This window comes from Sphaerisporangium sp. NPDC049457, from assembly GCF_055586705.1.
The window spans coordinates 308,066-353,515 of record NZ_JBVJHR010000006.1 but is presented as its reverse complement, the minus strand read 5'-3'; the positions used below and the strand labels follow the sequence as shown (position 1 = coordinate 353,515).

Here is a 45,450-nt window from a genome sequence, read left to right as displayed (position 1 = left end):
GGGGGGTTTTTTTCGGCGGAGCAGTTGGGTTCGGTGTTGTTGTCGACGTCGTTGAATTTCGATGTTTCGGTGTTTGAGTTGTTTGCGCCGTTGTCGGTGGGTGGGTGTGTGGAGGTGGTGGAGAATCTGTCGGCGTTGGTGGAGCGGGGTGGTTGGTCGGGGGGGTTGGTGTCGGGGGTGCCGTCGGTGTTCGGGCAGGTGTTGGCGGCGGGTGTGGGGTTGGATGTGGCGGGGGTGGTGTTGGCGGGGGAGGGGTTGCCGGCGTCGGTGTTCAATGTGGTGCGGCGGGTGGTGCCGGGGGCGGAGATCGCGAATATTTATGGGCCGACGGAGGCGGCGGTTTATTGTTTGGCGTGGCGGTCGGCGCCGGGTGGTGGGGAGTTGTCGCAGGCGGCGTTGACGGGGCGGCCGTTGGCGAATACCCGGGTGTATGTGCTGGATGGGAATTTGTGTCCGGTGCCGCCGGGGGTGGTGGGTGAGTTGTATGTGGCGGGGCGGGGTTTGGCGCGTGGGTATGTGGGGCGTCCGGGGTTGACCGCGGAGCGTTTTGTGGCTGATCCGTTCGGTCCGGCGGGTGGCCGGTTGTATCGGACCGGGGATTTGGTGCGCTGGTCGGTTTCGGGTGAGATCGAGTACGTGGGCCGGTTGGACGACCAGGTCAAGGTGCGGGGATATCGCATCGAGCTCGGCGAGATCGAGACGGTCCTGGCCGGGTGCCCAGGGGTGACCCAAGTGGTGGTGGTCGCCCGGCCGGACCGGCGCGGCGATGTGCACCTGGTGGCCTACCTGACCGGGCCGGTGGACGTGCGGCAGGCACGGGAGCTGGCGGCGCGGAAGCTGCCCGGCTATATGGTGCCGGCGGCGTTCGTGGTGTTGGAGGCGTTCCCGTTGAACGCCAACGGCAAGCTGGATCGGCGGGCGCTGCCCGATCCGCAGATGCCCGCGCATACGGAGGGGCGGGCGGCGCGTACTGCGGTGGAGCAGGCGTTGTGCGGGGTGTTCGCCGAGGTGCTGGGGGTTGAGCGGGTCGGGGTGGATGACGGGTTCTTCGAGTTGGGTGGGCATTCGCTGCTGGCGACGCGGGTGGTGGCTCGGGTGCGGTCGGTGCTGGGGGTGGAGATTCCGATTCGTGCGGTGTTCGAGGCGCCGACGGTGGCGGGGCTGGCTGAGCTGGTGGAGAGCGCTCAGGTGGCTGGGGGGCGGGCGCGGGTCGAGCGGGTGGTTCGGCCGGATGTGCTGCCGTTGTCGTTCGCTCAGCAGCGGGTGTGGTTCCTCAATCGGTTGGATGAGTCGGGCGGGATGTACAACATTCCGATCGCGTTGCGGTTGACCGGGGCGCTGGATCGGGATGCGCTGGTGGCGGCGTTCGCTGATGTGGCCGGTCGGCATGAAGCGTTGCGCACGTTGTTCCCCGACATCGACGGCCATCCCTACCAGCACGTCCTTGCCCCGGACGTCGCGGCGGGCATGCTCGCTGGCACCACCCGCACCGAACGCGTCACTCCGGAACAGGTCGCCGGGCGGGTGGCCGCCGCCGCTTCCTGCCGGTTCGACCTGGCCGTCGAGTTGCCGCTGCGGGTCTGGCTGTTCGAGCTGGGCCGGGATGAGCATGTGCTGGTGGTGGTGCTGCACCATATCGCGGGGGACGGCTGGTCGCTGGCGCCGTTGATGCGGGATTTGGAGACGGCGTATCGGGCGCGGCTGGATGGTGTGGTGCCGGGGTTCGGTGAGTTGTCGGTGCAGTATGCGGATTACACGCTGTGGCAGCGGCAGGTGCTGGGGTCTGAGGAGGACGGGGAGAGTCTGGCGGCGCGGCAGGTGGGGTTCTGGCGTGAGCGGTTGGCGGGTCTGCCGGACACGCTGGAGTTGCCGGTCGATCGGCCGCGTCCGCCGGTGGCGTCCTATCGGGGCGGGCGGGTGCCGTGGGAACTCGACCAGGAGACGTTCGCGCGGCTGACCGCCGTGGCCCGTGAGTGCCGGGCGAGCACGTTCATGGTGGTGCAGGCGGCGGTGGCGGCGTTGCTGACGCGGCTGGGTGCGGGGACTGACATTCCGCTGGGCACCGGTGTGGCGGGGCGCACCGACGATGCGTTGGACGATGTGGTCGGGTTCTTCGTGAACACGCTGGTGTTGCGGACCGACACCTCCGGCGACCCCTCGTTCTCGGAGTTGGTGGAGCGGGTGCGGCAGGAGGATCTGGCCGCGTTCGCGCACCAGGACCTGCCCTTCGACCGGCTGGTCGAGGTGATCGAACCCGACCGGTCCCTGACCCGCCACCCCCTGTTCCAGGTCATGTTCACGCTGGACAACACGCCCCGGCCGGACCTCGACCTGCCCGGGCTCGACATCGCCGTCGAAGCGGCGGAAAGCGGGCTGGCGAAGTTCGACCTGGTCATCGCGATGAACGAGATCACCGACGCCTCCGGCGCCCCGGCGGGGATGGAAGGGGTGATCGAGTATGCCGTTGATCTGTTCGATGCGGTGACGGTGGAGGCGCTGGGCCGGCGGTTGGGGCTGGTGCTGGAGCAGGTGGCGGCTGATCCGGCGGTGCGGCTGAGCGAGGTCGAGGTGCTGGAGCCGGCCGAGCGGGCCGAGTTGACCGCTGTGGAGTATCAGCCTCGTCCGGTGGTGTCGATCCTGGAGCTGTTCGCCCAGCAGGTGGCGCGGGTGCCGGATGCGCCGGCGGTGGCTGCGGTGACCGGCACGTTGTCGTATCGGGAGCTGGACGGTCTGGCGTCGCGGTGGGCGGCGCGGTTGGCCGGGGTGGGGGTGGGTGCCGAGACGCCGGTGGCGTTGCTGATGGATCGCTCGGCTGGTCTGGTGGTGGCGATGCTGGCGGTGCTGAAGGCGGGTGGGGTGTATGTGCCGTTGCACGACTCCTTCCCGGCTGAGCGGCTGAACCTCATCTTGGAGGATGTCGCGGCGTCGGTGCTGATCACCGATCGTGACGATCTGCCTGAGGGGCTGATCCTGCCCGCGCATGTTCTGACGTGGGGGGATCTGGGTGGGGAGGTGGTCGCCGATCAGCCGGTCGATCCTGCTGGCGACGTGGTCGCTGCTCGGCCGGTCGATCCTGGTGGCGACGTGGTCGCCGATCAGCCGGTCGATCCTGCTGGGCCGGTTGATCCTGCTGGGCTGGCGTATGTGATGTTCACCTCGGGGTCGACGGGGCGGCCGAAGGGGGTGGCGGTCAGTCACGCCAACGTGGTGGAGCTGGCGTTGGACGCCTCGTTCGAGCGGGGTCATGAGCGGGTGTTGTTCCATTCCTCGCATGCTTTCGATGCGGCGACCTACGAGATCTGGGTGCCGTTGTTGAACGGTGGGACCGTGGTGGTCGCTCCGCCGGGGCGGTTGGAGCTGGACACCCTGGAGAGCATGGTCGAGCGGTTCGGCGTGCGGTCGGTGTTCCTCACCACCGGGTTGTTTCGGCTGGTGGCGGAGGAGGCGCCGGCGGCGTTGCGGGGGGTGTGCCAGGTGTGGACGGGCGGGGAGGTCGTGCCGCCTGCCGCGGTGGAGCGGGTGCGTGCGCACTGTCCGGATGTAGCGGTGGTGGATGTGTACGGCCCGACCGAGACCACGACGTTCGCGACCCGTTGCTATCTGCCTGAGGGGCCGTTGCCGGCGGCGTTGCCGATCGGTTCGGCGATGGACAACATGCGGGCGTATGTGCTGGATGAGCGGTTGCGGTTGCTGCCGGCCGGGGTGGTCGGGGAGCTGTATCTGGGGGGCAGCGGTCTGGCCCGGGGTTATCTGGGCCGGCCGGCGCTGACCGGTGAACGGTTCGTCGCCGACCCCTATGGCCCGCCCGGGGCGCGGTTGTATCGGACCGGGGACCTGGTCCGTCGCACCGCGGCCGGGGAGTTGGTGTTCGTCGGGCGTGGCGATGATCAGGTGAAGCTGCGCGGGTTCCGTATCGAGCTGGGCGAGATCGAGGCGGCGTTGACCCGGCAGGCGGCGGTGGCTGATGCGGTGGTGGTGGTCCGGCAGGACCGTCCGGGTGAGCGCCGCCTGGTCGGCTACGTCACCGCCGCCGGTGGACAGCCCGATGTCGGGCGGGTGCGGGAAGCGCTGGCCATGGAGCTGCCGGAGTACATGGTCCCGTCGGTGGTCATGGTGGTGGACGCGTTGCCGTTGACGGTCAACGGCAAGCTGGATCGCGATGCGTTGCCCGCGCCGCAGCGGGAGGCCGTCGAGGCGGGCACGGCGGTGCCGTTGAGCGCGGTGGAGGAGACGCTGGCCTGGGTGTTCGCCGATGTGCTGGCGGTGGACCGGGTGGGGCCGGAGGAGGACTTCTTCGACCTGGGTGGCGACAGTATCGTGTCGATCCAGTTGGTCAGCCGGGCGCGTAAGGCCGGGCTGGTGCTGACTCCCCGCGAGGTGTTCGAACGACGTACCGTGCGCGCGCTGGCCGCGGTCGCCCAACCCGTCACCGAACAGAGCGTGCCGCTCGAAGACGACGGGGTCGGCCCGCTGCCGCCCACCCCGATCATGCGCTGGCTCCAGGACGGCGGCGGCCCCATCAACGGCTTCAACCAGTCGTACGTGGTCGCGGTACCGCCGGGGATGACCGAGGAGCGCCTGGTGGCGACGCTCTCCGCGGTGCTCGACCATCATGACGCGCTGCGGATGCGCCTCGACGCCGGGTGGTCGCCGGTGATCCTGCCGCCGGGCTCGGTACAGGCGGCCGACCTGGTGACCCGGGTCGACGCGGCGGGGCTGGACGACGACGCGTTCGCCGAGGCCGCCACCCGCCACGGCGAGATCGCCCGGCGCGGCCTGGACCCCGAGCGGGGCGTCATGCTGCGGGCCGTGTGGTTCGACGCCGGCCCCGGCGAGCCTGGCCGGCTGCTCCTCATGGCCCACCACCTCGTCGTCGACGGCGTGTCCTGGCGCATCCTGCTCCCCGACCTCGCTGTTGCCTGGACCGCCGTGGCGGCCGGCGCCGAGCCGGAGCTGCAGCCGGTGCGGACGTCCCTGCGCCGGTGGGCGGCGCTGCTGGCGGACGCCGCGCGCGACCCGCGCTGGAGTGGGCAGTTGGCGTACTGGCGCGAGGCGGCCGGACGGACCGGCAGCGGGCCGGAGCGGCCCGATCCCCGGCGCGACACCCTGTCCACCGCCCGCACCCGCACCGTGGAGATCGGGATCGAACGGACGAGGGAACTGCTCACCACGGTCGCCGCCGCCTTCCACGTCGGCGTGCAGGACATCCTGCTCACCGGCCTCGGCCTCGCCGTACGCGAGTGGCTCGGCCGCAGGGGTGACCACCTGCCCGGCGGGCTCGCGGTCGAGCTGGAGAGCCACGGACGTCACGAGGACGCGATCGCCCCGGGCGTGGACCTGTCCCGCACGGTCGGCTGGTTCACCGCCATCCATCCCGTACGGGTCGACGTCCCGCCGCTGGCCTGGGAGGACGTACGGGCCGCCGGACCCGCGCTCGGCGCGGCGCTGAAGGGCGTGAAGGAGTCGCTGCGGTCGGTGCCCGACCATGGCCTCGGCTACGGCCTGCTGCGCCACCTCAACCCGGACACGGCCGCGGAACTGGCCGCGCTCCCCACGCCCTGGATCTCCTTCAACTACCTGGGCCGGATGGCCACCGGCGGCGACGACACCGGAACGTACTGGACGCCGGTCCGCGATCCGCGCACGAACGCGGAGGTCGGCGACGGCGGCCTCCCGTTCGGGCACGCGCTGGAGATCAACGCGGTCACCGAGGACACCCCGGACGGACCACGGCTGAGCGCGAGCCTCGCCTGGCCCGCGGCGCTGCTCGGCGAGGACGACGTCGCCGAGCTGGGCGCCCTGTGGCGCGAGGCGCTCGACGCCCTGGCCGAGCACGCGCGCGACCCCGAGGCGGGCGGGCTGACGCCCTCCGACGTGTCCCTGGTGTCACTGTCCCAGCAGCAACTCGACCTGCTCGAAGCGAAGCTGAGGGGGAAGAAGCCGTGACGGGTTCGCCTATCGAGAGCGTCCTGCCGCTGTCGCCGCTGCAGCAGGGCCTGCTCTTCCACGCGCAGTACGACACCGAGGGCCTGGACTTCTACACGGTCCAGGTGGTGGTCGAACTGCACGGCCCGGTGGACGAGGCCGCGCTGCGGGCCGCGGCGGGCGCGCTGCTGCGCCGCCACGCCGTGCTGCGCGCGGTGTTCGTGCACGAGGGCCTGGACGAGCCGGTCCAGGTGGTGCGCCGGGAAGCCACGCCCCCCTGGGAGAGCGTCGACCTGTCCGGGCTCGGCGCGACGGAGGCGGACGCGGAGTTCCACCGGCGCTACGACGCCGAGCGGCTGCGCAGGTTCATCCTCGACGAGGACCTGCCGGTCCGGTTCACGCTGTTCCGGCTGCCCGGCGGAGCGTCCCGGCTCGCGCTCACCCTGCACCACATCGCCGTGGACGGCTGGTCCATGCCGGTGCTGCTGGAGGAGCTGTTCTCGCTGTACGAGAACGAGCCGCTGCCCCGGGTCGCGCCCTACGAGGACTACCTGCGCTGGCTGGCCCGCCAGGACCGCCAGGTCGCGCTGGACGCCTGGACCCGCCTGCTCGACGAGGGGGACGGCGAGCTGGAACCGGCGCTGCTCTCGTCGTCGGCCGTGGTCTCCTCCGCAGCACCGGACGGCGCACCGGCGTTGCCGGAGCAGATCACCGTCGAACTGCCGGAGGAGCTGACCGACCGGCTGTCGGCGGTGGCCCGGAGCCGCGGCTGGACGATCAACACGATCGTGCAGGGGGCGTGGGGACTGGCGCTCGGGCGGCTGCTGGGCCGGACGGACGTGGTCTTCGGCGGCACGGTGTCCGGACGCCCGCCGGAGTTACCCGGAGTCGAACGGATGATCGGGCTGTTCATCAACACCCTTCCCGTGCGGGTGCGGTGGCGGCCGGGGTACGCGCCGGCCCGGCTGCTGACGGAGTTACAGCGCGCGCAGACGGCGCTGATCGCGCACCAGCACGTCGGGCTCGCCGACGTGCAGCGGCGAGCCGGGCTCGGCGAGCTGTTCGACACGGTGCTGGTATTCGAGAACTACCCGGTGGGCGTGGAGAACGCCCCGACGCTGTCGGGCGGCGTGCGCATCGTGGACATGGAGGCGCGCGACGCCACCCATTTCACGATCACCGTCCTCGGCGTGCCGGGCCGGCGGCTGACTCTGCGCCTCGCGTACCGGCCGGACCTGGTGGACGCCGCGACGGTGCGACGGCTCGCCGGCTGGACCGAGCGCCTGCTGGTCGCGATCGCCGCCGACCCGGACCGTCCGATCGGCCGGCTCGACCTTCTGGACGGCGACGAGCGGGAGCGGGTGCTGCGCACCTGGAACGACACGGCGCACCCGGTGCGGGGCGGCACGCTCACCGCGGCGCTCGAACGTCAGGCGGCGCGCACGCCGGACGGCGTCGCCGTGATCGAGGGCGAAGCCGTCCTCACCTACGCTGAGTTGCACGCCCGCGCCAACCGCCTCGCACGGCTGCTCGTGACGCACGGCGCGGGGCCGGAGCGGCTGGTCGCCGTGGCGCTGCCCCGGTCGGCGCACCTGGTGGTCGCGTTGCTCGCGGTGCTCAAGTCAGGGGCGGCCTATCTGCCCCTCGACACCGACCACCCCGGCGAGCGCATCGCGCTGATGGTGCGCGACGCCCGCCCGGCCTGCCTGATCACCGACACGGCCACGGCGGGCCGGCTGTCGCCCGCGGACGGCGTGACCGTGCTGGCCCTGGACGACCCCGGCGTGCTGGACGCGCAGGCGGCGCAACCGTCCCACCCCCTCGACGACACCGAACGGCCGGCCGCGCTGACGCCCGCGAACCTCGCGTACGTCATCTACACCTCGGGTTCGACCGGCACGCCGAAGGGCGTGGCCGTGCCGCACGCGGGGATCGTCAACCGGCTCGAATGGATGCAGGCCGAGTACGGCCTGACGCCCGCCGACCGCGTCCTGCAGAAGACGCCGTACGGCTTCGACGTCTCGGTCTGGGAGTTCTTCTGGCCGCTGATGACCGGCGCCGGCCTGGTGGTGGCACGACCGGACGGCCATCGGGACCCGGCCTACCTCGCCAGCGAGATCCGCGCTCGCCGGGTCACGACCCTCCACTTCGTGCCGTCGATGCTGGAGGCATTCCTCGCCGAGCCGCTCGCCGCGACCTGCCAGGGGGTGGTGCGGCGCGTGATCTGCAGCGGGGAGGCGCTGTCGCCCGCCGCCGCCGACCGCTGCCTGAGCCTGCTCGGCGCCGAACTGCACAACCTGTACGGCCCCACCGAGGCGTCGGTGGACGTGACCTTCTACGAGTGCGAGCCCGGCAACGCCACCGTGCCCATCGGCAGGCCGGTGTGGAACACCCGCGCCTACGTCCTCGACGCGGCGCTGCGCCCGGTGCCGGCCGGCGTGCTGGGGGAGCTGTACCTCGCCGGGGACCAGCTCGCCCGCGGCTACCTATCCCGTCCCGGCCTGACCGCGGAGCGGTTCACGGCCGACCCCTACGGCCCGCCCGGCACTCGCATGTACCGCACCGGGGACATCGCCCGGTGGAACGCGGACGGCACGATCGCCTACCTGGGGCGGGCCGACGACCAGGTCAAGATCCGGGGCCAGCGCATCGAGCTCGGGGAGATCAAGGCCGTGCTCGCCCGCCATCCGGGGATCGAGCAGGTCGAGGTCGTCGTCCGCAGGGACCGGCCGGGCGACGAGCGGCTCGCGGCCTACGTCGTGCCGTCCGACGGAGCGGCCGCGGACGCGGCGAAGCTGGCGGGGTTCGCTGCCGCCCACCTGCCCGCCTCCATGGTGCCGGGCTCGTTCACCTTCCTCGACGCCCTGCCGGTCACGATGAACGGCAAACTCGACCGGCGTGCGCTGCCCGTTCCACAGGTCGGCGCGGGAACCGGGCGCGGGGCGCGGACGGTGACCGAGGACCTGCTCTGCCGGGCCTTCGCCGAGGTGCTGGGAGTGGACAAGGTCGGCCCGGAGGAGAGTTTCTTCGACCTCGGCGGGCACTCTCTGCTGGTGGCCCGGCTGGTGAACACCGTGCGGCCCCTGCTCAACGCCGAGCTCTCCACCCGCACGGTCTTCGAGGCCCCGACAGCGGCGGCGCTCTCCCGTCGGCTCGACGGCGAGGACGCCGGCCACGGCGCCCTCGACATGCTGCTGCCGCTGCGCCGTACGGGCGACCTGCCCCCGCTGTTCTGCGCGCATCCGGCGTCCGGACTGAGCTGGTGCTACGCCGGCCTGCTCGGCACACTCGACCGTCGTGTGCCGGTGTACGGCCTGCAGTCGCCGGACCTGCCCGGCACGGCCGGCGCCATGTCGCTCGCCGACAAGGCGGCCGACTTCGTCAAGCGGATCCGGGAGGTCCGGGAGCACGGGCCGTACCGCCTGCTGGGCTGGTCGATGGGCGGCCACCTCGCGCACGAGATCGCGGTCCAGTTGCAGGAGCAGGGCGAGGAGGTCGACCTGCTGGTGATGCTCGACTCCTACCCCGGTCCGTCGGCCGTGGCGCCGACCCGGTCCGAGATCTTCGCGGACGCCTTCGCCGGGACCGGCCTGGTGCCCGGCGACCTGGAGACCGAGGAGGGACGCGCCCGCGTCCTCGACGTCGTCCGGGCCGAGCTGGGCGACCACGACTGGGTCACCGGCGAGCTCGCCGGAAGCGTGGTGGAGAACTACCTGTCCAACACCCAGGCCATGCTCGAGGCCGTCCCGCGCGGCTTCCGCGGAGACGTGATCTTCTTCAGGGCCGCCGGCCACGAGGGCGTGCGCTCGCCGGAGCGGTGGCGGCCCTACGTACACGGCCGGATCGAGGTGCACCAGACCGGCAGCACCCACGAGGAGATGGCCCGTCGGGACGTTCTCGACGGGGTGGCCGCGGCGATCAACGCCGCCGTGATCCGAGACAAAGGAGAGTGAGGAGCGATGACCAACCCCTTCGAGGACCCCGAGGGCTCCTACTACGTGCTGGTCAACGACGAGGGCCAGCACTCGCTGTGGCCGCACTTCGTCGAGGTGCCGGCCGGCTGGACCATCGTGTTCGGCACCGACACGCGGGACGCGTGCCTTGAGTACGTCGAGCGCAACTGGACCGACATGCGGCCGAAGAGCCTGATCGAGGCCATGGGCGGCTGACCGCGGTCCCCTCGCACGACTGGAAACCCCTTGAGGAGGTATCGGCCGATGGCCGAGAACGAACAGCGTCTGCTCGCCAGCTGGGTCAGGACCAGGCAACCCCGGCCCGCCGCCCGGTTCAACCTCGTCTGCCTGCCGCACGCCGGTGGGAGTGCCAGTTTCTACCGGGACTGGGGCCGGGGCCTGCCCCCCGAGGTGGAGGCCCACGTGGTGCAGTACCCCGGACGCGAGGAGCGGCTCGCCGACCCGTGCATCGACAGCATGGCCGAGCTGGCCGACCGGGTGTCCGAAGCGATCCGGCCGCTCTTCGGCCGCCCGCTGATCCTCTTCGGGCACAGCATGGGCGCGGTGCTGGGGTACGAGGTGGTGCGCCGGTGCGAGGCACAGGGCCTGCGGCCGGAGCTGTTCATCGCCTCCGGCAGCCCGGCCCCGCACCTGCTCACGCCGAAAACCCTGCACCGTGAGGGCGACGACGCCCTGATCGCGGAAGTGAGGCAGTACGAGACGGCCGGCAGCTCGGCCCTGGACCACCCGGACCTGCGGGACATGCTGCTGCCCATCATCCGGGCCGACTACACGGCCATCGAGACCTACCGCCTCCCCGGCCCGGCGCCGGTGAGCACCCCGCTGGCCGTTTTCCGCGGCGTTGACGACCCCGACGTGGACGAGCAGGGGGCACGAGGCTGGCGGGAGGTGACCGAGTCGGGTGAGGTCCGCCACCACCAGGTGTTCGACGGGGGCCATTTCTACCTGCGCGAGCACCAGGACCAGGTGCTCGCGGCCATCGCGTCGCTCGTCGGCGTCGCTCCGGTCAGCCCCCCTGGCCGGGTCACCTACGTGGGCGCGCGCGGACCCGCCGCGTAGCGCCCAGCCCTCTGAGTTTCCTGCCCGGCCCCTTGCCGGCCGATCGCAGCTTCTTTCCTAGGAGAGGTCATGCCCGCTATCGAAAATGGCGTCGTCACGACCGTCACTCTTGATCGGGACGAGCATCAGGAGATGGACCGCATCGCCAGGCGGCTGGTGACGGTCGCCGGCGGCCAGGTGGACGCCACAGGTTGGGTGGCCGCCGCCCGGCGCGCCTGGGAGGACGCGCCGGTCGGGCTGCGCCGGGCGCTCCGCGAATACCGGCGCGACTCGGGGCACAGCGGCGTGCTGCTGGTGCGCAACCTCCCGGTGGACGCCGAGAACCTGCCGGACACCCCGATGACGGACGGCTCGGTCGTGCGTGAGGCCATGGTGTCCGCCGCGACGCTGGTGATGATCGCCCACGCGCTCGGCGACCCGGTGGCGTTCCGCAAGGAGAAGTCCGGGGCGCTGGTGCAGAACGTGGTGCCGGTGCCGGGACGGGAGCGGCTGCAGGCGAACTCGGGGTCGGTGCGGCTGACCTTCCACACGGAGAACGCCTTCCACGCGCACCGCCCCGACTTCGTGCTGCTCCTGTGCGTTCGCCAGGACCACGAGGGGATCGCGGAGCTGCGCACCTGCTCCTCCCGCGGGGTGCTGCCCAAGCTCAGCGAGCAGGCTCGCGAGGCGCTGTCGTCGCGGTGGTTCCTCACGCAGGCCCCGCCGTCCTTCGAGGAGAAGGCCGGCGCGGCCGAGCCGCACGCCGTGCTCGCCGGCGACCCCGACGATCCCGACCTGCGGATCGACGAGGCCGCCACCAAGCCGGTGAACGAGCACGCCGTCGAGGCCGTCCACGAGCTCAGCGGGCTGTTCGAGAACTCCTACGAGTCGGTGCGCCTGCGCGCGGGTGAGCTCGCGGTGGTGGACAACCGGGTGACGGTGCACGGGCGGTCGGCGTTCCAGCCCCGCTACGACGGCCGCGACCGCTGGCTGCAGCGCACTTTCGTGCTGGCGAACCTGCGCGCCTCCCGCGCGCTTCGGGCCGGCGACGGATACGTACTGGAAAGGTAGACGCCCGCTCACCGCTGTCGCGGCGAGTCCGAGACCCATCGGCGGGAAGGAAGTCGCATGGACATGCTCAAAGGCAGGAACATCCTGGTGACGGGGGTGCTCACCACGTCATCCATCGCGTTCCACGTTGCGCGGCTGGCGCAGGAGGAGGGGGCGCGGGTGGTGCTCACCGGCTACGGCAGGGTGAGCCTCATCGAACGGCTGGCCCGGCGGTTACCCCAGCCGCCGCCCGTCGTCGAGCTGGATGTGACGGACGCCGGGCACCTCGCCACGCTCGCCGACCGCGTGGGCGACCACGTCGAGCGGTTGGACGGGGTCCTGCACTCCGTCGCCTTCGCGCCACCCGCCGCGCTGGGCGGGAACTTCATGACCTCACAATGGCCCGATGTCGCCACCGCGCTGCACGTGTCCGCGTACTCGCTGCAGGCGTTGACCCGCAGCGTGCTGCCGATGCTCGGCCGCGGCTCCTCGGTGGTGGGGCTCGACTTCGACTCCTCGCGCGCCTACCGGGAGTACGACTGGATGGGAGTGGCCAAGGCGGGACTGGAGGCGACCGCCCGCTACCTCGCCTCCTACCTCGGGTCCGCTGGGATCCGGGTCAACCTGGTGGCCGCGGGGCCGCTGCGGACGATGGCGGCCAAGTCCATCGGCACCGGCGGGGACGAGGCACTGATGGAGGAGGGCCGCGACTGGGCCGCCCGATCCCCGCTGGGCTGGGACGATCAGGACTTCGATCCGGTCGCCAAGGCCTGCGTCGCCCTGCTGTCGGGGTGGTTCCCCGCGACCACGGGGGAGATCGTGCACGTGGACGGGGGCGCCCACGCGGTGGGCGACCGGCCCGGCACGCCGCACACCCCGCTGCCGGTGCCGGCGCGCGCGGAGCCCTCGCCGTGAACCGTCCCTTCTCCCTTCTCGCGGACCTATGACGCACGGCCAGGATGCGGCGAACCCGCTTATCCTCTCCTTCGTCGTGGGCGCCGAGATCGCGTTCTGGGTGGTCCTCCTGGCGGGGCTCGTGTCCCGCTACGTCCTGCGCCGCAGGCGGCTGGGCGGGATCCTGCTCCTATGCGTCCCGCTGGCGGACCTGGTGCTGGTCGTCGTGTCGGCCGTCGACCTGGCCACCGGCGGCACGGCGGGTCTGACGCACAGCCTGGCCGCGCTCTATCTCGGCGTCAGCGTCGCCTTCGGCCCCGAACTGGTGCGCCGTACGGACGCCAGGTTCGCCCACCGGTACGGCGACGGCCCGCCACCGTCCCGCCCGCCGAGGTACGGGCCCGAGAAGGTGCGCTACGAGTGGCGCATGTGGGGCCGGTGCGCCGCCGCACTGGTGATCACTGCCGCGCTGACGGGCGTGATGCACCTGGTCGCCGGCCCGAACGCGAACGCCGTGGCGTTGTGGAACTTCCAGATCCAGCTCGCCGTGGTCACCGTCGTCTGGTTCGTCGGCTGGCCGCTGCGACTGACCCTGTTCCCGCCGCGACCGAATCCGGGAAAGGCGAATGAAGGAGCATGAGATGAGCCCCGACGTGGTCGAGGCCAGGGGCATCGTGAAGTCCTTCGGCGCCCACCGCGCGCTCGACGGCGTGGACCTCGCCATCCCGGCCGGCGCCGTCCTCGGACTGCTGGGGCCTAACGGCGCCGGCAAGACCACCATGGTCCGCGTGCTGACCACGCTGTTGCGGCCGGACGCGGGCACCGCCACCGTCGCCGGGTACGACGTGGTCGGGCAGGCGGACGACGTGCGCAGGTCGATCGGGCTGTCCGGGCAGTACGCGGCGGTTGACGACATGCTCACCGGTTACGAGAACCTGTACCTGGTGGGGCGGCTTTACGGCCTCGGCAGGAAGGCGTCCGCCGAGCGGGCACGTGAGCTGCTGGCCCGCTTCCGGTTGGAGGACGCGGCCGACCGGCTCTCCAAGACCTACTCCGGCGGCATGCGCCGGCGGCTGGACCTCGCCGGCGCGCTCGTGGTCAGGCCCTCCGTCGTGGTGCTGGACGAGCCGACGACCGGGCTGGACCCGCGCTCGCGCCTCGACACCTGGGAGATGGTGCGGGAACTGGTGGCCGACGGCACCGCGGTGTTGCTGACCACCCAGTACCTGGAGGAGGCCGACCAGCTCGCCGACTCGATCGTCGTGATCGACCGCGGGCGGGTCATCGAACGGGGCACGGCGAGGGAGCTCAAGGCCCGGTCGGGCGCCGAGCGGCTGGAACTGACCGTCGCCGACCCGGCCGACCTGCCCGCGGTGCGCGCGGCGCTGAACGAGGTCGGCGCCGCGGAACCGGTGGTGGACGAGGGGCTGCGCTGTGCGCACGTGCTCGTGCACGTGGGCGCCAAATCGCTGATCGAGGTCCTGAAACGGCTCGACGGCGAGGGAGTGCGGGTGGCCGACGTGTCGCTGCACCGGCCCACGCTCGACGACGTCTTCCTGGAGCTGACCGAGCGGGAGCCGGACGCGGCGCCCGAGAAGCCGGCGCCGGACGAAGGAGCGAGCAAGCGGCGGTTCCGGCGTGGCCGGGCGGAGTCCAGGAACAAGGAGTCGTGATGAGGGCGCTGGCGAAGGCGGTCAACGACGGGCTGATGATCGCCTGGCGCAACCTGCTGCACGTGCGGCGCAGCGTGGACTGGCTGTTCGCGGCCGTGGTGCAGCCGATCATGTTCGTGCTGCTGTTCGGGTTCATCTTCGGTGGCCTGCTGGGCGGCCCGGCGTACCGGGAGTTCCTGCTCGCCGGCATCCTCGTGCAGACGCTGGCGTTCAACTCCGCCTTCACCGTCGTCGGTCTCGCGAGCGACCTCCGCAAGGGCATCGTCGACCGGTTGCGGTCGCTGCCGATCTCCCGGGTCGCGGTGATGATGGGCCGTACCACGTCCGACCTCGCGGTCAGCGTCGTCGCCCTGGCGGTGATGTCGCTGTGCGGGCTGCTCATCGGGTGGCACATCCGCGGCAGCGTGCTCGACGCCGTGCTCGCCTACCTTCTGCTGCTGTTGTTCGCGTTCGCCATGTCGTGGATCGGGGCGCTGATCGGCCTGTGGATGCCGAGCCCCGAGGCGGCGCAGAGCGCCGGTCTGATCTGGCTGACCCCGCTGACGTTCATCTCCTCGGGGTTCGTCCCCGAGTCCTCTCTGCCCGGCCCCCTGCGCGTCCTGGCCGAGTGGAACCCGGTGACCGCCGTGATCAACGCGGCCCGCGACCTGTTCGGCAACGCGAATCCCACGGCCGTCGCCTCGCCGTCCGGCTGGCCCGCCGAGCATGCCGGCGGCTACGCGATGCTTTGGTCGCTGGTGATCATCCTCGTCTTCGTGCCGCTGAGCATGTGGTCCTTCCGCCGGGTGGCCTCGCGGTAAGGCCGTCCGGCGCGGCAGAGCGTGGGCGGGGCCCGTCCGTGGGCGGAGCTTCGTCCATACGGAAGGCCCCCTCCATGGGAGGGTCCCGCGCCTACCCGTCCACCAGGCCGATCTCCTGGGCGACGATCGCCGCCTGCACCCGCGAGCGTAGCTTCAGCTTGGACAGCACCTTCGACACGTGGGTCTTCACCGTGGTCTCGCCGATGAACAGCTTGCCGGCGATCTGTGCGTTGGACAGCCCCTCGCCGAGGCAGACCAGGACCTCGCGCTCCCGGTGGGTGAGCTCCTCGAGGCTCACCGCGGGCTTGCTCTGCGCCACCTCGATGGACGCGAACATGTTGATGAGCTTGCGGGTGATCTGCGGCGCTATGACGCCCTCGCCCGCGGCCACCAGCCGTATCGCCTCCACGAGTCGGTTGGCCTCCACCGACTTGAGCAGGAAGCCCGCGGCGCCGGCCCGCAGCGCCGCGTAGACGTATTCGTCCAGGTCGAACGTGGTCAGCACGAGCACCTCGCACAGCCGCTCCGCGACGAGCGCGCGCGTGGCGGCGATGCCGTCCATCCCCGGCATCCGCAGGTCCATCAGTGTCACGTCCGGCCGCAGCGCCCTCGCCTGCCGCAGGGCCGCGGCACCGTCGGCCACCTCGCCGACGACCTCCACGTCGGGCGCGTTGTTCAGCAGCAGGACCAGGCCGGTGCGGATCGCCGCGTGGTCGTCGGCGACCAGCACCCTGATCGTCATGGGCGCACCACGGGCAGGACCGCCCGCACCAGCCATTTCGAGTCGGACGGCCCGGCGGAGAGGAAGCCGCCGACGGCGGCGGCACGCTCCCGCATGTTGAGCAGACCGGCGCCGGTGCCGCTGCTCACGCTCGGCGTCTCTGGCAACTCGTTGACCACCTCGACGGTGAGGGCGCCGTCGAGCTGCCGGACCTCCAGCCGGGCCTGGCTGTGCGGCGCGTGCTTCATCGCGTTGGTCAGCGCTTCCTGCGCGATGCGGTACGCGGTGAGATTGACCGCGGCCGGCAGGATCTCGAGAGCGTCGATCTCCGAGTGCACCTCGACCTCCATGCCCCCCGCCCGCGCCGACTCGACGAGCGTGGGCAGCTCGTCCAGCCCCGCCGGCGCCGCGGTCTCGTCCAGCCCGCTGCCGTCCGCCCGCAGCAGCTCGATCATCGCGCGCATCTCGTCCAGCGCGCGGACGCTGTTCTCCCGCACCGCGGTCAGCACGGTGCGGGAGGTGTCCGGGTCGGCGTTGTTCATCGACAGGGCGGCCTCGGACTGGATCGCGATCGCCGACAGGTGGCCGGCGATCACGTCGTGCAGGTCGCGGGCCATGCGCGCCCGCTCCGCGACGATCGCCGCCCGCTGGTCCAGTTCGCCGATCTTGGCGAGTTGGGCGGCGTTCCTGCGCTCGGCGTTGGCGATCTCCTGGTGCTGCCGGATGTTCGTGGCCCACCAGACGGGAACCACCAGAAAGGGCAGTGCCGCCAGGCCGGTCAGGATGGTCGCCCGCAGGTTGGGCGCGAGGATCAGGGCGCCGCTGACCGCGATGATGGTCGCGATCGCGGTGATCGGGATCATGTCCTGGCTGATCCGGCGCGGGCCGTAGAGCGTCGCCGCGTACAGCAGGTCGGCGAACACGATCAGCATGGCCATGCTGACGCCGAAGACCGAGTCGGCGACGAGCAGGGCGATTCCGAGTGCCAGCGCCACTATCGGCGCACGCCGCCGGAACAGTTCCAGAACGCAGATTCCGGCGAAAAGTACAGGCCGCACCCAGTCGGGCGGAGTGATGCCGGTGGAGAAGAGCGGATACCAGCCCACCATCCAGAGCAAGGTGCCGATCACGACGGAGCTGCCGGTGATGACGAGGTCTTGCTGCCACTCGGGAAGGTTCCGCAACTGCATCTTCGCGAGGGGGGCTGCGCGCGTTGACACGACCTTATCCCAGCACAGCCGGACGCGAACCGCATCCTGCGAAGTGATGAGGCGCACTCCTTCCATCCACTGATGCCTGCCGGGCGTCACGACGCACATACTTTCGGTACGCGCAGGAATCCACTCCAGTGGAAGAAAGCGAGAGAGAGAATGCGAAGGGCACTCGCCGGGCTGGCCGTCGCCTCATCCTTGGCCACCTTGTCATTGACCGCGTGCAACGCCGCGCAGGCCGGTGGGGAGGCCGTGGCGTGCAGGGCCGCCAAGCGCTGGCTGGACGCGGACGAGTCGAACCGCAAATCGGCGGCAGAAGACCTTACCAACGCGGTCTCCGACCTGGAGACCTCCCTGAAAGACCTGGCAGACTCTCCGAAGGCCCGCCAGGTGATCAGTGGCGCGAAGGACCTGCTGTCGGGGAACGGGAAACGGATCAGCGAGGGTGCCGAGAAGATTCGGCAGAACTGCTGACCACGCTGTGCGGTCAGTGATCAGATCGGGTGATCGATAGTGAGCGACAACAAAGAGAACGACGGCAAGTGGGCGCCTTGGTACGTGTATGTGGTGCTCATAGTCGGCTGCAACATCGTCAAGCAGCAATTCCTTGAGGACGCGCCCATCGCCATCAATGTGGTGGCCACCATCGTCCTCGTCGGTGGGCTCTTCTTGCTCATCACCGCCGTTTACCGCAGCCTCTTCGCTGGCAGACGACGATGAGGCCCGACGGCCCGCAGACAGGGGAACCAGGCACGGCACACGCCCGGCCGGCCTGGTTCCCTCGTTCGTCCGCCGCGTGATGACGGTGCGCCTTTTCATCGCGTAGCGACTGAAGCCGTCCGGGGCACTCCGAGGGTGAAGCCCACCTGTCCGACGGGATTCGTCTCCGACGGAATCGTCGACATGGCGGCGGCCGTGGACGAAAGACAGAATTTCCAGCGTGTCGGGCGGAACCGATCTGGAGAGCGCGAGGAGCGCGAAAAGCCTCAAGATTTCGAGGACTATGACGTCTTCATCTCGTACGCGCACGCGGCGGACCGGGCACCGGCCCGGTGAGACGGGGCGGCTCTCTTCCCGAGATGCCAGGTGAACGACCATGTGAAGGCCGTGTCACCGCAGGTGGCCGGGCGTCATTTCTTGCAGATGTTCTCGGTCGCCGTCCTGGCCGCCGGGGCGGCCGTGGCCGCCGGAGTGCTCGGCGCCGAGGTCTCCTTGACGGTGACCTTCTTGGCGCCAGAGTAGTCGCTGCCGACGATCACCTCGATGCCGGGGACGTTCGCCTCGCGCAGCTCGGCGCCGCGTATCGCGGCGGCGACGGTGCGGGCGGAGTCCTCCCGCCCGGCCGGGTAGCGCACCAGGGTGGTGGTGTGGTTCCTCGGCGTGGTGTCCCCGGGCGGGGACGGCACCAGGAAGCCGACCTTCAGCAGGTCGTTCTTGGTGCGCGCGCCCAGGCCCGTGATCGCGGTGCCGTTGACGACGCGGACCGCGATGCGCGAGGGCGGGACGGTGAGCGCGCCGGCCGCCGACGCCGACGGCGACGCGGAGGGCGACGCGCTCGCGGACTTGCCGGCGGCGGGCTTGATCAGAGGCTCGTCGGCCTCGATGCGCTTGAACAGGTCGCGGGCCGCCGTCTTGTCCCACAACACCGCCGACTCGCCGGTGGGCGCCTTGTAGTTCACGTCCGCCAGCGGCACCGTCGTGAACGCCACGTCGTCGGTGGAGACGTCCTTCAGCTGGTCGGCCAGGCCGAGCAGGTCTTGGGCGAGGGCCTGGTCGACGGTGAGGGTCTTCAGCGTGGAGGAGACCAGCGCGGTGAGCTTGGCCGGGTTGGCCAGGGTGCCTCCGCTCAGCGCCCGCTGGAGCAGGGCCGAGACGACCTGCTGCTGCCGGTCGATGCGGTCGAGGTCGGAACGGGCGGTGGCGCGGGTGCGCGCGTAGAACAGCGCCTTCACCCCGTTGAGCTCGTAGGTGCCGGGCTGGAGCTTGAACCCCGTGTGCTGGTCGTCGATCGCGACCGGGGTGCAGACCGAGACGCCGCCCAGGGCGTCCACGACGTTGATGAACCCCAGCACGTTGACCTCGACATAGTGGTTGATGGTCAACCCCGTGGCCCTGCCGACGGTGCGGACGGCCAGCGGGGCGCCGCCCAGGGAGTACGCCGAATTGATCTTGTGGGCGCCCTTGCCCGGAATGTCGACCCAGCTGTCCCGGGGAAGGCTGACCACGGTCACCTTGGAATGGTCCTCCGAAAGATGGATCACCATCATCGTGTCGGTGCGCTGGCCGACCTCCCGGCCCAGGTGGAGCAGGTTCTGCTGGCGGCGTGTGAGGTCGTCGCGCTTGTCGACCCCCACGAGCAGGATGTTCATCGCGCCGCGGGGGTCGGACCCGGCCGTGCCCGCGTTGACCGACTTGATCTGGCTGGTGGCGTACGTCGACAGGAACCACAGGACCCCGGAGCCGAGGAGAACCATGCTCGACAGGGCGCCGGTGACGACCAGACCGCGCACGCCCGCCCGTGCCCGCCGCGTGCGGCGCTGCGACAGCCGGACGCCGCCGTAGGCGTCTCCGCCGACGTGGACGCCGGAGTCGTCGTCGGTCACCTGGTGGCCCCCTCCGCGTCGAACGGTCACCGGTGAGGACGCTCGCGCCGCCCGATGGGTTGCCGTCCCCACCCGCTCGTACAGTAGCGTGAGCGCCGCCATGAAGGAGTTCCCCGACTCGCCCCGAACCGGCCAGACCACTCGCGTCTGGCCGCCGATCTCGGTCATCATGCCGGTGCTCAACGAAGAGCGGCACCTGCGCGAGGCCGTCCGGCAGGTTCTCGCCCAACGTTACGACGGTCCCATCGAGGTCGTCCTCGCCATCGGCCCGTCCCATGACCGCACGCAGGAGGTCGCCGACGCCCTCGCGGCGGAGGACCCACGCGTGACGGTCGTGCCCAACCCCACCGGCCGCACGCCGAACGCGCTCAACGCCGCGATCGGGGCGTCCCGCAACGGGATCATCGCCCGGGTCGACGGGCACGCCATGCTCCCGGAGGACTACCTCCAGGTCGCGGTCGAGACGCTCGAGAGCACCGGCGCCGACAACGTCGGCGGCATCATGGCCGCCGAGGGCGTCACGCCGTTCGAGCAGGCCGTGGCCTGCGCCATGACCTCCAAGATCGGCGTGGGCAACGCGCGGTTCCACACCGGAGGCCAGGCGGGCCCGGCCGACACCGTCTACCTCGGCGTCTTCCGCCGCGAGGCGCTCGAACGCGTCGGCGGCTACGACGAGCACTTCCAGCGCGCCCAAGACTGGGAGATGAACCACCGCATCCGCGAGACCGGCGGCCTCGTGTGGTTCCAGCCGCGCATGCGCGTCACCTACCGGCCGCGGCCCAGCGTCAAGGCCCTGGCCAAGCAGTACTTCCACTACGGGCGCTGGCGGCGGGTCGTGGCCCGCACCCACGAGGGCACGATCAACCTCCGCTACCTGGCGCCGCCGCTGGCGGTGGCGGCGATGCTGCTCGGGGTGCTCCTGTCGCCGTTCTACTGGCCAACCCTGCTGATCCCCGGCGCGTACCTGGCGGCCATCCTCGCCGGCTCCGCGGCCACCGGCCGGGGCCTTCCCCCCGCCGCCCTGGCCCGTCTGCCACTGGTGTACGCCACCATGCACCTCTCCTGGGGCTGGGGCTTCCTGACCAGCCCCCCCAGCCTAGGCAAACCCCCCCACCCCACCACCGCCCCCTCCCTGTAAAGACCACCCCGCCGACCGGCGTGACCTCCACGCCGGTCGCCGGGGTTCTCAGGAGAGACCGGACACCGGTGCAGCGTCCACGCTGGTCCCCGATGCGATGACCGCTGCCCTCCGCCGTGGTGCTTCCTTCCGCCCGCCCGTTGGAGTCCTCCCATCGGCGCCGGGTCGGCGGGATGGTGGACGGCGGATGTCGGCGCCGTTCTACGGCGGGGACCCGGCGCACCTTCCGTCATCGCGCTAGGAGGACGGCGAGGGCCTGACCACGAGGCCGGTCAGGTCGGAGGCGAGCAGGTCGATGAAGGTCTGGGCGGCCACGCGCGGCGGCGCGGGACGGTCGCCGGAGGCAGGGGAGGGGAAAACGTTCGCTGTTTCCAGGTTCACGCAGTTGACGCGCACCTCGTGCTCGGCCCATTCCTCGGCGAGGGCCTGGGTGAGGCTCACCACGGCGGCTCGGGCCGAGGAGTCCAGGGCGTGACCCGCCCGTCCCGGTGAGGTGGCGAGCAGCAACTGCCCACCCGTCTCGCGAAGGTGCCGCAGGGCCGCCCAGGCGACGTTGTACGGGCCCAGGTAGCTCACCCCGGCGACCTCCGCCACGGCCCGGTCGTCGGCCTCGCCCGGCCGGTCCGCGCCGAGCGGCTCGTCCGCTCTGCCCGTGCTGACCGTTTCGGGGACGGTCACGACGTAGTCGATGTGGCCGCTCTCCTTGGCCGCTCGGTCGAGGGCTTCGGACACCGAGACGGGGTCCTCGACGCGGACGCCGTTCCGGCCGCGCGAGAAGGAGTGGACGCTCGCGCCGTACCCGGCCGCCAGAGCCGCGACCTCCGAGCCCAGGCCGCGACGACCGCCGTCGCCGCCATCGTCGCCGTCGCCGTGGTGGAAGATCACTAGTGTTCTGCCGGAGAGGGCGCGGCGGCACGCGTCCGGGCCGGGGGAGGCGGGAGCGGCGCCGCCGAAGAGTTCAAAGAGCTTCTCCGCGATGTGGACGTCGACGCGATGCGTCACCTTCATGTTGTGCTCGCTGCCCGGCACGATGCGGATGGGGACGTCCGGGAGGTATCTCAGCACCACGCCGCAGTCGTCGGTGGCCGGCCGCCGCTCGAACTCCGGGTCGGCGAAGGCGCGCTCGTACGCCTGCCTGATCACCGAGAGCCGGAAGCACTGCGGGGTCTGGCTGCGCCGCAGCCGCGAACGGTCGGGGACGTCCTGGATGACCTCCCCGTGCGGGCCGGGCGCGGCCACCAGCATCGTGTCGGACGACGGGATCGCGACGTCGACGGCCACGTGGGTCCTGAGCGCCTCGACGCAGTCGGAGATGATGCGCGGCTCCAGCAGCGGGCGCACCGCGTCGTGCAGGAGCACGTCGCACTCCTCGGCCCCGAGCGCCTTCAGCGCCCGCCAGGTCGACTCGGGCCGGCTCGCCCCGCCCTCCACGACCTTGCTCACCTTGCGGAAGCCGCCCCGCCGGACGATCTCCTCGGCGACGGCGACGTGACCGGGGGCCATGAGGACGATGACCTCGTCGATCTCCGGGGCGCGGTCGAAGACGGCGAGCGTGTGCTCGATGATCGTCCGACCGGCGATCTTGAGCAGCTGCTTGGGCGTGTTCAGTCCGACGCGCTGCCCGATACCCCCGGCGAGAACCACCCCGACCGTCCGCAGCCGTGGCTCCGGCTGGGCTGGTGACGGACCAGGTTGCTGTGCGGCCAAAGTACGACGTCCTCCTCGGATGCTCCCTACCGCCCGACCCTACTGACCCGTACCCGGGTCCCACACCGGATGCTCCTCTCCTTGAGCCGGCCGACCGCAGGTGGGCGGGGATGGCCTGGCTTGTCCGATGCCTGACCGATGGTGGGGGTTGGTCACGTTGCGTGACCGAATGTTGATCACCTCTGGGGGTTTCCCAGAGGTTGTGACCAGCGGCTCGCCGGGGCGACAGGGGCGATGGGATTGCAAGTCCCGTGACGGCTCGGTTACTTTGCGGGGTGGACCATCCTCGGTCGCGGAAGGAGACCCCGGTTGCCTGAATCCGCGTACCCACCCCCCGTCAGGCCGCCGAGCAGGCGCCCGGCCACGTCCGCGCGCGGTCCGGGGGAGCCGTCCGCGAGGAAGGCGCCGCCGGCCGTCGCCGTGGTCCTCGCCACCACCGCGGGGTCCCGGCTGGCCTGCGCGGAGGGCACGCTGGTCGATCGGCTCGCCGACCAGCTCCTCACTCTCGAAGTGACGACCGTGCACGTCGTCACCAGGGCCGCCGTCAGCCAGGCCCTGTCGACCCGGACGACCGCGAGCGCCCCGGTGCCGGAGTACGCGGGTGACCCGGTGCCGGGGTCCGCGAGTGACCCGGTGCCGGGGTCCGCGGGTGACCCGGTGCCGGGCTCCGCGAGCGACCCGATGGCGGAGTACGTGCGCGGTCCCGTGACCGCGAGCGCGGGTGACGTCGTGCGCAGCTCGGGGTTGACCGGCGATCTTCGGGCGGTGGCGGCCGTCGCGCGGGCGGGCGCGGGCCCGGTGGCCGTGTTCACGGGTGACCTCGTCGCGCACACCGAGGCGCTCGCCCTGCTGCTCGCCGACCCGGCGCGGGGCACCGGCGCGCTGATCGCCCCCCAGCATGATCTCCCGACCCGCGTCGGCACGTCGCTCTCCTCGCTCTCCTCGCCCTCGTCGTCTCCGCCGTCTCCGCCGGTCCCGCCGCCCCTGCCGCTCGCGCCGGTGCGCGCCGAGCGGGGACGGGTGGTCGCGGCGGGCAACTCCTTCCACACCGTGTCGGAGCCGAACGCCCGCTTCCGGGGTGTGCTGCACGTGGGCGAGGCCGACCTGGCGTGCTTCGCCGAGGTGGCGGAAGAGCTGGCCAACCTCGCGGGCGACCGCCGTCTCGGCGACGCCGGCGACGCCGAGGTGACCGAACTGCTCCTGGCCGGGCTGGTCAGAGTCGGTGTGGCCGTACGGGCCGTGCCACTGGGGCGGCTGCACTGCGAGAGGGTGGCCGGGCAGAGGGACGCCGACGCCGCGATCGCCGGGCTGGCCGATGTCGACGAGGACCGCGCCCGCCTGGCCGCCGCCGTCAAGTCCGACGACGGTTTCGTCGCGACGTTCCTGGTGAGCTCCTGGTCGGGGCACGTCGTCCGGGCGGCCGCGCGGCTGGGGCTCACCCCGAACGCGGTGACCGGCCTGTCGGTGGGCCTGGCGGGCCTGGCGGCCGTGGCCTTCTCGGCCGGGCAGCGGCGGGCGCAACTGGCCGGCGCCGTGCTGCTCTATCTGTCGTTCGTCCTTGACTGCGTGGACGGGCAGCTGGCCCGCTACAGCCGGGCGTTCTCGCCGCTGGGGGCCTGGCTGGACGCCACGTTCGACCGCGTCAAGGAGTACGTCGTCTACGTCGGCCTGGCGGTCGGGTACGCCGGCGCCGTGGACGGGGGCGTCACGGGGCCGGGCGGCATCTGGGCCCTCGCGGTGGCCGCCATGCTGGTCCAGGCCATCCGCCACATGATCGACTTCTCCTACGCCGGGGCCCGGGCGGACGCCGCGGGCGTTGACCCCATCTGGGAGCGTCCAGGGAACTCCGGCTCGCTCGACCTGCCGGTTCCGTTCAGGCGCGACCCTCCCGGCGCCCCGTCCTCCACGGCGGCCGGGCGGACGGCGACGGGGACGGCAGCGGCGATGGCGGTGGCGGGGTCAGGGGCGGGGGCGGGGTCGGCGACCATGGCCGCGTCCGGGCCCGTGGTGCGGCGGGGTGGCTGGGGAGGGCTGGTGGTGCGGCTGTCCGCGCGGCTCGACAGGCACACCGCGTCCCGCTGGCTGAAGAAGATCGTCGTCCTGCCGATCGGTGAGCGGATGGTCCTGATCGCGGTGACCGCGGGCCTGTTCAACGCGCACGTCACCTTCCTGGCGCTGCTGGCGTGGGGCGGGCTCGCGGCGCTCTACACGCTGACCGGCCGGATCGCGAGGTCTCTTTGAGCATGACCAAGGTGCACATGACGAGGGTCCCGCGCAGTTCGGTGGTGACCTACCGGGACGACGGCGTCCTCGCCCGCGGCATGGGCGTGCTCGTCGCCGGCCAGCTCCCGCCGCTGCCGCCCGCGCTGGCGGGGGCGTTCGTGACCGGTGTGATGCTGTTCCTCGGCGTCGCGGGCGCCGACGGGCCGGCGGTCTTCGCGCCCGCCGTGGCGCTGATGCTGGCCGGTCCCGGCAGCTCGCATCCGCATGACGGGCGGCTCGACTGGCTGGTCCCGCCCATCCTGCGCCTCACCGAGTACGGGTTCGTGGCCTGCGTGGGCTTCGCGTGGGGCGTGCCGCGGGTGCTGGTGTACGCCGTGCTCGGCGCGATGCTGTTCCACCACTACGACGTGGTCTACCGTTACCGCCAGCACGTCTACCCGCCGCCGTGGCTGGCCTCGGCGGGGCTTGGCTGGGAGGGGCGGATGCTGCTGGTGGCCTTCGGAGCCCTGCTCGGCATCGTCACGCCGGTGTTCGCGCTGCTGGCGCTCTACCTGTCGGCGCTGTTCTGCTGGGAGAGCGTCACCTGCTGGCTGGCCGCGCCGCGCTCCGGGGTCGAGGCCGCCGACCTGGGCGGCCAGGACTGACACCGGCATTGCCAACGTTTGGTCGTGTAACGGAATAGGCGAACTCCGGATTACACGATCACCACCCGCAGGCAACTAACCTTTGGCCTACGGATTCTGGCTTCATTGAGGAGTGCACGTTGCTGGGAATGGTACTGGCCGCCGGGGCCGGACGACGGCTGCGGCCGTACACCGACACGCTGCCCAAGGCGCTCGTGCCGGTCGACGGGGACACCACGATCCTGGACATCGCTCTGCGGAACCTCGCAGCGGTGGGCCTGAAGGACGTCGTGGTCATCGTCGGCTACGCGGCGCAGGCGGTCCACGACCGCAAGGCCGAGCTCGAGCGGCGGCATGACGTGAAGCTCACCCTCGTGCACAACGACAAGGCCGAGGAGTGGAACAACGCCTACTCCCTGTGGTGCGCGCGCGACCACTTCGCCGAGGGCGCCCTGCTGGTGAACGGCGACACCGTCCACCCCGTCTCGGTCGAGCACACGCTGCTGTCCGCCCCCGTGACCAGCGACATCCTGCTCGCCGTCGACGATGTGAAGTCGCTCGCCGACGAAGAGATGAAGGTCACCCTGGACGAGCAGGGCCACCTGCGGCGCATCACCAAGCTGATGGACCCCGCCGACGCCTTCGGCGAGTACATCGGCGCCACGCTCATCCGGCCAGGGGCCGCGGCCCGCCTCGCCGACGCGCTGAAGGCCACCTTCGAGCGCGACCCCCAGCAGTACTACGAGGACGGGTACGGCGAGATGGTCGCCCGGGGCGAGAAGATCGCCGTCGCGCCCATCGGCAAGGTCGACTGGGTGGAAGTGGACAACCACGACGACCTCGCCCGGGCCAGGGAGATCGCGTGCACCTACTAGCCGAGCCGCCGGCGGTCGCCCGGCCGCCGGCCTGTGAGGCGGCGACGGCCCATGAGCGGGCGATGGCCTGTGCGCGGGCGATGGCCTGTGCGCGGGCGATGGCCTGTGCGCGGGCGACGGGGCCGGCGAGAGGGCGGGAGCGCGAATGCCGCTGCTAGCACGGATGCTCATGGCGCCTTTGACCATGGACGTCCGCCGGGGCGCGGTCGCCGAGCTCGGCGCGCTGCTCGCCGACAGCCGGGTGGCTACCTCCGGGCGGGTCGCCGTCGCCGTCGGCGCGGGGCAGGGCGCCCACATCTCCGGGCTGATCGCGTCGACGCTGTGCGACGCCGAGGTCTTCCGGGTCCCCGACGGCTCGGTGGACGCCGCCGTGTCGCTCGGCGCCGACCTGCGCAAGGGCGCCTACGAGGCCGTGGTCGGCATCGGCGGCGGCAAGACCATCGACGTGACCAAGTACGCCGCGTCCCTGGCGGGCATCCCGATGGTCGCCGTCGCCACGAACCTCTCCCACGACGGCATCTGCTCGCCGGTCTCCTCGCTGGAGCACGACAGCGGCAAGGGGTCGTTCGGCGTCCCGATGCCGCTGGCGATCCTCGTCGACCTCGACTTCGTCCACGGCGCGCCACCGGCGCTCGTGCGGTCGGGCGTCGGCGACGTGATCAGCAACCTGTCCGCCATCGAAGACTGGCAGCTCGGCAACGTCGAACGCGGCGAGCCCATCGACGGCCTGGCCGTCTCCATGGCCCGCACCAGCGCGGAGGCCGTGCTCGGGCGCGGCGACTCGGTCGAGTCCGACGCGTTTCTCACCGTCCTTGCCGAGTCGCTGATCCTGTCGGGCATGTCCATGGTCGTGGCCGGGTCCTCGCGTCCCAGCAGCGGTGGAGATCATGAGATCCTTCATGCCGTGGACCAGCTCTACCCAGGCACCTCCAACCACGGCGAGCTCGCCGGTGTCGGAGCGGCCTTCTGCTTCTTCCTGCGGGAGGACGAGCACCGGCTGTCGCAGGTCACCGGTTGCCTGCGCCATCACGGACTGCCGGTGAGCCCTGCCGATGTCGGCCTCACGGTCGAGCAGTTCACCGCCGCGGTGATGCTCGCGCCGTCGACCCGTCCCGGGCGGTACACGATCCTTGAGCACCTGCGCCTGTCCGAGGCAGAGGTGCACGACCGGGTGGAGGAATATGTCCGGGCCGTCGGTCATTGAGCTGCGCGCGGTCGCGCAGCCTCAGACCACCATGCAACGCAACTCGGGCGAGCACTGGGCCGGCGCCCTCTACATGCGCAAGCTCTCGATCTACGTGACGTGGGCGCTGGCCCGCACGCCGATCTCCCCCAACCAGGTCACCGGCCTCATGATCGTGGCCGGGCTGCTGGCCGGGGTCGTGCTGGCGCTGCCGGGCCTGTGGGCGGCGATCGCGGCGGCCGTGCTCATCCAGATCTACCTGCTGCTCGACTGCTCCGACGGCGAGCTGGCCAGGTGGACGCACCGCACGTCGATCACCGGCGTGTACCTCGACCGGGTGGGCCACTACTTCGCCGAGGCGGCCCTGCTCATCGGGCTGGGCTTCCGGGCCTCCGAGACGCTGCCCGACTGGTACACCGTGCTCGGGTTCGCCGCCGCCCTCGGCGCGATCCTGATCAAGTCCGAGACCGACCTGGTGGACGTCGCCCGCGCCCGCTCGGGCCTGGCCGCCACCACGGAGGCCGCGGCCGAGCACTTCCAGTCCCGCCGGCTCGGCGCGGCCCGCAAGATCGCGGCGGCGCTGCGGTTCCACCGGGTGATCCAGGCCGTCGAACTGTCGATCATCGCGGTGCTCGCCGCCCTCTGGGACGCGATCGCGGGCGGCCTGACGGCCACCCAGGTGCTCACCGTGGCCTGCGTCGTGTTCGCCGTGCTGCAGACCGTTCTGCACCTCGTCAGCATCCTGGCGTCCAGGCGGCTGGCGTGATGTGAGGCGGGGCCGTTCGCGCGAGATGACAACGTGTCGGAACCGGCGGCGGCCCCACGGCGTCGTATCTCTCAAGAGCCGTCACCAGACTCGCCGCCGCAGTTTGGCGGGGGTTCGCTGACAGTTCCGATACGCTTATTTCGCAGTACCCGGCGACACCTAAGACGACCCGCTCACACAGACTCGGTGAACATGACTCAATGCGTTCTCCATGCGTCGAGGCGATGACGCGTTGAAGATCTCGTGTGTCATTCTCACCATGGGCAACCGGGTCGCCGAGCTTGACCGGGCCGTCGAGTCCGCGTTGACGCAGACCGACGGCGACGTCGAGGTCATCGTCGTGGGCAACGGCGCCGACGTGCCGCATCTCGCCGAGGTGCCGCAGCACGGTGCGGCCACCGTGCGCACCGTCCGCATCCCGCACAACGTCGGCATCCCCGAGGGGCGCAACCACGGCGTCCGCGAGTGCACCGGCGATGTCGTGCTGTTCCTCGACGACGACGGCTGGTACGCCGACGACAAGGTGGCCGCCCACGTCCGCGAGCGCTTCGCCGCCGAGCCCGACCTCGCGGTGATCTCCTTCCGGGTCATGGACCCCGACGGCGGCGTCGGCCAGCGGCGCCACGTCCCCCGGCTCCGCGCCGGCGACCCGCAGCGCTCCTCGCCGGTGACCACCTTCCTCGGCGGCGCCTGCGCCATCAGGCGTTCGGCGTTCCTGCAGGTCGGTGGGCTTCCGGGCCGGTTCTTCTACGCGCACGAAGAGACCGACCTGGCCTGGCGCCTGCTCGGCGAGGGCTACCGCATCGAGTACGACGCGGACGCCGTCATGTACCACCCGCAGGTGCCGCCGACGCGCCATGCCGACTTCTACCGGCTGAACGCGCGCAACCGGGTCTGGCTGGCCCGCCGCAACCTCCCCTGGCCGCTCGCGGTCCTCTACCTGCTCGACTGGATGCTGCTGACGCTGCTGCGCGAGCGGTCCTCCGTGGCGATCAGGTCATGGTTCCGCGGCTTCAAGGAGGGCCTGCGCGAGCCGGCCGGCGAGCGCCGCCCCATGTCGTGGGGCACCGCCTGGCGCATGCTCCGCCTCGGCCGCCCGCCCATCGTCTGACCCGCCCATCGTTTCGCCTCGCGCCGGCGCCCCCGGTGTCCGGCGGCTCAGCCGTCCGCTTCCTCCGGCCGCACCGCGCGCACGTGGTACTGCATGAACGGCAGGTCCCCCTGCGACTCGACCCGGAAGCCGGCGTCGGGGATGAGAGTGCCGAGCAGCTCGGCGGGGCCGTGCCGCATCGCCGGGCCCGTCAACAGGCCCATCAGATGCCCGGCCACATGACCCGTCGGCGGGCGGAACTCGGCGATGAGCAGCCGCCCTCCCGGCCGCAGCACGCGGAACATCTGCCGTAGCGCCTCCGCTCTGGCCGAGGCAGGGATGTGGTGGACGGCGAAGCTGGACACGACCAGGTCGAACGTGCCGTCCGGGAACGGCAGGTCCTGCCCTTCACCTACGACGTAGTCGCAGTTGCCCGGAGCCCGGCGGCGCGCGTAGTCGACCATGGCGGGGGAGGCGTCGAGGCCGGTGACGTGCCCGCTGAGGCCGACGACCGGCGCCAGCACCCGGCTCAGATACCCGGTGCCGCAGCCGACGTCCAGGACGCGGTCACCCGCCCTCGGCTTGGCCAGCGTCGCCAGCCGGGTGAACACGGCACGGCGCCCGCCGAGAAAGCCGATCGTGACGAAGAACTCGTAGGCGCGTGGACGGTCGATGGTGCCGCCCGCGTCGGCGTGCTCGGCGTGGTCGTGCAGCAGTTTCCCCAGGCCCATGGTCGTCCTTCCTTCATTTCCGAACGATCTGTTCAGTAATGAATGGTGCGTTCACTAGGGTGGTGGAGTCAACGAGCAGATCGGCCACGCTGTGCCGTACCGAACAGGAGCCGGAAAGTGTCCGAAGACAGACGGGTCCGGCGCACCCGGCGCGCCGTCCAGGAGGCGCTCGTCGCGCTCATCCTGGACAAGGGCTACGACGCCGTGACGGTCACCGACATCATCGACCGCGCCGACATCGGACGCTCCACGTTCTACGCCCACTTCACCGACAAGCAGGACGTGCTGTTCAGCAACGTCGAGCAGCTCGACTTCCTCCATCCCGCACCGGCGGCCCGCTCAGAGAAGCTCTTCTCGTTCAGCCTGCCGATGTTCGAACACGCCCTGGAACAGCGACGCCTCGTACGGGCCCTGCTCGGAAGACGTGGCGGCGGCCCGATCGCGGCGCGCGGCGAGCAACTGCTGAGCGCCATCGTCCGGGACGAGCTCATCGCCGCAGGCGTCCGGCCGTCGCCGTCACTCGATCTGCTCGTCATCTGCGTGGTCGGCGCCTTCATGGCACTGCTCCGCGCCTGGCTGGACGGCGAGGTCACCGCCACCCCCGCCGAACTCGACGCCGCCTTCCGCGCCGCCACCCTCCCCGCCGTCCACGCCGCCCTGGGGCGTGTGTGATCGCGCAAGCCCGCAGACGTCCTGACGTCCGTGCGCCGGCCCGCTCGGCTGCCGCTGCGCCGTGACCGCACGGCTGAGACCGACGGTCACGGCCACGAGCAGCATGAGAGGCGTCCACTCGAGGTCGCGCGCCTCGTACGGGAGGAAGTGCAACAGCGCGATCTGAGCCGGCGTCGCGACGGCGACGGCGAACGGGATCAGCAGGAGCCGCCGCTCGGCCCGGCCGGCGCCCCGCAGGCGAACGGCCAGCGAGGCGAGCACGACCACCAGAGCCATGGCCACCAGGGCCAGCGCGGTCCACTGCAGCAACTGAGCCTGCCCTGGCGGCAGGCTCAGCGGATTGCCGCCCGCGCCGCCGTCGCTGCGCGGCCAGCTGTAGGTCGCGACCGCGGCCGACGCCGTGACCACCGCGGCCACGGCGATCCCCATGGCGGTCCGCCACCGCACGCGGCCGTCCGGATACAGGGCCATGGCGATCAGCAGGATCAGCAGCACCTGAGGCACCCACAGCCAGTACGTCAGCCACTGGTCGTACCCGACGGCGAGGCCGTCGGTCTCAGGGAACGGAGGCCCGATCAGCTTCCAGAGCCAGAGCACCGGTTCGACCGATCCCAGCACCCCGCTGATGAGGAGGACCAGCCCGATCCGCCGAGTCGCGGCCCGTCCGGCCAGCCATCCGCCCGCGGCGAGAGCGGTCACGGTGAGCGCGGTCGCGCTCGTCACGTCTGTCGCACCGCCCTTGGAGATGGAGAACGCGTGATGGACGACGGTCGCGGCGACGGCCCCGCCGACGATGGTCCAGACCGCGATCCGCACGACACGCTCCTCCACCACCGTTCGGGGGACACCGCCACCCCCGGCCCCACGCCACCATGCCGTGCCATGGCTCGACCGGGCAAGGACCATTTCCACCTCCGCACCCATGCGGCTGCGCGCGATCCGCTCTGCCGGTACGGGGCCGCCCACGGATGAGTTTCGGTCGTCAGTTCTCAGGCGCCAGGGGCATAGGATTCGATAAATTGTTCGATGTGAAAGGGGTGTACACCGATATGACGACGCGAATCCTCGAAACTCCCGAGGTCGACCTCGCCTACGACGTCCACGGCCCGCTGCCGACCGCCGACGGACGCCCACCGCTGATGATGATCGGCCAGCCGATGGACGCCAGCGGCTTCAGGGCGTTGACCTCGCAGCTCGCCGACCGCACCGTGGTGACCTACGACCCGCGCGGCATCGGCCGCAGCACCCGCAAGGACGGCCGCACCGACTTCGTGCCCACGATCCAGGCCGCCGACGTGCACGCCGTCATCGAGGCGCTCGGCGCGGGCCCGGTCGAGATGTTCGCGAGCAGCGGCGGTGCGGTGACCGCGCTCGCCCTCGTGGCGGCGTACCCCGACGACGTGACCACCCTGGTGGCGCACGAGCCGCCGCTCATCCCAGTGCTCTCCGACGCCCCGGCCGCCGAGCGTGCCCGGGCCGGCGTCCGGGACGCGTACGAGGCCAAGGGCTGGGGCGCCGGCATGGCGGCCTTCATGGCGATGACCTCGTGGCGGGGCGAGTACACCGACGACTACTTCGCCCAGCCCGCACCTGATCCCGCCGCGTTCGGGATGCCGGCCGAGGACGACGGCTCCCGTGACAATCCGCTGCTCTCCGACCTGTCGTGGGCGGTCAGCAGCTACCGTCCCGACGTCGACGCGCTCGCCGCGGCGCCGACTCGTGTCGTGATCGCGGTGGGCGAGGAATCCCTGGACACCTTCACCGCCCGCACCGCGGTGGCGACCGCCGAGCTGCTCGGCCAGGAGGCGACGGTCTTCCCGAGCCACCACGGCGGCTTCCTCGGCGGCGAGTTCGGCTACGCAGGCCAGCCCGAGGCCTTCGCCCGCAAACTACGCGAGGTCCTCGACGCCGGCTGATGGTCGAACGCTGCTGCGGGCGTGCCTGGACGACGGGCGTGACTAAGAGCTCCTGACACAATGGGGTGGTGCGGAGCTCTTAGCAGGCTGGAATCGGCGCGGCCGATGGCTGCCACTCTCGCCTGATCAACCCGAACACCCACGAGTCGGACACCTCACCGTTTACGATGCAGTCTTCGCGCAACGTCCCTTCGCGTACGAATCCGATCTTCTCCAAAACCCGGGCAGATGCCACGTTGCGCGTATCGGTTTCGGCCTGCACACGATTCAGGTCCAGTGTGTCGAACGCCCACCGCAGCAACGCGTGCGCGGCCTCCGTCGCGAAGCCGTGGCCCCACATCGCCTCATCGAGGCAGTAGCCCAGTGACGCACTGCGATAGTCCGGGTTCCATCTGGTCAGACCGCACCAGCCGACGAAGGCCCCGTCAGAGACACGGTCGATGGCCACCCGCGCCCCGGTGCCTTCGTCCGCCATCTTCCGGCACATCATGATGAAACGCTCGGCGCGGGCCCGTTCGGTCCACGGCGGGGTGTCCCAGTAGCGCATCACGTAGGTGCTGCTATGCAGGGCGTAGAGGGCGTCCGCGTCGGCGTCGGTGAAGGGGCGCAGTCGCAGGCGAGCGGTGTGCAGCATGGGGGTGGCCAGAGTCACGCGCCTTATCTTGCGTCCTCAGGGGGCGGGTGGACCACCGAATATCGACCTCGGTCCGTCCCTCACGACTAAGGGCCTGCAACACAATGATCAGGTGGCCCTGACCATCGCCGCCCTCACGGCGACGCCCGACGGTCATCCGGCGGTGTACAGCATGGGGATGTCCACGAGGAGCACGCCGGCATCGCGGCGGGCCTCGGCGCGGAGGTCCTCACTGAAGCCGGCGCCGCTGTAGCAGGCGAGCACCGTGTTCGCGGTCTCATACCCCTTGGCCGCCAGCAGGTCGCGGGCCCTGCGCAGCCGGCCGAGGTGCCGTAGGTCCATGACCTTGTCCCACTTGGCCTCGCCCAAGGACTTGATCACGCGCGGTTCGCCCGGATACGGCACGCCGAGCGCGACGATGTCCACGTCGATCTGCGCCTTGTCGCCCGGGTCGGCCACCGTCCCGGCGACGACCTCGCCGATGCCGCCCTCGCCGAAGTGGTGCCGCCCGTAGCGCAGGACGTACTCCCGGCAGAGGCTCTCGAAATGCGGGCCCATGACCTTGGACAGGAAGCGCTGCCGTGACCGTGCCCAGACCTCCTCGGCCAGGCCGAGACTGAGGTCGGTCCATTCGGGGCGCATGATCGCCTGGTAGAAGGTGATCAGCGGCTCGGCGATGCGGTAGCGCGTGCGTCCGGTCCTGAAGGCGTCCTTCTCCTTGACGAGCAGGCCGCAGTCTTCCAGGACGCTGAGCGGGTGAGCGATGTCCGCCGACTTCTTCCCGATGTAACCCGCGATGCCGCCCCAGGTCTGGTTGCCCTCGGCGACGGCCGCCAGTACCGAGTGGTACAGGGCGGGATCCCGGATGGCCGGCTCCTCGGCCAGCAGGTACCGCCCTTCACGGAACAGGGACGTCCGCCGGTTGAGCACCGTGCGCACCACCCACGCGTCGAAATCCCCCGGCGAAGCGGGGCGGTCGCCCGCCACGAACTCGTCCCGGTAGGCGGGAGTGCCACCGACGATCGCATGGACCATCGCGGCCAGCCGCGGATCCGACACCTCCCAGAAGTCGGCCGCCTCGCGGTACGGCAGCGACTGTACGAGGAGTTCCAGACGTGCACGCCCGCGCAGCGGCGCCTGCCCGGCCAGGACCTTGCCCATGACCGACAGCGCCGAGCCGCAGATGAGGACGCGCGCGTTGCTGCTGCCGCCATGGGTGCGCCCGCGAAGGTCGATCTCCTGCTTGAGGATGGACGGGATGGCGAGGTTGGCCTTCATCAGGTACGGGAACTCGTCGATGACCAGCGGCATCGGACGGTCCTTGGGCAGCGAGAAGAAGAAGGTGAGCGCGTCGCGCCAGTCGGCGAACGGATACCCCACCGGCGAGCCGGTGTGCCGGGCGAGCGCCATGCCGAACAGGCGCAGCAACTCGACGTCCGTCCCTTCGGTCGCCTCGAAGTAGAAGCCCCCCAGCGCTTCGACCAGCGACCGCAGCAGGAAGGTCTTCCCCTGCCGCCGTCGGCCGCTGACCACGCCGAACGCCACCTCGGCCTGAGTGCCGGTGGCGAACTCGCTCAGCGCCTCCCACTCCCACTCCCGCCCGAACACATGCCCCGGCTTCTCCACCAAGAGTCATCACCTCGACACTGAAGTACAGTCCACTGAACTGTACTTCAGTGGCCGCCAGTCAGGGCGGCGTTGGTCGGTTCAGGCAGCACACGGTTCGACTCCGTCGCCTCCGGTTGGAGTTGGCCGCCGCGCATGAGTTCACCGAGGGTGGTCCGCCTGTCCTGGAGAAGGCGCCGGCCGACCTCGTCGATCTCACCGATCAGCGTGATCCCTTCGGTCATCGTCACCACCCGGACACAGGTCGGATCGACATCATCCCGATCCAGCAGGTCAGCACTCTGCGTGGTGATCAGAATCTGCACCCGCTCGCTCGCCTCGGTCAGCGCGTCGAACAAGGCGCCGGCGGCGGCCGGATGGAGGGCGGTCTCGGGTTCCTCGATCGCCACCATCTTCGCCCGCCCGTCCATTACGGCGGGCTGGAACAGCGCGGCGAGCACCCCTGCCGCGTGTAGCGTGCCGACCGAGATGGCCTCGGGGCCGAACGGTCGCCCCCCGGCGCGGGTGCGCAACTCCACGGTGGAGTACTTGTCGATCACCCGCTCGTCCATGCCCAGGGCGTCCGGGACGATCGCCTTGAGATAGTCGTCGAGGCGAGACTTGAATATGGGATACCTGTATGAGAGCTCCCCGAGGACGGGGCCGATGTACTGCCCTGAGTAGCCGACTTTTCCGACCCGCTGAACTGGATGGAGTCGTCGCATCTCATCGATGTCGAGATGGTGGAAGAGCATGTCCCGGAGGTCGTGGTAGGCGTCGCTGAAGTCCTCGTGGGTGGCGGCCAGCGGCAGATAGAGACGATCTCGCTCGATGCCTCCACCGCCGAGAACAAGCCCGTCCACCATGTCGAACCGGATCTCGCTTGCCGGGGAATCGTCCGGCTCATGACGGATGACGCAGTGCTCCTCCTTGATCACCAATGGCCGGCGTCCGGTGGAGTCCCGGCCGATGGTGAACGTGTACTCCACCAACGACGGCTTTCCTGCCGCCTCGATGGTGAAGTCCAGGTGAATGGTGAACTCGTCCGCGGCGTCGGGCGCCTGCCTGAGCACCTCACCCAGACCACCACGTTTGGCCACCGCATCGGTCGGCGTCGTGTTCAGCGCGTCCGCCACGAACCGGAGCGCGTCCACGAAGTTGCTCTTCCCTACGCCATTCGGGCCCAGCAGGACCAGCAGCGGGGCGAAGACGACCTCGCAGCCGGCGATGCTCTTGTAGTTCGTCACCCGCACCCGCCGCAGGAACGGTACCGTCTGCCCCATCACACTCCCTGCGCCGTCATCACATCGATCTGTCCGGTCGCCGTCGACGTGATCTCGAATACTACGGTCGTTGGTGCTCGGCCAAGGGATGACCGGGGACTACAGCCTGCCGCACGTCGTAGCGGACATGCCGGTGCCGGGCCGTAGTCGTCAGCGGTGGTGGCCGTTGCCGGTGACCGGGGGTGGCGAGGTCGGGTCCAGGGATGTGCGGGGGCGAGGAATCATGCTCTCGGCGGTGCTGCCTCGCGGAGGGGTGGGACGGGTCTTCCAGCGGGCCCATACCGTCTTGCCTGGGCCGTCGGCCAGGGGGATGACGCCGAAGTCGCCGGCCAGCGCGGCCACGATCGGCAGCCCGCGCCCGTGGTCGGCGTCGAGCCCCAGGTCGAGCTGGCGGGGTGTCCCCGGGCCGTGATCGGTGACCCGCACGCTCAGCTCTGCGGCCGTTGACCACAGGGAGAGCCTGATCGGGGGCGCGCCGTGGGATATGGCGTTCCCGAGCAGTTCCCCGACGACCAGCACCACGTCGTCCGCGAGGTGGGCGAGGTTCCATGCGGCGAGCATCTCGCCCGCCATGTGCCGCGCCCTGCCGACCGCCGCCAACTCGTGCGGCAGGTCCCAGCTGACGGTGCGAAGCCCGTCCGGTGTTTCGATCATCGAGGCTCCTAGGGGAGAGAGCGCGGTGAGTTTCGGTGTCCGGCTGGAGGTCAATGGCGGCCGAGGGACCTCGGCCTCGGACGCGGTGCCGCCGAAGGCCGACGAGATCACTTCGGCCTCCCGCATGAGGTCGCGCAGTTCATCGGCCGACCGCGCGTCCACGATCAGCGGCCCAGGCGCCGCCCACGTCGCAACGGCATAGAACCGACGACTCCCCACCCCGTACCAAACAGCCCATGTCGGCTCCAACTGATCCACATGCTCAGCGGTGGCACGTTCGGCGGCGTCCCAGTGGCAAGGCATAACCCGCCGTTCAGAGCTTCCACGTCGGTGCTGCCCCTTCGTCCTGTCTGCCGTCATGTAGCCGTTCCTTGAGGTGAGCGCCATGGTTCTCGACACTCGCCGGATCAATGTGGCTGATCAGGACATGTCGAAAATCGTGACTTGCTGACTACGTACTGTCACTGGCCACACATCCTGGCGTTTGCGATGCCAACTTTCAAGGCCGAAGTGCAACTGGCCGGATTCGGCCAATCACTCACCGTGCATGACGATGATGCGTAGGCTCTGCCACTGATCGCGAAGGAGGCATCACATGGCAGGTAGTCCCACCGTCAAACGGCGACGTCTCAGTGCCGAGCTCATCCGGCTCCGCGAACAGGCCGGCCTGACCCATGACGACGTCTGTAAGCGTCTGGAGTGGTCGCGCGGGCGTCTGACCCATATGGAGCAGAACAAGTGGACTCGACCGGACGTCAGCAACGTCCGACTCCTCCTTGATCTTTACGGTGTCACCGACGGCGATGTTCGGGAGGCCGTGTTGAACCTGGCCCGGCAGTCGAGGGAGAAAGGCTGGTGGCAGAGCTACAAGGACATTTTCCGGGGTAGTCTGCCCGGTTTCGAGGCGGATGCCACGCAGCTGCGAACATACGAGATAGCGTTCGTGCCCGGATTGCTGCAGACGGCCGGTTACGCGCGAGCCATCTTCCGGGCCGGCCAGGTGCTCGAAGAGGACGAAGGTGCGGTGCACCGTCGCGTTGAGGGCCGATTGGCTCGCCAGAGGATCTTGGCCAGGGAGGATCCACCCCAGCTATGGGCGGTTATCGATGAGGCGGCTCTGCTGAAGCTGGTGGGCGGCGCCGATGTCATGGCCGAGCAGCTCAAGCACATCATGCAGATGGCGAAACTCCCAAATATCACGATTCAGGTACTTCCGAACTCGGCCGGTGCGCATGTGGCGATGGCCTGTGGTTTCGTCATCCTGGACTTCGCGGGAGACCTCGATCCGTCCATCGTCTACATGGAGACCCCGACTGATTCGCTCTTCCTGGAAAGACCGGAGGAGGTGCAGGCATATACGCTGATTCATAACCGCGTCTTGGCTGCGGCGTTGACGGCGGAAGAGTCGGTCGCCTACGTCGCATCGCTGATCGCTCGTCTACAACGGGAGTAGAGATGGATCACCCCTCGCTGACCCCCACTTGGCGCAAGAGCAGCTACAGCGGCCAGCAGGAGAACTGCCTTGAGGTGGCCACGGTGCCTAGCGGTCGCCGGATAGTTCGGGACAGCAAGAATCCGGATGGCCCCATGGTGCGCATTGATCGCGGCGGATGGCAGGCGTTCGTCGCCGGAGTCAGGCGCGGCGAGTTCGGCTGAGCTGGGTCCGCAGTAGACGCTAAGAGGTCTGAGAGGTGGGCTCTGGCGTACCTTTCGGCCAGATGCATGGGGAGGTGGCTCCCAGTGCCAGTACATCATTGTCGGCATGGTCCAGTGACAGGCTGAAATCATCGGGTCGAGAGTGGCCGGATATGACTGTGCCGCTCTCGGAGACTCCCTCGACGGCGTGGCCTTGTTGCTCCCAGTACGCCCTTACCTGTCTCGCCACGTCGACGAGCCGATCTTTGGGGATGTCCTGCAGGTAGTAGGTGCGGCTGACCATGATGTGTCCCCCCGAGCCGTCATCCGCCTGGTCATCGCAATGATCCACGGCGAGACTGGGCCGGTACAGTTCCAGCCTCGGCTTCGGATCGATCGCCTTCACCGTGCCGTCGATAAGCTGTTCCACGCGAGACAACGCCTGCGCCTGGGTCATGGTGGGACCGGTCACATCTGAGCCCCCTGTAGCGGTCGGTCCATCCACGATTTCTCCTCGGCCGCAGCCCGCGGTGAGTGCGATGACGCCAATGGCGATGAGGACCAGTCGTCTCATCTGACCTCCTACTTTCCCATGGGCAAGGGGGATGGAAGCGGACGCGGTGACGGGTTCCCAGAGTGTTCCGCAGGCGCTGACGGCATGGTCGGCTCGGGCATGGGAGGGCTCGGTAACGGCGTGGGTGAGGGGGTGGGCATCGGAAAGGGGATCAGTCTGTCGAATTGGCCGTTGACCAGGGAGGCGATATTTCTGAGAGAGGCTGATTGGTAACCTGTCGATTGATCGATATCCCAGTAACTCGAATGCCCCTTGAAAGTGTACGGGGGATCTTGGGTGCCCTCGGCGTAGAACTGCTTGGCTCCGAACAGGGGACTGCTCGGATCGGTACCGAAGGGCCCGGTGCCCACCACGATTCCCGCTTTCGTGGTGCTGACGTGGCCGATATCGCCTACCGGATCGTTCGGTGCCTCTCCCACCCACACCTGGTCGACGTGAAGTTGCTTGGCTTGCAATACCCCGACTCCGGGACTGCCCACGAAGATCACCTGGTCGGCGAAGTTCCCAGGACGGAGACGGGCGGCCATGCCGGTGACGAGTGATCCATAACTGTGTCCCAGGACGGTCAGCCTGACGCCGGAGCCCGGCTGGTGCGTAGCGTGGAGTCCGTCAGTAAAGGCGGCCAACTGTGGCGCTCCTGCTGCCGCGGCTTTCGGCAGAGCCACTGAGTGATCCCAGTCCTTCACGGTCGCTTCCCATTGGGGAGCCTCGTACCCGAGCCAGACCATGGAGGCGACGTTCTTGCCGATGGCGGTCAGGCCAGCTTGTCTCCATAGTCGGTCCGCGCGCTTCGCGTCGCCCAGGATGCCGCCGAGGGTGCTGCCCGTTCCGGGGACATAGGAGACGATGTTGTCGGCCTTGTCCGGATCTCCAAAGGAAATCGCCGTCTTACCCAGGCCGCCGAGCTCCAGGGCGATCAAATAGGCAGGAGGACGCCCCTCTTGTCCTCCAAGCTGCAAACTCGCCTTCACGGCCTTGATCTGGTCGAGTTTCAGTTGGAGTTGTTTGATCTCGTCGCCTGCTGTGCCGAGGGCGGTGAGGCGGGCGAGATCGGCTGTGATCGCTTTCTCCTGGGTGGCTAGGTGGGTGCGGTTGGCTTGGTCGCGGACCGTTGCGGGGACGCCATTCAGGTTGCCCAACAGGTCGGGGGACGCGGTGATGAGCCGGTCCTGAGTGGTCTTGCTGAGTTGCCGCCACCATACGTTCACCCGGGCGGCCAGCGAGGGGTCTTCGGCGGTCTGCTGGAGGGCGAGCAGCGATTTGAGCGCGGTGGTGTCGCCGGTGGCCGCGGCGGACAGCAGTTTGCCCGCTCCGCTGGGGTCCGACGCGTGGGCGCCGAAGAGGCCGAACGCGGCCATCGCCCGGGTGGCCATGCCGGCGTCCTGCTCCTTCTGAAGCATGGCCAGGCGTGATCGCAGGTCGCGGGACTGCTCTTCCGCCCAGGTGCCGGTGCTCGTGACCTGGTGGCCGGCCTGGGCGGGAAGGCAGAGGGCCGACAACTCGGCGTCGAGCCGCCGGCCGGCGAGGGGGAGGTTCTGGCCTGCCTGACGGAGGTCGGAGACCATGCGAGTCATGGCGTTGACGTTCATGCCGGCGAAGTCGCCGTGCCCGGCGGCGCTGAGGGTGCTGATCGAGGTCGTGAACGAGGGGTAGGTCGCCTGGCCGCCCTCCTGGCGGATGCGGTCGACGATGCCGTGGGCCGCGGCCTCGAACGCGCGTTGCAAGGCGGTGCGTTGTCCCGAAAGGGCCTTGGCGAACGCCGGTGCGCCTCCGCCCACCCAGGCGCTGGCGGACATGCAGCGGACGCACGAGTCCAGCGCCGAGGCGTTCTCCTCGGCCAGCCGTACGACCCGCGACAAGACGCCTTGAAGTTCGGTAACCCCCGTCGCCACAGCGAGTCAGCATCACATGACCGGCCGACTTAAGACAAGATCTTGTGCTTAATCGATAGAAGGGCCAAATGTCGGATTGATGATTATGGCAGCGCCGATTTCTGTTCCCGTTCGCGTTCGGCCGGTGCCGCTGTGGCGGAGAGGCGGTCCACGGCGAGGAGGGCCAGCCATAGCCAGTGAAGTGGTGGGAGGGTGCCGCGAAAGGGGCGGCGGTGGTGAAGGGTTACCACTTCCAGTGGACGAGGTGGCGTTGGGTGCGGACGATGAGGCTGCCGAGGCGTTGTTTGCCGCGTACCACGAAGTGGAGTCCGTCTCCCGCGATGGGGGAGGTGGTCACCTTCCGCACTCGTGAGCTGCCCGCGACAAGCTCGACGTTGTCGATGTCCACCGTGGCGCCGCGCGGCAGCACCAGCGTGGTGGAGCCGGCGACCACGTCGAGGTGGATCTCCACGACCCGATGCGAGATGAGGGCGTCGGTGAAGTCGAGCTTCACCGACCCCGCCTTGGCCGTCACCAGGAGCTGCCGGGGCACGATCCATCGGCCGCGCCGTTTCAGGGCGGCCGCCGTCGTGCGCAGCTCGGCCCGTTCCTGTGGCGGCATCGAGAGCGGAGCCCCTGGCAGGTCCGCGAGGAACGGCTCGGCCTCGCCGAACGTGCGCGCCGCGAGCACGCCGCTCAGGCGCTGCTCGAACTCTTCCTGGGTCAGCCGGCCTTCGCCCGCCGCCGCCTGCAGTCTCTCGGCGACCCGCTCCCGGTCGGCGTCGGACATGCGCCACTCAGGGGACCGCGGTGCCAGCTCTCCACTCACCCTCCGACTTTAGACAATCACCCCTGAAAATAGGGGATATCGGTCAAGATCGAGCCGTCGACATGGGGAGGACAAGCCATCTCGACGAACGGCCGCGGCCGGCTCCGGCCGCGCCATCACCCAGGGCCGGCGTACGCCTACCCGCTGGGCGCCGGGTCGGCTTGGGCGAGGACGCGCCGCTGTGTCCGGAGTGCATACGCGAGCAGTTCGTTCCGGTATTCGTCGCGCTGATGTACTCGCCGCGCTGATCGAGTCGGAAGGGCTCCGGGGGGCTTACTCGGAGGCGCGGCTTGTGACCTTCTTGTGTTCGGCGCCCAGGAATGCGAGCACGGCCAGGGCAACGAGTGTCGCGCCGAGGGCGGTGACATAGCACCACGGGGCTGGCAGGTAGTTGGCCGCCGTCAACAGGTTGGGCGCCTTGTCGGTGAACAGGCGGAAGACGATCGCCGCCGGCCCCTCCCACACGCCTAAGGCGAACACGAGAAGCATCGCCAACCGGTACCAGGCCTCGTTTATTTCGCCTCCGCCATCATCTCATCGAGTTACGGTACAACTGTATCCATGGCTTTGCAGGTAAGCCGCTCGATGTGCTGGCTGTTTTGGTTTTTCGTCACACATTAGCCAGAAGATCGCGATGGGGAGCGTGATGAAAAGAGCGTCGGGCTGTCAGGTGTGCGGCGCGTCGTTGCCGACGGCGACGCTGGGCCGTCCGCCCGCGTACTGCTCGCGGGCGTGCCAGGCCAAGGCGTACCGGAGGCGGAAGAATCCACCCCGCCCCCGCTCACCAGAGGGCTCGGCGGCCGCCGAGCCGGGAGCCGCTTCGGGTGCCGGTCAGGGGGCCGGTCCGGCCGCCGATCCGGACGCCGACGCACGTCCGGATTCGGATGCGCATGCGCGTCTGTATGCGCGTTCGAGTTCGGGTGCGGGGTCGGAGGCCCGATTGGACGCCCGCTCGGACGCGGATGCGAGTCCCGGTTCGGGTGCGGGTTCGGGCGCCGGCTCGCAGGTGCGCCGCAGGATGGCCGAGGCGCTCTGGCGTATCGCCGCCGAGCGTGGGCTGCACGCGGCGAGCATGCGTGAGATCGCCGCGGAGGCGGGTGTCTCGCTGCGCGCCGTCCAGTACCGGTTCCAGAGCAAGCATCGACTGCTGGTCGCCGCGCTGCAGTTGCTGCACGAGGACAACGAGCGCCGGGTCGCCGCCCGGCTGACGGGACCGGACGCCCCGGTGGCGCCTCGCGACGTGCTGCGGGCCATCCTGGCCGAGCTCCTGCCGTTGGACGAGCCGCGACGCATGGTGCTGCGCGTGTACGAGGCGTACTACGCGCGCAGTCTCGCCGACCCCGCGCTCGCCGCCGTCTTCCTGCACGGCACCCACCCTCTGGAGAGCCTCATCGCCGAGGTCATCGCGAAGGCGCGGCGCGCGGGGATGGTGCCGCCCGGCGTCCATCCGCGTCACGAGGCGAACCTGCTGGTCTCGGGCGTCACCGGGCTGGGCGTGGAGGTTCTTCACGGCCGCTATGGCGTCGCGGAGGTGTGGCGGGTCATCGACTACCACCTTGACCGGATCTTCAACGGTGCGAGCGGGAGTTGACGGCATCGGCTAATGGCCTTAGCTTTAAAGCTAACAAGATTAGCTGAGCTGATTCGGAGGGCACCATGACCGAGTTCCTGGAGACCGAGGGCGGGCGGCTGGCCTACGACGTGTCGGGGGAGGGGCCGCTGGTCGTGCTGGCGCACGGCATGGGAGACGGCCGGGAGGCGTACCGCCTGCTGGCACCCCGCCTGGTCGCCGCCGGCTACCGAGTCGCCAAGGCCGACCTGCGCGGCCACGGAGAGTCGACCACCGGATGGCCCTCCTACACCCGCACCGACGTCGCCGGCGATCTGCTCGCGCTGATCCGTCACCTGGGCGGACCGGCGATCGTGGTCGGGCACTCCTTCGCCGGTGGCGCGGCCACCATCGCCGCCGCCCTGGAACCCGAGCTGGTCAGCGCGGTCGTCGAGATCGGCCCGTTCACCCGGGCGCAGAAGCTCGACCTCGGGGGCATGCTGCGCAACGGGCGGCACCGCAGAGGCATGATGCTGCTGCTGGCCGCCGGAGTGTTGCGCAGCGTGAAGTTCTGGCGGCGCTACCTCGACCACGCCTACCCCGGCGCCCGCCCTGTCGACTACGACGCGTACATGACGGCGCTGGCCACCGCGCTGCGCCGGCCGGGCCGGATGGCCGTGGTCGGCAAGATGGGCATGTCCGCGCCGACCGACGCGGGCGCCCAGCTTCCGAACCTGCGGGTGCCCGCCCTGGTCGTCATGGGGACGCTCGACCCCGACTGGGCGAGCCCGCGAGCCGAGGCGGACGGCGTCGTCGCCGAGATGCCGGCCGGTCGCGGCAGTGTCGTGATGATCGAGGGCGCCGGTCACTACCCGCACGCGCAGTTCCCCGCCGAGGTCGCCGAGGCCATGCTGCGTTTCCTGAAGGACGACGTCCGTGGCTAGGGCGGGGCTCTCGCCGGGCGCGGTTGTCGACCTCGCGCTCGCCGTCATCGACGAGGACGGCCCGGCCGCGGTCACCCTGGCCGCGGTGGCCGGGCGCGCGGGCGTCGCCACACCGTCCCTGTACAAGCACGTGCGCAATCTCGCCGAGCTCAACGAGTTGGTGTCCGTGCGGGTCATGAACGAGCTGGCGGACCGGTTGCGCGAGGCGCTGCTCGGCCGGTCCGGCGACCAGGCCCTGCGCGCCTTCATGGACGCCTACCGCGGCTACGTCGTCGCCAACCCGGGCCGGTACGCCGCGATGATCCAGACCGCGCCGCCCGAGGACGGCGAACGCGCCAAGGCGAGCGAGGCGCTGGTCGGCATCGTCCTCGCCGCGCTCCGCGCGTACGGGCTGGAGGGAGCGGACGCCATCCACGCGACGAGATGCCTGCGCGCAGCCGCCCACGGCTTCGCCATCCTTGAGTCCGCGGGCGGTTTCGGCCTCCCGGTCGACCTGGACGACACCTACGACCTGCTCTTCAAGATGATCATCTCCGGCCTGCCGAAGCCGGCCGCGAGCTAGGCCGTCGAACCGGTCCCGATGGGCGAACGTCGTCTCGATGACGTGACCTGTGGGGGCTGCTAAAGATCATCCGCCAGCTTGATCCAACCATGCGAGAACGGTGTCGACGCTTCCCGCATCCAGATGTTCCTCAAGAAGACCGCGAAAACGCTCACCTCCCACCTTCGCCCGCTGCCGCTTCAGCCATTGCAGACACATGGAAATCTGCGGCGCCTGAAGCTCGGCGAAAATGACCAAACCGCGCACCGTATACGCGACCGCCTCATCAGCCCGGCCTGTCTCGGTGTACAAGACTCCGATCTGTGCGAGCGATATGGCCATGCCCGCTGGGTTGCCCAGTTCCTCCTCGATGGTCAGTGATTTGCGGTACCACTCCAGTGCCTGGTCGTACTCACCACGGTCCTGGGCGATCGTGCCGAGTGCATGGTAGCTGGAGGCCATGCCCGCCCGGTTGCCCAGTTCTTCCTCGATGGTCAGTGATTTGCGGTACCACTTCA

39 protein-coding genes are annotated in these 45,450 nt (G+C 70.2%); 25 read left to right on the top strand and 14 right to left on the bottom strand.

Annotated elements, in window-relative coordinates; translation table 11 throughout:
- Positions 1–33 precede the first annotated feature (33 nt).
- The 9 genes from ACZ6QO_RS12425 to ACZ6QO_RS12385 all read left to right on the top strand — a co-directional run bounded on the left by ACZ6QO_RS12425 (position 34) and on the right by ACZ6QO_RS12385 (position 15,354).
- Positions 34–5,946, top strand: a complete 5,913-nt coding sequence (locus ACZ6QO_RS12425) for an amino acid adenylation domain-containing protein (RefSeq protein ID WP_465850171.1) — start codon at positions 34–36, stop codon at positions 5,944–5,946.
- A complete protein-coding gene (locus ACZ6QO_RS12420) occupies positions 5,943–9,878 on the top strand; it encodes an amino acid adenylation domain-containing protein (RefSeq protein WP_465850149.1) in 3,936 nt (1,311 codons plus the stop codon). Before ACZ6QO_RS12425 ends, ACZ6QO_RS12420 begins: the two co-directional genes overlap by 4 nt.
- Before the next feature lie 6 nt (positions 9,879–9,884).
- Positions 9,885–10,094, top strand: a complete 210-nt coding sequence (locus ACZ6QO_RS12415) for an MbtH family protein (protein WP_465850148.1) — start codon at positions 9,885–9,887, stop codon at positions 10,092–10,094.
- A gap of 48 nt (positions 10,095–10,142) precedes the next feature.
- Complete coding sequence (locus ACZ6QO_RS12410; protein WP_465850146.1) at positions 10,143–10,958, top strand: thioesterase II family protein; 816 nt, start codon at positions 10,143–10,145, stop codon at positions 10,956–10,958.
- Positions 10,959–11,027: 69 nt separating this feature from the next.
- The gene (locus tag ACZ6QO_RS12405) at positions 11,028–12,008 is read left to right on the top strand and encodes a TauD/TfdA family dioxygenase (RefSeq protein WP_465850144.1); all 981 of its coding nucleotides are present in this window, start codon (positions 11,028–11,030) and stop codon (positions 12,006–12,008) included.
- A gap of 57 nt (positions 12,009–12,065) precedes the next feature.
- Positions 12,066–12,902 carry an enoyl-ACP reductase FabI gene (fabI, locus tag ACZ6QO_RS12400; protein ID WP_465850142.1) on the top strand — a complete coding sequence of 279 codons (837 nt, stop codon included), beginning with the start codon at positions 12,066–12,068 and terminating at the stop codon, positions 12,900–12,902.
- Positions 12,903–12,978: 76 nt separating this feature from the next.
- Entirely contained in the window at positions 12,979–13,521 is a 543-nt protein-coding gene (locus ACZ6QO_RS12395; RefSeq protein ID WP_465850141.1) for a hypothetical protein, read from the top strand.
- Between the two features lies 1 nt (position 13,522).
- Positions 13,523–14,554, top strand: coding sequence for an ATP-binding cassette domain-containing protein (locus tag ACZ6QO_RS12390; protein ID WP_465850139.1), 1,032 nt, complete (start codon positions 13,523–13,525; stop codon positions 14,552–14,554).
- Positions 14,554–15,354 (top strand): ABC transporter permease, encoded by an 801-nt coding sequence (locus ACZ6QO_RS12385; RefSeq protein ID WP_465850137.1) that lies wholly within the window; start codon positions 14,554–14,556, stop codon positions 15,352–15,354. Before ACZ6QO_RS12390 ends, ACZ6QO_RS12385 begins: the two co-directional genes overlap by 1 nt.
- Before the next feature lie 91 nt (positions 15,355–15,445).
- Here the strand turns inward: ACZ6QO_RS12385 and ACZ6QO_RS12380 are convergent, their stop codons facing one another.
- A complete protein-coding gene (locus tag ACZ6QO_RS12380; protein WP_465850136.1) occupies positions 15,446–16,096 on the bottom strand; it encodes a response regulator in 651 nt (216 codons plus the stop codon).
- Positions 16,093–17,265: a sensor histidine kinase gene (locus ACZ6QO_RS12375; protein WP_465850134.1), complete on the bottom strand. Its 1,173-nt coding sequence runs from the start codon at positions 17,263–17,265 to the stop codon at positions 16,093–16,095. Before ACZ6QO_RS12375 ends, ACZ6QO_RS12380 begins: the two co-directional genes overlap by 4 nt.
- Before the next feature lie 228 nt (positions 17,266–17,493).
- Between ACZ6QO_RS12375 and ACZ6QO_RS12370 the strand changes: the two genes are divergently transcribed.
- Positions 17,494–17,760, top strand: a complete 267-nt coding sequence (locus tag ACZ6QO_RS12370; RefSeq protein ID WP_465850133.1) for a hypothetical protein — start codon at positions 17,494–17,496, stop codon at positions 17,758–17,760.
- A 39-nt stretch (positions 17,761–17,799) separates the two neighbouring features.
- The gene (locus ACZ6QO_RS12365) at positions 17,800–18,006 is read left to right on the top strand and encodes a hypothetical protein (protein WP_465850131.1); all 207 of its coding nucleotides are present in this window, start codon (positions 17,800–17,802) and stop codon (positions 18,004–18,006) included.
- Between the two features lie 410 nt (positions 18,007–18,416).
- On the opposite strand, the gene ACZ6QO_RS12360 is transcribed toward ACZ6QO_RS12365, so the two are convergent.
- A complete protein-coding gene (locus ACZ6QO_RS12360; RefSeq protein WP_465850130.1) occupies positions 18,417–19,919 on the bottom strand; it encodes an LCP family protein in 1,503 nt (500 codons plus the stop codon).
- 70 nt (positions 19,920–19,989) lie between these two features.
- On the opposite strand from ACZ6QO_RS12360, the gene ACZ6QO_RS12355 reads away from it, so the two are divergent.
- A complete protein-coding gene (locus ACZ6QO_RS12355) occupies positions 19,990–21,027 on the top strand; it encodes a glycosyltransferase family 2 protein (protein WP_465850170.1) in 1,038 nt (345 codons plus the stop codon).
- Positions 21,028–21,264: 237 nt separating this feature from the next.
- On the opposite strand, the gene ACZ6QO_RS12350 is transcribed toward ACZ6QO_RS12355, so the two are convergent.
- A complete protein-coding gene (locus ACZ6QO_RS12350) occupies positions 21,265–22,671 on the bottom strand; it encodes an SDR family oxidoreductase (protein ID WP_465850128.1) in 1,407 nt (468 codons plus the stop codon).
- A 372-nt stretch (positions 22,672–23,043) separates the two neighbouring features.
- Here ACZ6QO_RS12350 and ACZ6QO_RS12345 point away from each other — a divergent pair, with 372 nt between their 5' ends.
- The 6 genes from ACZ6QO_RS12345 (at position 23,044) to ACZ6QO_RS12320 (ending at position 29,515) form a co-directional block, all read left to right on the top strand.
- Positions 23,044–24,975, top strand: a complete 1,932-nt coding sequence (locus ACZ6QO_RS12345; RefSeq protein ID WP_465850126.1) for a CDP-alcohol phosphatidyltransferase family protein — start codon at positions 23,044–23,046, stop codon at positions 24,973–24,975.
- Positions 24,976–24,992: 17 nt separating this feature from the next.
- The gene (locus ACZ6QO_RS12340; protein ID WP_465850124.1) at positions 24,993–25,601 is read left to right on the top strand and encodes a DUF5941 domain-containing protein; all 609 of its coding nucleotides are present in this window, start codon (positions 24,993–24,995) and stop codon (positions 25,599–25,601) included.
- A 119-nt stretch (positions 25,602–25,720) separates the two neighbouring features.
- Positions 25,721–26,455: a phosphocholine cytidylyltransferase family protein gene (locus ACZ6QO_RS12335; protein ID WP_465850123.1), complete on the top strand. Its 735-nt coding sequence runs from the start codon at positions 25,721–25,723 to the stop codon at positions 26,453–26,455.
- Positions 26,456–26,618: 163 nt separating this feature from the next.
- The gene (locus ACZ6QO_RS12330) at positions 26,619–27,659 is read left to right on the top strand and encodes an iron-containing alcohol dehydrogenase family protein (RefSeq protein ID WP_465850169.1); all 1,041 of its coding nucleotides are present in this window, start codon (positions 26,619–26,621) and stop codon (positions 27,657–27,659) included.
- The gene (locus ACZ6QO_RS12325) at positions 27,637–28,404 is read left to right on the top strand and encodes a CDP-alcohol phosphatidyltransferase family protein (protein ID WP_465850122.1); all 768 of its coding nucleotides are present in this window, start codon (positions 27,637–27,639) and stop codon (positions 28,402–28,404) included. The genes ACZ6QO_RS12330 and ACZ6QO_RS12325 overlap by 23 nt, the downstream gene beginning before the upstream one ends.
- Positions 28,405–28,615: 211 nt before the next feature.
- Positions 28,616–29,515, top strand: a complete 900-nt coding sequence (locus ACZ6QO_RS12320) for a glycosyltransferase family 2 protein (protein WP_465850120.1) — start codon at positions 28,616–28,618, stop codon at positions 29,513–29,515.
- A 47-nt stretch (positions 29,516–29,562) separates the two neighbouring features.
- Here ACZ6QO_RS12320 and ACZ6QO_RS12315 read toward each other — a convergent pair whose 3' ends face one another.
- Complete coding sequence (locus tag ACZ6QO_RS12315; RefSeq protein WP_465850118.1) at positions 29,563–30,225, bottom strand: class I SAM-dependent methyltransferase; 663 nt, start codon at positions 30,223–30,225, stop codon at positions 29,563–29,565.
- A 117-nt stretch (positions 30,226–30,342) separates the two neighbouring features.
- On the opposite strand from ACZ6QO_RS12315, the gene ACZ6QO_RS12310 reads away from it, so the two are divergent.
- Both ACZ6QO_RS12310 and ACZ6QO_RS12305 read left to right on the top strand, forming a co-directional pair.
- Positions 30,343–30,897 (top strand): TetR/AcrR family transcriptional regulator, encoded by a 555-nt coding sequence (locus tag ACZ6QO_RS12310; RefSeq protein ID WP_465850116.1) that lies wholly within the window; start codon positions 30,343–30,345, stop codon positions 30,895–30,897.
- Positions 30,898–31,946: 1,049 nt separating this feature from the next.
- A complete protein-coding gene (locus ACZ6QO_RS12305; protein ID WP_465850114.1) occupies positions 31,947–32,813 on the top strand; it encodes an alpha/beta fold hydrolase in 867 nt (288 codons plus the stop codon).
- Between the two features lie 79 nt (positions 32,814–32,892).
- Here the strand turns inward: ACZ6QO_RS12305 and ACZ6QO_RS12300 are convergent, their stop codons facing one another.
- The 4 genes from ACZ6QO_RS12300 to ACZ6QO_RS12285 form a co-directional block, all read right to left on the bottom strand.
- Positions 32,893–33,465, bottom strand: a complete 573-nt coding sequence (locus ACZ6QO_RS12300; RefSeq protein ID WP_465850113.1) for a GNAT family N-acetyltransferase — start codon at positions 33,463–33,465, stop codon at positions 32,893–32,895.
- A 135-nt stretch (positions 33,466–33,600) separates the two neighbouring features.
- The gene (locus ACZ6QO_RS12295; protein ID WP_465850167.1) at positions 33,601–35,073 is read right to left on the bottom strand and encodes an ATP-binding protein; all 1,473 of its coding nucleotides are present in this window, start codon (positions 35,071–35,073) and stop codon (positions 33,601–33,603) included.
- A 47-nt stretch (positions 35,074–35,120) separates the two neighbouring features.
- Positions 35,121–36,335 (bottom strand): AAA family ATPase, encoded by a 1,215-nt coding sequence (locus tag ACZ6QO_RS12290; protein ID WP_465850111.1) that lies wholly within the window; start codon positions 36,333–36,335, stop codon positions 35,121–35,123.
- A gap of 150 nt (positions 36,336–36,485) precedes the next feature.
- Positions 36,486–36,989, bottom strand: coding sequence for an ATP-binding protein (locus ACZ6QO_RS12285; RefSeq protein WP_465850110.1), 504 nt, complete (start codon positions 36,987–36,989; stop codon positions 36,486–36,488).
- Between the two features lie 595 nt (positions 36,990–37,584).
- Here ACZ6QO_RS12285 and ACZ6QO_RS12280 point away from each other — a divergent pair.
- Positions 37,585–38,442 (top strand): helix-turn-helix domain-containing protein, encoded by an 858-nt coding sequence (locus tag ACZ6QO_RS12280; protein WP_465850108.1) that lies wholly within the window; start codon positions 37,585–37,587, stop codon positions 38,440–38,442.
- A 2-nt stretch (positions 38,443–38,444) separates the two neighbouring features.
- Complete coding sequence (locus tag ACZ6QO_RS12275) at positions 38,445–38,645, top strand: DUF397 domain-containing protein (RefSeq protein WP_465850106.1); 201 nt, start codon at positions 38,445–38,447, stop codon at positions 38,643–38,645.
- Positions 38,646–38,664: 19 nt separating this feature from the next.
- Here the strand turns inward: ACZ6QO_RS12275 and ACZ6QO_RS12270 are convergent, their stop codons facing one another.
- From ACZ6QO_RS12270 to ACZ6QO_RS12255, 4 genes are all read right to left on the bottom strand, one after another.
- Complete coding sequence (locus ACZ6QO_RS12270) at positions 38,665–39,198, bottom strand: hypothetical protein (RefSeq protein ID WP_465850105.1); 534 nt, start codon at positions 39,196–39,198, stop codon at positions 38,665–38,667.
- Between the two features lie 8 nt (positions 39,199–39,206).
- Entirely contained in the window at positions 39,207–41,090 is a 1,884-nt protein-coding gene (locus tag ACZ6QO_RS12265) for an alpha/beta hydrolase (RefSeq protein WP_465850103.1), read from the bottom strand.
- 223 nt (positions 41,091–41,313) lie between these two features.
- Positions 41,314–41,898 (bottom strand): DUF1707 SHOCT-like domain-containing protein, encoded by a 585-nt coding sequence (locus ACZ6QO_RS12260; RefSeq protein ID WP_465850102.1) that lies wholly within the window; start codon positions 41,896–41,898, stop codon positions 41,314–41,316.
- Positions 41,899–42,171: 273 nt separating this feature from the next.
- Entirely contained in the window at positions 42,172–42,387 is a 216-nt protein-coding gene (locus tag ACZ6QO_RS12255; protein ID WP_465850100.1) for a hypothetical protein, read from the bottom strand.
- Positions 42,388–42,916: 529 nt separating this feature from the next.
- On the opposite strand from ACZ6QO_RS12255, the gene ACZ6QO_RS12250 reads away from it, so the two are divergent.
- From ACZ6QO_RS12250 to ACZ6QO_RS12240, 3 genes are all read left to right on the top strand, one after another.
- Positions 42,917–43,489, top strand: coding sequence for a TetR/AcrR family transcriptional regulator (locus ACZ6QO_RS12250; protein ID WP_465850098.1), 573 nt, complete (start codon positions 42,917–42,919; stop codon positions 43,487–43,489).
- A 65-nt stretch (positions 43,490–43,554) separates the two neighbouring features.
- On the top strand, positions 43,555–44,391 hold the full coding sequence (locus ACZ6QO_RS12245) for an alpha/beta fold hydrolase (RefSeq protein WP_465850097.1): 837 nt from the start codon (positions 43,555–43,557) through the stop codon (positions 44,389–44,391).
- Complete coding sequence (locus ACZ6QO_RS12240) at positions 44,384–44,953, top strand: TetR/AcrR family transcriptional regulator (RefSeq protein ID WP_465850096.1); 570 nt, start codon at positions 44,384–44,386, stop codon at positions 44,951–44,953. The genes ACZ6QO_RS12245 and ACZ6QO_RS12240 overlap by 8 nt, the downstream gene beginning before the upstream one ends.
- A gap of 66 nt (positions 44,954–45,019) precedes the next feature.
- Here the strand turns inward: ACZ6QO_RS12240 and ACZ6QO_RS12235 are convergent.
- A partial coding sequence (locus ACZ6QO_RS12235) for a tetratricopeptide repeat protein (protein ID WP_465850094.1) occupies positions 45,020–45,450 on the bottom strand: 431 nt, incomplete at its 5' end.

Coding starts and splice junctions, on each gene's coding strand:
- ACZ6QO_RS12415 (WP_465850148.1), top strand. CDS start 9,885: ATGACCAACCCCTTCGAGGACCCCGAGGGCTCCTACTACGTGCTGGTC.
- ACZ6QO_RS12410 (WP_465850146.1), top strand. CDS start 10,143: ATGGCCGAGAACGAACAGCGTCTGCTCGCCAGCTGGGTCAGGACCAGG.
- ACZ6QO_RS12405 (WP_465850144.1), top strand. CDS start 11,028: ATGCCCGCTATCGAAAATGGCGTCGTCACGACCGTCACTCTTGATCGG.
- fabI (WP_465850142.1), top strand. CDS start 12,066: ATGGACATGCTCAAAGGCAGGAACATCCTGGTGACGGGGGTGCTCACC.
- ACZ6QO_RS12390 (WP_465850139.1), top strand. CDS start 13,523: ATGAGCCCCGACGTGGTCGAGGCCAGGGGCATCGTGAAGTCCTTCGGC.
- ACZ6QO_RS12385 (WP_465850137.1), top strand. CDS start 14,554: ATGAGGGCGCTGGCGAAGGCGGTCAACGACGGGCTGATGATCGCCTGG.
- ACZ6QO_RS12380 (WP_465850136.1), bottom strand. CDS start 16,096: ATGACGATCAGGGTGCTGGTCGCCGACGACCACGCGGCGATCCGCACC.
- ACZ6QO_RS12375 (WP_465850134.1), bottom strand. CDS start 17,265: ATGCAGTTGCGGAACCTTCCCGAGTGGCAGCAAGACCTCGTCATCACC.
- ACZ6QO_RS12355 (WP_465850170.1), top strand. CDS start 19,990: ATGAAGGAGTTCCCCGACTCGCCCCGAACCGGCCAGACCACTCGCGTC.
- ACZ6QO_RS12340 (WP_465850124.1), top strand. CDS start 24,993: ATGACGAGGGTCCCGCGCAGTTCGGTGGTGACCTACCGGGACGACGGC.
- ACZ6QO_RS12330 (WP_465850169.1), top strand. CDS start 26,619: ATGCTCATGGCGCCTTTGACCATGGACGTCCGCCGGGGCGCGGTCGCC.
- ACZ6QO_RS12325 (WP_465850122.1), top strand. CDS start 27,637: ATGTCCGGGCCGTCGGTCATTGAGCTGCGCGCGGTCGCGCAGCCTCAG.
- ACZ6QO_RS12320 (WP_465850120.1), top strand. CDS start 28,616: ATGCGTCGAGGCGATGACGCGTTGAAGATCTCGTGTGTCATTCTCACC.
- ACZ6QO_RS12315 (WP_465850118.1), bottom strand. CDS start 30,225: ATGGGCCTGGGGAAACTGCTGCACGACCACGCCGAGCACGCCGACGCG.
- ACZ6QO_RS12305 (WP_465850114.1), top strand. CDS start 31,947: ATGACGACGCGAATCCTCGAAACTCCCGAGGTCGACCTCGCCTACGAC.
- ACZ6QO_RS12290 (WP_465850111.1), bottom strand. CDS start 36,335: ATGGGGCAGACGGTACCGTTCCTGCGGCGGGTGCGGGTGACGAACTAC.
- ACZ6QO_RS12285 (WP_465850110.1), bottom strand. CDS start 36,989: ATGATCGAAACACCGGACGGGCTTCGCACCGTCAGCTGGGACCTGCCG.
- ACZ6QO_RS12280 (WP_465850108.1), top strand. CDS start 37,585: ATGGCAGGTAGTCCCACCGTCAAACGGCGACGTCTCAGTGCCGAGCTC.
- ACZ6QO_RS12275 (WP_465850106.1), top strand. CDS start 38,445: ATGGATCACCCCTCGCTGACCCCCACTTGGCGCAAGAGCAGCTACAGC.
- ACZ6QO_RS12270 (WP_465850105.1), bottom strand. CDS start 39,198: ATGAGACGACTGGTCCTCATCGCCATTGGCGTCATCGCACTCACCGCG.
- ACZ6QO_RS12255 (WP_465850100.1), bottom strand. CDS start 42,387: ATGCTTCTCGTGTTCGCCTTAGGCGTGTGGGAGGGGCCGGCGGCGATC.
- ACZ6QO_RS12250 (WP_465850098.1), top strand. CDS start 42,917: ATGGCCGAGGCGCTCTGGCGTATCGCCGCCGAGCGTGGGCTGCACGCG.
- ACZ6QO_RS12245 (WP_465850097.1), top strand. CDS start 43,555: ATGACCGAGTTCCTGGAGACCGAGGGCGGGCGGCTGGCCTACGACGTG.